This window comes from Williamwhitmania sp., assembly GCA_035529935.1.
Classification (GTDB): domain Bacteria; phylum Bacteroidota; class Bacteroidia; order Bacteroidales; family Williamwhitmaniaceae; genus Williamwhitmania.
In genome coordinates this window covers 1-48,837 of sequence record DATKVT010000070.1, presented here as the reverse complement: position 1 = coordinate 48,837, position 48,837 = coordinate 1, and the positions used below count along the sequence as shown (strand labels likewise).

The following is a 48,837-nucleotide window of genomic DNA, read 5'->3' as shown; positions in this document are numbered from 1 at the left end:
GTTTGGTTACCTTGGTTACTATAATAAAAAACTTGGGTATTCTCCCTTTGAAGGATTTAACGTAGGTGGTGATGGTATGTCTGGCTACAATTTGTATGGGAAGGAAACCATCGGGTTGCGTGGATATGAGAATAATTCACTTACTCCTTATCACAATGGCATTCAAGTGGCAAACCTTTACGATAAGTTTACGGTAGAGTTGCGCTATCCATTGGTGCTTTCTCCTTCGTCAACTATTTATGCGTTGACCTTTATTGAGGGGGGTAATGCATGGTACGATTTTACTCAATTTAGCCCATTTGCTATAAAACGATCTGCTGGTGTTGGTATCAGATTATTCCTCCCAATGCTGGGTCAACTTGGGATTGACTGGGGATACGGATTCGATAATGTTGCAACATATCCTGGTGCAGGCGGGTCAAACTTCCACTTTGTAATTGGTATGCCATTCTAAAAATTGGGAGCAATGAAGAAAATATTTTTGATGTCCGTGCTTTTTTTTGCCAGTGCAGTAGCTTTTGGCCAGAAATTTGCATTCGTTGATACCGATTATATTCTTAAAAAGATTCCTCAGTTTCGGGCGGCTCAAGAGCAACTTGATAAGTTGTCCACCCAATACCAGAAGGAGGTTGAGACGCGGTTTACTACTTTGGATGACATGGTCCGATCATACCAAGCAGAGCGGGTGTTGCTCACACAGGATATGCGAAATAAAAGAGAGCAGGACATAGCAAAGTTTCAGAAGGATGCACAAGATTTGCAACGCAACTATTTTGGCCCCGATGGTGTGCTCTTTAAAAAGAGAGCAGAGTTGGTTAAGCCGGTTCAGGATCAAGTTTATAATGCGGTAAAGGATTTAGCCGCAGAAGGAGGTTATGCAGCCATTTTTGACGTGGCAAATAACCCCTCTGTGCTCTATTCCAATCCGAAGTATGACAAGAGTGATGAAGTGTTGCAACGACTTGGCTATAAATAGATATTAGAATTTTCGTAAATTTGTAACAAACAAACCCACTAGTAAAATGAGAAGACTTATCGTAGTAGCAGCCATGATGGCATGCTTTTCGTTAACGGGAAATGTTCAGGCTCAGAGTTTTAAATTCGGACATATTAATGTTCAGCAGGTTATTTCTCTAATGCCAGAGAAGGATAGCGCCGAGGTTAAGTTGAAGAATTATGGGACTGAACTTTCTGGTGAGTTAGAAAACCTTCAAACAGAGTTCAACAACAAGTATCAGGCATACCTTGCAAAAAAGGATGGTTTAACACCAGCTATTAAGGATGCTAAGGAAAAAGAGTTGCAGGATCTCCAGCAGAGAATTCAGGAATTCCAGACAACTGCTCAGGATGACTACCAGAAGATGCAATCAGACCTTTTTAAACCTATCCTTGAAAAGGCAAATGATGCCATAAAGAAAGTGGCTAAGGCCAATGGCTTTACCTATATTTTTGACATTGGTACTCCTGGAATTGTTTACTATTCCGACACCCAGAGCATTGATATCACCACTTTGGTTAAAAAAGAGTTGGGAATTACTAAGTAATTCAATATTGTAAAATACAGGAATGGCCATTCTGAAAGGAGTGGCCCTTTCTTTTTTTAGTACATAATGGCAACAATTGGAGTGTTTGACTCAGGTGTTGGTGGACTTTCGGTCTGGAAGGAAATTATTGCCCTGTTGCCAAATGAAAGCACTCTATACTACGCCGATAATGCCAATTGTCCCTATGGCGAGAAATCCCAAGAGGAAGTAATTGTTTTGGCCGATAGGGTAACCAACTTTTTGTTGAGCAAAGGCTCTTCAATGGTTGTAGTTGCCTGTAATACAGCAACAGCCGCTGCGATTGATTTTTTGAGAGCTAAGTATCCAATTCCCTTTGTGGGAATGGAGCCGGCGGTTAAGCCTGCCGCATTAAATTCTACAACAGGAGTAATTGGCGTGCTTGCCACAAGTGGCACCTTTAATGGTAGGCTATTCCAGGAGACAAGTAAGCGATTTGCCTCCGATGTACAAATGATTATTCAACCCGGGAATGGACTTGTTGAACTAGTTGAATCCGGTGATTTTTCTTCTGATAAGGTTCTGGATTTGCTGCATCATTATATTGATCCAATGATCAATGCAGGAGCTGACCATCTGGTCCTTGGTTGCACGCACTATCCTTTTTTAGAAGAGGCAATTCGGCAAGTTTCGAATGGGAAAATTACAGTTGTAAATCCATCGCCTGCGGTTGCTATGCAGGTAGATCGAATTTACCAAACACTTCACAATTCACCAACAGTGTCTCCATTCTACCATTTTTATTCCAGTGGTTCATTGTCAACTTTGCAGTTGCTTGTTAGTCAGATTGTACATAATCTTCCAAATCAAGGAAATATTAGGTTTGCAACTCAGCCGTTGACAAGCTAATAATTGTGACAATACAATTATTTTTTCGCTAATATGTCGTTGATTAATAGTTCCTTCTGTTTGTGAGTTGTGATTTACAATTCATCCCCCCACCTATCCCTAATTGCCTTCCCAGTTACTAGTATTTCATGGTCAGTATAGTAGCTTTCTGGCTATCTCTTAATGATTAATTCAACAGAATTGTTTGTTTTATAATTATTTTTTTACCTTTATTATATTAACACCGCCGCTGCTTAAAAGTATAATTTCAAAATAACCTAATTCTTAATCACATTACAATGAAAAAGTCTGTTTTACTGTTTACCCTTGTGTGGCTGATGGTAGCATGTGCCTTTGGTCAAAACGAGGTTTCCAAGTTTGGAAAGGTGTCTCCTGAGGAGATGAATATGGAGATTTACCCAAAAGATTCCTCTGCAGAGGCTGTTTTCCTTTTTGACGAGGGTAATGTTGAAGTGTATTTTGATGATGCATCTGAAAAATGGCTGATGAAATTTGAGCGGCATGGGCGTATAAAAATATTAACTAAAGAGGGGCTTGACTGGGCTAACCTAGAAATTTCACTATATTCTGAAGGGGATCAGTCTCAACGCATAAGCCAATTTGGGGCAATAGTATTTAATGAGGAAAAAGGAAAAATTGTTAAGTCAAAAGTCGGTTTAAGAGACGGAGTTACTGAGAATGTAGAGGGGAACTATAGCAAAAAGAAGTTTGCTTTTCCCGATTGCAAGGTCGGTTCGGTTATAGATTTTCAATACAGTATTTCGTCTAACTACTTATTTTCTCTATACCCATGGAAATTTCAGTATGCAATTCCTGTAATATATAGTAGCTATACGGTTACAATTCCTGAGTATTTTCACTATAATACTTACCCTTATGGTTTTGAGTCTTACTCTCATATAGATTTAGGAAGCCTCCATAAGAGTGTATCCGTTACTCACCATGAAGCCACAATGCAGGGCAAAGCTGATTCGGGTGATTATGGATATACTGTTGATTACATGGCTTCTAGAATATCCTATATTGCTAAGGATGTTCCAGCACTTAAGAAGGGTGAAGTGTTTGTTGATAATATTGATAATTATTTTACTCGTTTGGAGTTTGAACTCGCTCAGTATTCTCACCCAGGTCACTCCATACAAACATTCTCCACTACTTGGGAAGATGTGACAAAGAAATTATTACAAAATGATTATTTTGGTCAGCAGCTGAGTGGTGGTGGCTATATGGATGATGATATTAGTGCTCTCAAAGTTGGAACCACACCTGAGGATAAAATATTAAATACATTCAACTTCATTCGTTCAAAGGTTAAATGGAACAATAGCTATAGACTTTTTGTCAAGGATGGGGTTAGGAGAGCCTATAAAGATGGCGGTGGCAATTCCGCTGAAGTCAACTTAAATCTTGTGATTGCTTTAAGAAAAGTTGGACTTGATGCTTTCCCCGTTGCTTTGAGCACTCGAGGAAATGGCGTTGTAAACCCAGGGAGGCCCACCCTTTCTAACTTTAACAATGTGATTGCAGAGGTAATAGTGGGCGATAAAACCTACCTTCTTGATGCAACATCCCGCTTTTCTGATGTTAACGTACTTCCGTTTGCTGACCTTAATGGACAAGGTCGAGTTGTGGATGAGAACCATGCTGGATGGATCTCTCTCGATCCTAGTTTTATCTCAAAATTGAGGTCCTCCAGTTCATTCACAATTTCAACCGATGGAGGGTTGGAGGGAGATCTTCAACAAATCTTTTCCGACTACTTTGCCACATTCTTCCAATCCGCGTTTGGGGAGGCTGATGCCGAGGCAAAGGTTGAAAAGCAAATCAAGAAAGATTTTGCTTCAGACGTGGCTGATAGTCTAAAGATTACCTGTGGCGAAAAAGGAAGTCCAATGGTTACCGTAAAAGTTCATCTCAAACCGGAGGGAGTTGTTTCCGTGGCTGGAGATTTAATGTATATAGACCCGTGTGTTGGGTTTGGAAATACAGCTAACCCCTTTGTTGATGTTAATCGGAAGTTTCCAATAAATTTTGGTATGCCGCGGGAAGAAACATACATGAACCAATTTGTGGTGCCTGAGGGATATACGGTGGAGGACTTACCTAAGCCAATGGCTATCGTTTTACCTAATAATGGCGGCAAGTTTATTTATAGTTGTGCTTTGAATGGAAAAGTACTGGTAGTTGTATCACGGCTTACAATTCCAAATTCGGTATATGCACCCTTGGATTATCCCAACTTTAAGGAGTTTTTCAATCAGATTGCTACAAAACTTCAACAGAAGGTTGTGCTAAAAAAAAATAGTTAATAGTCGTGCTTTTTTAAAATTGTAGCCAGTTTTAATTATTGTTAATCTTTGAGAAATGAGGAAATATTTCCTGCATCTTATATGCTTTTTCTTTTTAATTTTTGGCTCACTTCAGGCAAAAGAGGTGAAATATCCTACGTTGACCATTCCTGCTGAACTAGTGAAGAATGCCGATATCGTTATTAGGGATTATTCTTCTCAACTCTTAATTCAAAGTGAGTCAAAGGCAATTTTGAAGGTGCATGTGGTGAAGACGGTTTTAACTGAAGCTGGAAGGAAACAGGCTTCGTTGTATGAGTATTATGACAAGTTCCATAAGCTGTCCATTACAAGCGCAGTGGTTTATAATGAATTTGGTGTTGAAATAAAAAAGATAAAAAATAGCGAGATTAAGGATTTCAGCCTCGTTGACGGGTATACGTTGTATGATGACTCTAGGGCAAAGTATGTAAATTATACTGCGAATAAGTTGCCCTATACAGTTGATTATACCTATGAAATCGAGATGAATGGATTCGTTGGATTCCCAACATGGATGCCCATGGATGATGACCGACAATCTCTCCAAAGTGCAGAAATGGTTGTTGAAGTACCGAGTAGCTATAAGCTTCGCTTTTTACAATTTAATGTTAATCCACCTGACTCTTCAAATGATGGAAAGGTAGTTCACTACCGATGGAGTATATCGAACAAGGATGCTTATAGCGATGAGGATTACCTGCCTAACAGGTACAATTTCCTCCCAACAGTTTTTTTCGCCCCCTCAGCTTTCTTCTTCGATAAGACTTCGGGAGACCTTACTACATGGAAAAGTTCCGGCAAATGGACTCGCGATTTGATTGAAGGGCGGGATGTACTTCCTGCTGCCACCGTTGATAAGATTAAAGCCCTTGTTGCAGGAGTAACCGATAAGCGGGAGATTATTAAGCGAGTTTATAAGTATATGCAGTCACGAACCCGATACGTTAGTATTCAGCTAGGCATTGGAGGATTTCAACCATTTCCTGCCGCCGTTGTCGACGAAACGGGTTATGGTGACTGTAAGGCTTTAACCAACTACACAAAAGCGCTCTTGAAGGTGGCAGGCATTAATGGCTACTATACCGAAATTGGAGTTGCAGGTCACGAAATCACCTTCCCCAATTTTTCTTCGTTAAATCAGATGAACCATGCGGTTCTTTCCATTCCAATGGAGAAGGATACAGTTTGGCTTGAATGCACCGATCAGCGGAATCCATTTTATTATGTTACACCTTGGCTAGTTAACAGGTATGCCTTGATGGTGACAGAAAGAGGGGGCGTGCTTGTAAAAACGCCCGTTAGGAAATTTTATGACAATAAGGAGGAGCGTCGAATAGATGTTGCAATAGATATGGCTGGCGATGCCTCTTTTGAAGTAAAATCCAAATTTTACGGCAATCAGGTGGAGAATGTTTTTCCTGAAGCGTGGTATTCTCGTAAGGATCAGGAAGAAGCACTTTACAAAGAATACTCCTTGCCTGGGATTAAAATACTCGATTTCAGCATTGCCGTTTCTGAGGGAGATACAGTAACCTCCAGTAGTGATGTAAAAGCTTTGGTGCCAAAACTTGCTTCCAAAACTGGTAGCCGTCTTTTTGTTCCTGCCGTTCCTGTTAATCCGTTTGATAGAGTTTTGGCCAAACCCAAAAGTCGAAAAATGGATTTTAAAATTGGATCGGGCTGGTTGGATCGGGATACAATTGTAATCGTAATCCCTACTGGATTTAAGGTGGAGGCTATGCCCGAAAAGAAATCAATCGAAAGTGAATTTGGAGCTTACAAGCTCTCATGCACAAGTAAAGGTTCAAAGATAATTGTTGTAAGAGAGATGGCGGTTTATAGAAACAGCTACCCGGCGGAAAAATATAACTCCTATGTCGACTTTATAAACTCAGCTACTAAAGCGGATAGGACCTTGTGTGTAATCATGCCAGAATAGGGTATTTAAGGGTGGAGCCAACTCCACCCTTTTTTATTCCTCCTTATACCAGCTAGAATACATGAGATAGTTTTTTGCAATCTTCTGATTGATCTCCTGAGCCTGTGCTGGGTCAACTTTCTTTACAAATTTGGCTGGAACGCCGGCATAAATACTGCCAGGCTCTACAATGGTGTTGCTGAGCACTAGTGCATTTGCAGCAATTATTGCACCTTCTCCTACCACTGCACCATCCAGCACTGTTGCTCCCATTCCAATAAGTGCCCCATCTTTTATGGTTGCACCATGGATGGTTACGTTGTGCCCTATGGAAACGTCATTGCCAATTAACACCTTCGATTTTTGATAGAGGCAGTGCAGAACGGCTCCATCCTGTATGTTTACTCGATTACCAATGGTGATGGTGTTAACGTCGCCCCTCAGAACCGTGTTGAACCATATGCTGCAGTCGTTGCCCATGGTTACTTCTCCAACAATTGTTGCATTTTCTGCTAGGTAGCAATTCTCTCCTATAATAGGGGTATACCCTCTGACCGATTTTATAAGTGCCATTTTTTGTTTTCAAAGTTAATAGATGATGCCGGAAATAGTCTAGCAATGTGTTTAACAACATTCTGGTTGAATGGTTCTTTGGCCTATTGGTTTAGTAAGCTATAGGTTGTAAACAAGAACATTTAAAACGATTGCAATCTTTCCAAAAAAGTTTGTTTTAAGTGTCGCTTGAATAGTAAAAAGAGTAAATTTGTGAAAATTTTTGTTCACGGGTTTGTGCATAAAAATATGAAAAACAATTTGCTAATGCATATAAGGCATTTCGTTGCATTATATGCATTATCCGTTTTGGAAGCAACTCGGTGATCAAGGTAAATTAAAAATTAGTTAGTTATGGACCAAAAAGTTAGTCGGGTTGAAATGGAGGAGGTTGTTATTCGCTTTTCAGGAGACTCTGGAGATGGAATGCAGCTAACCGGTACCTTGTTTTCCGATACCTCTGCGCTACTAGGCAATGGAGTTTCAACCTTCCCCGATTATCCTTCCGAGATTCGCGCACCCCAAGGAACGGTAGGCGGAGTTTCAGGATTTCAGGTGCACTTTGGCAGCAAGAAAATTAATACGCCAGGTGACTTTTGTGATGTTTTAGTTGCAATGAATCCTGCAGCCTTAAAGGCTAATTGGATGTGGGTTAAGAAGGGCGGTACCATTATTTTGGATGCTGATACTTTTAATGAAAAGGGTCTTGTTCGTGCGGGTTACAAAACCCTTGATCCTGTGGCAGAGCTTAATCTGGATGACTTTCACCTCATCTTTGCCAATATAACTACCCTTACCAAGGAAAGCCTTAAGGAGAGTGAGATGGACAATAAGAGCATCGTGAGGTGTAAAAACATGTTTACGCTTGGAATGGTGTATAACATGTTCGATCGTCCAATGCTTCATACGGAGGAATACCTTGTTAAAAAATTCGCCAAGAAGCCTGGTCTTGCCGCGGCCAATATGAAGGTGCTGAAGGATGGGTATAACTACGCAGGTAATATTCAGGCCATGCCTAATCGTTTCCACGTAGAGGCTGCTACCCGCGATAAGGGAACCTATCGGAATGTAAATGGGAATACTGCTACAGCTTGGGGATTAATTGCTGCTGCTGAAAAGGCTGGGTTACCTCTTTTTTGCGGATCTTATCCTATTACCCCAGCTACTGAGATTCTTGTAGAACTGGCAAAGAGGAAAGATCTTGGCGTGAAAACATTGCAGGCAGAGGATGAAATTGCTGGCATATGTACATCTATTGGAGCTGCATTTGCTGGCAATTTTGCAGTTACCTCAACTTCTGGCCCAGGACTTTCGCTTAAATCGGAGGCCATTGGCCTTGCAGTTATGGCTGAGTTACCACTTGTGGTAGTTGATGTTCAGCGTGGTGGCCCTTCTACTGGTCTTCCAACAAAAACGGAGCAGAGTGATTTGCTACAAGCTCTTTGGGGACGGAACGGTGAGTGTCCAATGGCGGTTGTTGCGGCAAGCACCCCTTCAAACTGCTTCGACTATGCATTCATGGCTGGGAAGTTGTCGATTGAACACATGACTCCAGTTATGTTACTTACCGATGGATTTATTGCCAATGGCTCACAGCCATGGAAGATTCCAAGCATGAGCAGCTATCCAGCCATAAAGCCGCCAGTTGTTCCAATGGGAACAACCGATTATTATCCTTACAAACGTAATCCTGACACTCTAGCACGCGGATGGGCCTTGCCTGGTACACCTGGGTTGGAGCATCGCATTGGCGGGTTAGAAAAAGATGCGTTGAAGGGTTCCGTGTCTCACGATGCCATGAACCATCAGGTTATGGTTGAAACTAGGGCCAATAAGGTTGAGCGCATGCAAAACTATATTCCCGAGCAAGATGTTGTTGGCGACAAGGAGGGCGATTTGCTTGTGATTGGTTGGGGCGGAACATATGGACACTTGGTTAGCGCTGTTAATTTGTTGCGCGCCGAAGGGAAAAAGGTTAGCCTTTGCCATATTCACTATATTAATCCGCTGCCAAAAAATCTCGGTGAAATTTTTAAGAGTTACAAGAAATTGGTGGTTTGTGAACTCAATATGGGACAAATGGCAAACTATCTTCGGATGACTTATCAAAAGTTTGACTATAAGCAGATGAATAAGGTGCAGGGACTTCCCTTTACGGTGGCAGAGTTAACAGACAAGTTTAATGAAATTTTGGAGGGCAAGTAATCATGGCAGATTTTAAGACGTTAACGCCTCAGGATTTTAAGAGTGATCAGGAAGTTAAATGGTGCCCTGGTTGTGGTGATCACGCCATTCTGAGTTCAGTTCAAAAAGCTTTGCCTGAGGTTTCAGAGGCTCTGAAATATACAAAGGAACGCTATGTTTTTGTATCGGGTATAGGTTGTTCCTCCCGTTTCCCTTACTACATGAATACCTATGGATTCCATGGGATTCATGGTCGGGCATCCGCCATTGCTACTGGTATAAAGGTTGCTAATCCAACCTTAAGTGTTTGGCAAATTACCGGAGATGGTGACGCGCTGGCCATTGGTGGCAACCATTTTATTCATGCTGTTCGACGCAATATCGACATCAATATCCTCCTCTTTAATAACGAGATTTACGGATTAACCAAGGGTCAATATTCGCCTACATCAAAACTTGGTTCCATAACTAAAACATCTCCATTTGGAACTGTTGAGCATCCTTTTCGACCAGGTGAATTGGTGATTGGTGCTCAAGGCAAGTTCTTTGCCCGTTCCATCGATGTAGAGGTAAAGCTTACCTCCGAGATTCTCGTTGAGGCTGCAAAACATGACGGAACCTCCGTTGTTGAGATTTTGCAAAACTGCGTCATTTTCAACGACCGTACCCACGGCAACATAACCGATCGTGAGTTCAGAGATGATCGTGTTATTGTGCTCCATCACGGGGAAAAGATGGTGTTTGGTAAGAAGCGGGATAAAGGATTAGTGCTTGACGGCCAGGGCTTAAGGCTGAAAGTAGTTACCATAGGACAGGATGGCTACACCCTTGATGACGTATTGGTTCATGATGAAACTAACCCTAATCCAGGATTACACATGATGCTGGTTAACATGGAATATCCTGAATATCCAGTGGCATTGGGTGTTATTCGAATGGTTAAGGATTCAACCTACGACGATAACGTTCGTGACCAAGTAATCGAGGTACAGCGGAATGCTAAAATTCATAACATGGATGAGTTGCTGCACAGCGGAGAAACATGGGAAGTTGAGTAGAATCTTTCGATTTTTAAATAAAAAGGGCCCCTTACTGGGCCCTTTTTGCATTTTTGTCCATTTTTAAAATAACTATATTTGGCTAGGAAAATATAGTAATTATGGCTCCATACAGCGCGTTGTTTCAAAATAATACAGTCGATTTTAGCGATACCCAATTTGATTTGCTTATGCAGAAGCGGATTCATAAGGTATTGCTCATCTGCTCTAGCTACGATGCCTTTATGCTAGAAGAGGATGGTCGGATAGATGAACTTATTTTCAACGAATATGTGTCGCATAACCTACGTTACCCTCCTTCATTTATACGGGCTGATTCTGCTACACAGGCATTGGAAATTCTTGGTTCGGAATCTATCGACTTGGTGATTTCAATGCTAAACATTGGTGAGATAGATACCTTTGAGATGGCTAAGAGGATGAAGTCGATTTGTCCGGAAGTGCCCATTGCTGTATTGACGCACTTTTCTCGGGAGGTTTCCCTCAAACTTAAGAAGGAGGATTTGAGTGCCGTTGACTTTGTATTCTCCTGGCTTGGGAATCCGGAACTCCTGCTGGCAATTATTAAGCTCATTGAGGATAGAATGAATGTTGAGCACGACGTCCTGGAGGTTGGCGTGCAAACCATCCTCTTGGTGGAAGATTCCATCCGTTACTACTCATCGTATCTGCCACATATATACAAGGTTGTGCTGCAGCAATCTAAAATGTTTATGCGCGAAGCGCTCAACGAGCAGCAGCAGATGCTTCGTATGCGAGGTCGACCAAAAATTCTTCTTGCTACCACCTTTGATGAGGCTAAGGAACTATACGACAAGTATAAGGATCACCTCTTGGGGGTTATTAGCGACATCTCATACAAGACGAAGAAGGGAGGCAAAACTACGACTAAGGCTGGTTTTGAACTTTGCAAGATAGTTCGTGCTGAGGATCCACATATGCCTTTTATACTTCAGTCGTCGGACAAGCAAAATAGGAAAAATGCAGAGGAACTGGGAGTTGGATTTATTTATAAGTACTCCAAAACGCTATTCATTGAGTTGCGCGATTTTATTGTGAGTGAGTTTGCTTTTGGTGATTTTGTTTTTCGGAATCCTGATACTCATCAGGAAGTGGGAAGGGCAAAAAGTTTGGAGGCAATGCAAGACATTATTCTTACCATTCCCGATAATTCGTTGCTCTATCATGCAAGTAGAAACCATATTTCGAAGTGGTTGTTTGCTAGGGCGTTGTTCCCTATCGCCGAAGTTTTTAAGCGGCTGCGTCCGGAGGATTTTAAAGATACTGCTCAAGTTCGAAAGTACATTCATCAGGCAATTTCGAACTTTCGCTTTGCCACTGGCAGAGGGGTAATTGCCAAGTTTGATAGAAACACCTACAGCAAGTATCTAATTTTTGCTCGAATTGGTGATGGCTCACTGGGCGGTAAAGCGCGAGGGCTGGCCTTTATCAATACCGTTATCAACAAGCATATGCTCTTCGACAGATATCCAGGTGTGATTGTATCCATACCAAGAACGGTAGTTCTTTCTACTGAGATTTTCGACGAGTTCATGGAGACAAATTCACTTTATGAAGTTGCGTTATCTAAAATATCTGATGATGAAATATTGAGGCGTTTCTTAGATTGCCCACTGCCCGAAAGGTTAATCCCCGATTTGCAAACATTTATAAGGGTGGTGGCAAACCCAATTGCGGTTCGCTCTTCCAGTAAGTTGGAAGATTCCTACTATCAGCCATTTGCTGGTATCTATTCCACCTACATGATACCACGGGTGTCGGATGATAGAAGGGTTTTTCTATTGCTGTGTCAAGCCATTAAAAGTGTATATGCATCGGTATTCTACCGAAGTAGCAAGGCATACATTAGCGCCACTTCCAATGTTATTGACGAGGAGAAGATGGGCATCGTTCTGCAAGAAGTGTGCGGAAATCAACACGGTGATCTCTTTTACCCAACAATTTCAGGCGTTGCTCGGTCCGTTAATTTTTACCCCATTGGTTTGGAGCGACCGGAGCATGGAATTGCAAATATTGGATACGGACTTGGTAAACTCATTGTTGACGGAGGGATGGGACTTCGCTTCTCCCCACGGTTCCCCAAAAAGGTACTCCAGCTTAGCACCCCCCAGATGGCAATGAAGGATACACAAAAGATTTACTATGGGCTTGACCTCTCTCCTGAAACTTTCGTTCCCTCCACCGATGATGGAATAAATCTCAGAAAGATGAGCATTGCCGACGCCCCTCAAAGTAGCATTGGCCTAGTAGCTTCCACCTATGAGTATGAAAATCATTCAATTCGAGATGGCATTTTTGGTAGTGGTCCTCGTGTTATAACATTCTCTAATATATTGAAGCATAATACATTCCCTCTCGCAAACATTCTAGCTGATCTGCTGGAGATAGGTCAGCGGGAGATGAATAATTCCATTGAGATAGAGTTTGCCGTAAATATGGAATTGGGAAAAGAGCAGCCTATGGTCTTTAACTTTCTTCAAATTCGCCCGATTGTTGAAAGTGAGCAACTAGAAGATTTTAGGTGGGATAATGTTGATGTATCCAAAGCTTTAATCTACGCTGAATCGGCCCTTGGGAATGGGAGAATAGATGGTATTAGAGATATTGTCTATTTGAAGCCAGATGAGTTTGACCCTGCCAAGTCAGGCATTATTGCCATGGAAATGGAGGCACTTAATCAGCGCTATTCCAAGTTAAAGCGTAACTATATTCTTGTGGGACCAGGTAGATGGGGGAGCAGTGACCCCTGGTTGGGTATTCCAGTTAAGTGGCCTCAAATATCTGAGGCCCGGGTAATTGTAGAGGCTGGACAAAAAGATTTCCGTGTAGACCCTAGTCAGGGAACTCACTTTTTCCAAAACTTGACCTCCTTTGGAGTAGGGTATTTAACCATAAACCCCTTTATGGGTGATGGAATTTTAAACTATACCGAGCTCGATAAGATGAATGCTGTGTATGAGTCTAAATTTATTCGTTGTGTCAGGTTTGGTAAGCCATTGCACGTTGTTATCGATGGTAAAAACAGCCGTGGAGTGATAATAAAGGATGGAATTTTTGAAAAACCTGCTGAATAATATTCTTTAACATGACTTTTTGTTTTGATAAATCATTAATAAGATTCTAAATTTACGCAGAATTTGTAAGTGAAACATCGTTTGCGCTTACACAAATTAATCGTTTGATACCAGAATTATAAAAACCTTTTAGCAATGAATGTACAGAAGTTAATGGCGGAGCTTGAAAAAAAGCATCCCGGCGAAAGAGAATACCTCCAAGCTGTGCACGAGGTGTTGGAATCTATCGAAGAAGTTTACAACCAGCATCCTGAATTTGAATCCGCTAAGATTATCGAAAGACTCGTTGAGCCAGACCGGATCTTTACCTTTAAGGTGCCTTGGGTTGACGATGAAGGTAACGTTCATGTTAACCTCGCTTACCGTATTCAGTTTAACAATGCCATTGGACCTTACAAAGGTGGCTTGAGATTTCACCCAAGTGTGAATCTTAGCATCTTGAAGTTTTTAGGTTTTGAGCAAATTTTCAAGAACGCACTTACCACTTTGCCTATGGGTGGTGGAAAAGGCGGTTCCGATTTCGATCCTAAGGGAAAGAGCGATGCTGAAGTAATGCGCTTCTGTCAAGGTTTTATGACTGAACTTTGGAGACATATTGGTCCCGAGACTGACGTTCCCGCTGGTGATATTGGCGTTGGTGGTCGTGAAATTGGCTTCTTATACGGTATGTATCGTAAGTTAGCTCGTGAAAACTCTGGTGTTCTTACCGGCAAGGGTCTCACATTTGGTGGTTCACTCATCCGTCCTGAAGCTACCGGCTTTGGTGCTACCTACTTTGCAAAGGAAATGTTGGCTACTAAGGGTACCGACTTCAACGGTAAGAGAGTTGCTATTTCTGGTTTTGGTAACGTAGCTTGGGGCGCCTGTCTTAAGGTTACTGAACTTGGTGGTAAGGTTGTTACCATTTCTGGTCCTGATGGTTACATCTACGATGAGGCTGGTATCTCAGGCAACAAGATCGAGTTTCTACTCGAACTTCGTGCTACAAACCAAGATATCGTTGCTCCTTACGAGAAAAAGTTCCCAGGTTCTAAGTTTGTGGCAGGCAAGAAACCTTGGGAAGTTAAGGTTGACGTAGCAATGCCTTGCGCAACTCAAAACGAGCTTGGTAAGGAAGATGCTGAATTGCTCGTAAAGAATGGCACCGTTTGCGTTGCTGAAGGCGCTAACATGCCTTGCACCCCTGAAGCTATTGCTGTATTCCATAAGGCAAAAATTCTTTTTGCACCTGGTAAGGCCGTAAACGCTGGTGGTGTTGCAACTTCTGGCTTGGAAATGAGCCAAAATAGCATGAAACTCAGCTGGGGAACAGAAGAAGTTGATGCTCGTCTACACCAAATTATGAAGAGCATTCATGCTGCTTGTGTTCAGTATGGTAAGAATAAGGATGGCTATGTTGACTACGTTAAGGGAGCTAACGTTGCCGGATTTATGAAGGTTGCCAAAGCTATGCTTGAGCAAGGCGTTATCTAATCGATTCGCTAAGAATATTTCAAAAGGGGCGGATAACGCCCCTTTTTTTGTACCAAGTTTGAACACCCTTAACTACTAGCTGTTATTCATGCCATAAAAATATTGCTATGGAAACTGTAAGAACAAAGTATATTGGAGAACTTCGGACCGAAGCACTACACGTTCGTTCTGGCAACAAGATTGTTACCGATGCGCCTATCGACAATCAGGGACGAGGCGAGTTTTTCTCACCAACCGACCTTCTCGCTACATCTCTTGGTAGTTGTATGCTTACCATTATGGGGATTTCTGCTCGAACCCACGGCTTCGATATTGATGGAACCGACGTTAAGATTACGAAAATTATGGGCACTAATCCACGTAGGGTTGTGGAGGTGGTTGTAGAGCTTACCTTTCCACATAATAACTATTCGGTAAAGGAGAGAAAATTACTCGAATTGGCTTCCAAGGAGTGCCCCGTGGCCAATAGCCTACATCCTGATCTGAAGCAAAATGTAATTTTTAAGTTCAAAGAGTAAAGAAGGCGGGAGAACCCGCTTTCTTTTTATAGTGATTGTATGCTCTCTGCTTCTACTTTTTCTATTTTCTTTACCAACCCTTGAAGAACGTTTCCGGGGCCAATTTCGGTAAAGTATGTTGCACCATCGGCAACCATATTTTTCACGCTTTGTGTCCATCGAACTGGTGCGGTTAGCTGAGCAACCAAGTTCTTCTTTATAGTCTCAGGATCTGTAACGGCTTGTGCTGTTACATTTTGGTATATTGGGCAAATAGGCATGCTTATGGTGGTTGCCATAATAGCCTCCTCCAACTCCTTGCGAGCGGGTTCCATCAAGGGAGAGTGAAATGCACCACCAACCTTAAGTGGAAGTGCTCGTTTTGCACCAGCTTCCTTCATTTTCTCGCAGGCGATTTCAATGCCTTTCATGGAGCCTGAAATTACTAGTTGTCCAGGGCTATTGTAGTTAGCAGGTACTACCACCTCCTCTATCGAGTTGCAGATTTGCTCTACCTTTTCGTCTTCTAACCCAAGGATTGCGGCCATGGTGGAGGGCTCTTTCTCACACGCTTTTTGCATGGCCATGGCCCTTTTGGAAACAAGGCGAAGTCCGTCTTCAAAAGTTAAGGCTCCAGCGGCTACCAAAGCGGAAAACTCCCCCAGGGAATGCCCAGCAACCATTTCCGGCTTGAATTTATCTCCAAGCGATTTTGCAAGAATAACCGAATGCAAGAAAATTGCAGGTTGAGTAACTTTTGTTTGTCTCAAATCCTCATCGGTTCCTGAGAACATCATGTCGGTAATACGAAACCCAAGAATGTGGTTTGCCTTTTCAAAAAGTTCTTTAGCTGCGGGATTGCTGTCGTAAAGATCTTTCCCCATGCCTACAAATTGAGCGCCCTGACCGGGAAATACAAATGCCTTCATAGCAATTTTATTGGTTACTCGACAAAAGTAATACAAATTCTAAATTGCTCCATTTCTTCAATTTACAATATTGTAAATTGACAACAAACTATTAAAGAAGTTATCTATGAAAGGTATTATTGCAGTTTTAATAAGTTTAATAATATCATTGGGTTCATATGCGCAGGTGATAAAGATTGGGAAAAGGGAGTTTGGCTATTTTTATTTGGGTCCTAAAATTGGCCTTGCGCTTTCGAAGATATCCAATACCACAACCTCTTTTGGCGGAACATCGAAGTTCAGAACTGGGTTCGAATTTGGGGTTTCTGGCAAATTAGGCATTAATGAAAAATGGGCATTGCTGCCCGAATTAATGTTTATACAAAAGGGTGTTAAGGTTGAAAGTGGCTCTTTTGAAAGCAAGTTTAAGACAAGCTATATTGGGATTCCAATTCTGGCTCAATATTCGCTAATGGCTGTTGGTGTTACTCGGATTCACGTTGAAGGTGGTGGTTTCGTCAATGTAAGAACTGGTGGAACTGCTGTTTTTACTGATGCTGCCTCAGGTCAATCTTACGAGTCTTCACTTACTAACTCTGGCTGGCGAACAATGGATTATGGCTTTGCCATCGGTGCAGGTGCCGAGTGGCCTCGAAAATTGGGAACGTGGGTATTCGACCTACGCTATGATTATAGCTTTATGGATGTTCATAAGGAAGACTCTGAGTTCAACTCAAATAGAACACTTGGCTTCTCTTTGATTTACCTCTACGATTTTGTCGAATTATATAAGAGGTTGAGCAATAAACAAAAGAGCAAAAGTGCGGAAGTTGCCCCTGAGGGGTAGCTTAGGTTTAGGGTTAGAAGGGAAAGGGGAACCACAATTGTGGTTCCCCTTTTTAATGCTGAAATTTTTTTCTTAGTGTAGCTTCACTCCTATAAGGTGAATAAACTCTTCCCTTGTTTTGTTTTGGGTAAGAAAGGCTCCGGTGAAGGCAGAGGTGGTTGTTACTGAATTTTGCTTTTGCACTCCGCGCATCTGCATACACATGTGGCTGGCCTCTATAACTACGGCAACACCTAGCGGGTGAAGCGTTTCCTGAATTGAGTCACGAATTTGAACTGTAAGGCGTTCTTGAATTTGAAGCCTCCTAGCAAATGCCTCAACTACTCTTGCAATTTTACTCAACCCAGTAATGTATCCATTTGGAATATAGGCTACATGTGCCTTCCCATAAAATGGTATCATGTGATGCTCGCACATTGAGTAAAGTTCAATGTCCTTCACAAGAACCATTTGCTGGTAATCCTCCTTGAATTTTGCTTTATTAATCAACTCTTTTGGGTCTGTATTATAGCCCTGCATGAGGAATTGCATTGCCTTGGCAACTCGCTCGGGAGTGCTCAGCAAACCTTCCCGCTCGGGATTTTCCCCAATTAGCTGTAGTATTGCTTTGTAGTGCTCTGCTAAAAGTTCGGTTTTTTCGGTATTCCACCGCTCAATTTTTGCATAGCCATCATTTTCGTCGATAATGGCTCCGCTATTTATCGTTTCCATCGTTTGGTATTTAGTTTCCGTAATATTCTGCCCAGTTATTCTCCGTTTCTTGAACCTTAACGCAATGGAGAATGGCCCCTTGTTTTTCAATTTTCGGAGCAATTGCCTCCCAAATTGCAATGGCCAAATTTTCTGTTGAGGCAATGCGACCTTGCATAAAATCTACCTCCACATTCATGTTTTTGTGGTCTATCTTATCTACAACTTCATCGTGAATAATCATACTGAGGTCCTTCAAATTCATTAGGTAGCCTACCTCAGGATTCACATGGCCTTTTACCGTGACAAAAAGAATATAGTTGTGCCCATGCCAGTTTGGATTGGAGCATTTCCCATACACCTCCAAGTTCTTTTCGTCCGAAAAATCTTGACGAAATAGTCTATGAGCTGCATTGAATCTCTCTCTTCTGGTGATAAAAACCTCCTGCATCTTGTTTAGTCTTAATTAGCTAATCATAAACATATAAACCGCAAATATTTCGTTTTGTTCTAATGGCCTCAAGTTGAGAATTGGATTTATGTCTAATATTGTTTTTGCGAAAATAGTTTTTTTGTAGTCAATACCAGAAAACATTTGATCTCCATTGTAATGTCGTTGAACATAGTTCAGGTAAGAATATAGTGAGTTAATGAGTTCATGCATGGGTTGCAGGCTTTATTTAACCATTTATTAATGTTGCTAAAGTCATGCTGGATTCTCAAAAAGGGGTGCGTTTAGTCATAAATCTATATCTTTGTGGCAACGACTCACTGTGCCCTAGGGGCCTAAGCATTAAGATATAGAGATTGTAAAACTGAAATACTAACAAAATGATTATAGTTACTGGGGCAGCCGGGTTTATTAGTAGCGGTTTGGTTTCGAGGTTGAATCATGAAGGATTCAACGATGTAGTTTTGGTTGACGATTTTTCGCACGATGAGAAGCGGCAAAACTACGAGGGGAAAAGTTATTCAGCGTTAGTTGATCGCGAAGCTTTCCATGAATGGCTCCAACGGAATCACAAGCATGTGGAATTTGTTTTTCATCTGGGTGCTAGAACTAATACTGCCGAATTTGATGTAAAGGTTTTCAATAAACTAAATCTGGAATATTCCCAAATGGTATGGAATGCCTGTGTTGAGTTTGGATTGCCTCTAGTGTATGCCTCTTCGGCTGCAACCTACGGCATGGGTGAACTTGGCTACGAGGATGATCACTCCATTATTTCCAAGCTAAAGCCTTTAAATCCCTATGGTGAGTCAAAAAACGAGTTTGATAAGTGGGCTCTTGCTCAACATAAGAAGCCATTCTTCTGGGCTGGGCTAAAGTTTTTCAACGTCTATGGTCCAAATGAATTCCACAAGGGGCGTATGGCTTCTGTAATTTTTCATTCTTTTAACCAGATATCTGCTACGGGAAAAATGAAGTTATTCCGTTCGCATAATCCAAAGTTTACTGATGGTGGGCAGATGCGCGATTTTGTGTATGTGAAGGACCTTTGCGATGTCATGTTTTTCTTAATGCAGACCAGAAAGAATTCCGGGATCTACAACATGGGTACCGGAACTGCACGAACATTTCTTGATCTTACAAAGGCAACCTTTGGGGCGATGGGAGTGAAGGAGGATATCAGCTTTGTTGATACCCCAATTGATATTCGTGATAAATACCAATATTTTACCGAAGCCAATATGGTGAAGCTTCGTTCTATAGGCTATGTTAAACCATTTACCACCCTGGAAGATGGTGTAAACGACTACGTGAAGAACTACTTGATTCCCAATAAAATTTGGTAATCACATACGTGACATTGTGTAAAAGTTCCTCCTTTAGGGGGAACTTTTGCTATTTATGGCCAGCAGCTAAGTTGTTCAACTCCTGAACCACAGCCTCAAGTTCGTCGTCGGTGATGCTTTTCTCCTTGGCTGCCTCCTCCAGTGTTCCCCAAATAGGCTCGCCGCAAATTATGCAACGTATTCCCTTATCTTTTAATAGTTTAACTGACTCGGGAAGAACTTCAATAAGCTCCTCAATGGTAATGTTTTTAAGTATTTTTGTCATTTTGTTTACTGAAAATATGGGTGACACGAAAAATTAATGTTAATTTAGTATTGAATAAAAATGTGCTGCATTTGAATCAGACTGGGAATAAGAAGCATCCTACGCAAAAGCCTTTATGGGGTAAGCTCGCAAAAAAAACAGGTTCTGTAAACTCGCTCGATGGTAAGTGGCGGGTGGAGTTTTATGAGGTAACCTATTATTTCCTGCGGATAGAAATGTTTACAATAACCAAGGAAAAGGTTGTCCCCTACAACCCTAACCTTAAAGATTAATTGCAGCACAGTTTCTGATAATAGCCTTTGAAGCAATCTAGCTCTAAGCATCGTTATCCTTTAGCCCTTTGAATTGATGCTGAACTTGGTTAACCAAGCAAAATTTGACTCAATAACAGATGAGAATGGTATTTGTTTGGTAAACTTCATGACTTAGAATAATTGGGTGGGCCAAAATCCTACGCTACTTTCCCTGTAACTTTCTTTTTGTAAAACTCCCTTCTGCATTGATGTTAGGTAAGTATGTGCTGATTTGTGTAAGAAAGTTGTTGCCATGAACTTTTTTGTTAGTGTGTTGTTTTAATTTAAACTGAATACAAATAGCAACTTCTAAAACAAAATATCATGGCATTCGAATTACCAAAATTACCCTACGCTTACGTCGCACTGGAACCACACATTGATGCTTTAACAATGGAGATTCACCATACAAAGCATCATGGAGCTTATACCAACAACCTCAATGCAGCAACTCAGGGCACCGAAATGGAGAAGTTGCCCATAGATGAATTGCTGAAAAATGTATCAAAATTCCCGGTTGCCGTTCGAAATAATGGTGGTGGTTTCTACAACCACAGCCTATTTTGGACAATCCTATCTCCAAATGGAGGCGGTAATCCAACCGGCGATATTGCAAAATCCATTGACAAAAACTTTGGCTCCTTTGGTGCTTTTAAGGAGGAGTTTGGCAAGGCAGCTATGTCAAGATTCGGCTCTGGCTGGGCTTGGCTGGTTGACGTTCAAGGCAAGTTGACAATTGCTTCCACACCCAATCAGGACAACCCTAGAATGGATGTGTCCGAGGTAAAGGGATATCCAATTTTGGGACTTGATGTTTGGGAGCACGCTTACTACTTGAAATACCAAAATAGGAGAAACGATTATGTTGCTGCATTTTGGAACTTGATTAATTGGGACGAGGTAAATCGTAGATACAACAGCCTTTGATTTTTTTCATAGGGTAGCTTTAGTTTTTGGGTTAGATGAGTGGGAGAGCCGGCAGCAATGTCGGCTTTTCTTTTATAGATAATTAGCTTGGTTCTTCCTATTGATTGGGTTAACTTTGTTTATCTAACTTAAAAACAAATGCCATGAAGCACGAATTGCCGAAACTTCCTTACGATTTTGCTGCGTTGGAGCCGCATATCAGTAGTAAAACTTTTGAGTTTCACTATGGAAAGCATCATCAGGCTTATGTTAATAACCTCAACAACCTTCTTCCTGGGAGCAAGTTCGAAAATGCTGATTTGGAAACAATAGTTCGTGAGGCCGATGGTGGTATCTTCAACAATGGCGCGCAGGTATGGAACCACACCTTTTATTTCATGCAGTTTTCTCCAACACCATTGTCTACACCAACCGGCAAGTTGGCAGATGCTATAAATCAGTCGTTTGGCTCTCTTTCAGCCATTAAGGAGCAGTTTGCCAAAGCAGGTGCAACGCTATTTGGCTCTGGTTGGGCTTGGTTGGTTGTGAACAAGGAGGGGCGGTTGGAGATTATTCAGGAGTCCAATGCTGGAAACCCTATGCGGAAAGGGTATAAGCCAATCTTAACTTGCGATGTTTGGGAGCACGCTTACTACCTCGATTACCAGAATAGGCGACCCGATTACCTACAATCATTTTGGAATGTTGTAGACTGGAAAGTTATTAGCCAAAGATTTTAGGAGAAAATTAATCGAATCAGCTGTTCGTCTGTCATAGATGAACAGCTTTTTAGTAAAATATTGCTACCATGATTAAAGAACTTGTTTATAGAAACAGGAGCTATCGCCGTTTTTTTCAGCAGAACCCAATTGCTGAAGAAACCTTGCTTCATCTTGTCGATCTTGCCCGAATGTCTCCATCGGGTCGAAATTTACAACCGTTGAAGTATGCAGTTGTGTATGATCCAGAGCAGAATGCACAACTTTTCCCTTTTTTGGCTTGGGCTGGGTATTTGAATGATTGGGATGGACCGATTGAGGGAGAAAGGCCTTCTGCCTATATTGTTATGCTTGAGGATTCTTCAATTGCAGAGGGATTCGCACACGATCAAGGTATTGCCGCTCAAAGCATAATGCTTGGTGCTGTTGAGGCAGGTCTTGGGGGCTGCATTCTTGGTTCGATAAAGCGAAAGGAGATTGCTGAGCTTCTTCATCTTCCCGAAAATCTGAAGCCGGTTTTGGTTTTAGCGTTGGGCGTTCCCAAGGAGGAGGTTGCTGTTGAACTGCTCAACAACAACGGTGATGTTAAGTATTGGCGCGATGGCAGGCAGGTGCATCATGTACCAAAAAGGAGTTTAGAGGATATTGTTGTTCGTTATGTCAAGCACAATTAAGTGCTAGGTTATCAACTTGATAGTTGGATCTTTTAAGTAGGTAAATTTAAATGCCCAATGGACATAGTCCTGTTTCTCCTAATTCAAGGAGAAAACTATTTCTGTTGAATAATCTATTAGTGCCTTTGTAATCTCGGAGTATCGAAGAACAACCAACTTGTGCGTTTGGTAATGAATCGCCACAAAATGTCTGGTGGTTTTTATGGGACTTTTTGTTAACGGTATATGGTAAATAATACCTTTAATATCAATTAACTCTAATCGTTGTTTTGCATCGCTATGTAAGCGACCTAGTGATTCTTCACTCAAGTTAATCTTCCTCATCGCAATACGTTTATAATCTTTAATCACAAATTTAGGACAGGAGTTCGATTTTTATCTTTGCTTATTGTTACCCTTTGATTATCTTTTACTTTTGCACTTTAATCTTGTGTAATTAGAAAGTGAATTTGTCGAGTAATAATTAAGCGAAATAATGTCGATGAAAAGAGATAGGGTGCAGGAAATAAGACGTTTAGTTTCCTCAAGAAAGATATCTAGCCAAGAGCGGTTGCTCGATCTGCTAAAACAAAGTGGTTTTGAGATAACTCAGGCAACCCTTTCGCGCGATCTTAAGGCTACTGGAATAGCAAAAGTTCCGGATAGGGAGACAGGTTACGCCTATGTAGTGCCCAGTAGTGGTCAAGTTTTCAAACCAACTCAATCTCCAAATATACCTAGCGAAAATGTTTTGTCGGTGGAATTTACGCACAGCTTTGCGGTTCTCAAAACGCATTCTGGTTTTGCAAGCGGTGTGGCAACATTTATCGATTCGATTAAGTTGCCGGAAATAATCGGAACACTTGCTGGAGACGATACAATCCTTCTTATAACGAGAGAACCTTATACTAAAAGTCAAATACTAAGTTCGCTACGATACTACTTTCCCGACCTAGAAGATCGGTCGTAACTAGGAAAAATTAAATAGATTAAGAACCCAAATTGGATCCTCTGCAATTTCATCGCCAGAGTAGTAAACTCGCTCAAGGTAAAGTCCCGAAGGCGGAGCAGTTACTTTTGCTGGGAGTGCGGAGTATGATGTGAACAACCTCTTTACTTGCTCAATTGAAAGGTTGCCACGACCAACCTCAACTAATACTCCGACCATTCGACGAACCATTTTCCATAGGAAATGGGAGCCTACCACATGAATGATAATTGAGCTTTCCACCTCATAGATTCTTACCCAATGCACATCTACCTTGGTTGATGCCTCTTCGTCCTCTGACGAACCAAATGAACTATAGTCGTTGAATCCTTGCATAATTTCGGCGGCATCTGTCATTGCCGAAATATTCAGCTTGTCCTTAATCCACCAGCAGTTGTTTTTTCCAAATGCTGTTCTACGTGTTGCTATTTGGTAGACGTAGCTGCGAGCAACAGCGTCGTGCCGGGCATGAAATTGGCTGCCTACTTTTTCGACGTGTAGTATGTTGATTGTCGATGGTAGCTGATCGTTCAGCTGCAACTTAATTACCCTCGGGGGAAGTTGTGTGTTTACTTCAAGGTGGGCAACCTGTGCAATTGCATGAACTCCCGCATCGGTGCGTCCAGCACCATAGAGTTCGAATTTACTGGTGTTGAAGGCAATGTCACAGGCCTCCATAATTCGTCCCATAACAGTAGGTTGGTTGGGTTGGTATTGCCAGCCTCTAAATTTAGTGCCATCGTACTCCAAGGTGAGCTTAAATCGAGCCATGCTTTTTTCTGCAAAACTAAAAATTAAAAGCGATTGTATGTCTTTCTTGTATAGGCAGTGAATAGAAAACACATTTCGTGCTCTCAAAATCTTAACCTCTGATATGGTGCTAATAAAAAAAGAGAGCAGACTGACTGCTCTCTTTCGATGGTATAATCTAATAGTTTACTGTTTTACCGTTTTCATGGTACTAACATGATTGTTTGCATCAGTAACTCTAATAAGGTAGTAACCCTTTGCAAAGTTGGCAGTGCCAAAAGTTTTTGAATTTTCCATGTTGACAGGAATGTTCAAAATGGTCTTGCCGGTAATATCGTAAATAGTGATGTTCTTTATGGGTGATTCAGCGTTTACGGTAAGATCGGAAGAAAATGGATTGGGGAAGGTTGTGATAACTAATCCGGTATTATTGTTTTCAATCCCTAAGGGTCCCTGGCCGAGCAATCCTTGCACGTGGATATCATCTATCTTACTTAACCCACCTGCTGTAACTTGGCTATTCCCAACTGACGTGTTATCAGCCATTACCCATCTAATGCCAACCTGACTTTGGTTGTCACAATCTGCTGGAAGGGCAATGTTGTTAAGCTGTTGAGTTAAAGTGGAAGTTAAGGTTATACTGCTATTTGGCAAGTCAATCCAACTTCCGCTACCCACCTTGTATTGAACCTTGAAATTTTTAGGACCAGCCGATGAACTGGCCTGCGAGGAAGAAATTGTTAGGGAATTATAACTTGAAGCATCAACTGAGATTTCCCATGCTTTGGTATTAGCTCCATTATCCCATCCTGAGCTACTCAGCAAATAACCAGTTGGTGTTCCAGCAAGATAACTTATGGTGCCGCTGCTTGTCGTTGAAATAGCGTGAGTCAAATTTGGAGAAACACCATCGTCTGCTGTTAAATTTCGATCATCGAAGTTGAACATAATAATATCAGCAGCAGTTGCAGCCGGATCATACACCTGAATATAGTCTGTTTTGGTAGTTGTTGTTGTGCCATCTATTGTGAGGGAAATGGTTTTTGTTCCTGGAGTTGAATAGGTTACCTGAATTGGACCTTGGTCTGTTGAGGTTTGAGGATTTGCACCTTCACCAAAGTCCCAACTCCAAGCACTACTTAGGTTTCCAAATGAATTATCGGTGATTGTAATTGGCCCATTTAGTGGAGCCGTGACTGCCGAAGCATAAAAATCGGCTGTTTCATTTACGCTAAGCGTGATGGATTTAGTTGTAGGATTTTCGGCAATTTGTGTAATTGGAACCCCTGTGTAGTAGCCATCCCACGACATTTCGGAAGGTTCCGTGTAATCGGTGAATTCAGTTACACTCGAAGATCCAGGGAATGGGCAACCATCACTATTAATGTTACCAAATGATGAGGGAGTGCTGTTAATGATTGAAGTGTTTGATGCACAAACAGGATATATCATTTGAGGAAATCCCGCATTCAATTTATTTGAACTGAGATATGCATCAAAATCTTTGTTTACATGGTAAACCATTAAACCATGACCTGGCAGGGCAGTGTCAAAGCCAATATTTTGTCGGTTTTCTAGAATGTAATATTCCCCATCAGTCTTCGTGTTGACCCGATAATAGTTTGCCTGCATTGTATTTGTTGGAAAAATCTCAATGTCTTGGGGTGATGATATTGTAGTGATAGGCGCCCAGTGGTAGATATAAACTTTGGTATAGGGGTTATGATTTGCAGGTGAAAGACCTTGATTGTTCCAGGACCCTCCTGCCATAATATCCCAATTGCCATTTCCAGTATATTGACCGCCTGATTCAGCATAGTCAGTATCGTAGTAATCTGGTGCACCGAGAACATGGCCAAATTCGTGGCATATAACGCCAATAGTAGTTATTTGTGTACCAAAATTTCCGCGTAACTCAGCAGAAGTAGAGTATCTGCTTACAGTTTTGCCATCGAGGGTGAGAGGTGTGATTGACCATGCATGAGCCCAAATGGCATCAGAACTTGCGCCAGCTTCTTCACCATAGCCTGCATATATTACATAAACACCATCTACCGTTCCATCACCATCGTTATCAAAGTCTGCATAATTTACATCTGCATTTGCTTTATTAACAGCTTCAGTAACCAATGCTCGTGGGTCGGCATCGTCACCATTGCTATTGTTGGCTCCGTAGTATGCCATGTTGTGGTCGGCAACGTAGGGCCCGGCAACCGTAACAGTGAGATTAAACTGACCTTGAGAGTTTTCAAGGTAATAATCCTTTACACTACCACTTGCTCCACTAGCTGAGTAGTTTATCTGATTAAATAGGTTATCAAAATCAGCGTGTGTTTTTTGAAAAGGAACATCCTGAAATCCAATAAGAATACAGATGAGTTTGTGATTTCCAATTGTTGGAAATGCTCTTTGAGCCGCATTGTTTCTCATAGAAGTTGCAGATCTTAGCATCGACAACTGCTCTTTTGAGTATGTTAAATGCTTTCTTGTACTTAACAAAAAGGTATTATCATCTACAGATCGAACTTCGGGCGATTTGGCAATAAGTCCAGAGGGAACCATGTAATTTCTGCCGTCGGTTTTGGCATATTCGTAGTAACCTTTGCTATCGAAAAGCAGTGCATAGCCATCGTTTGTCTCAGCCCATTTAGAATATTCATCACCCTTCAAAAGAATTTTTATGTGAGACCCATCAGGTTGTGTAAACATGATTGGGAATGGATAGGCAGGACTTGCCTGTAACGGGATGTTTAGGCTTATCGCAAGAGAGCCTAAAAATAGAAATTGTAGAATCTTTTTCATAGGTTTTTTTGGTTTAAACAACTTCTGAAAATTAGTTTAATAGAATAATCTATGCAAATATTATTGCAATCTTTTAACCTTTTCATCATTCACATAACCGCAAAATGATGATTGCATGAGTTAATATTAATGAATAAATTTCAGGCTGGAACTTCGCTGCCATCAATTTATTGGTTACTTTTTTTAAAATTCTTAAGGTAAGCCGTGAGAGTCGCTCTGCAAATAATCATATGAGATAGATTAAGTTTTCTAAGACAAAGAATCCCGGTATACATTTTAGTAGACCGGGATTTTGTAAAGCAATATCTATGTTACTTAAACGCTTTTTCTGGAAGTCCGTCACCATCGACGGCTAAGCGTTTAAAGTAGTCTGGAACTGGTTTTCCGGTAAGTGCGTCAACATACATTTTGGCTAACCCTTGACCAAGCATAAATCCATGACCACGTAGTCCAACAAGAAGCCCGTTGGCTGGATCTACATACATTCTTGGTTCGGTGTAATATCCAGCCCATACTGCTTGGAAACCGACGCTTGAAAGCTGCGGAATCCAGCCGGCAAAGACCTCAGAGGCAATTTCTATAAACTCTTGAGTGTTTATCTTAAGGTTTTTGCCTGATTCCTGAGCATCACTTGCAGGTGAGGCACAACCAATGATTTGACCAGTTTCTGCCAGCTGCTGACCATATACTGCTGCAAACCCTTTGTACTTACGACGATCGATTAGCATGCCAAGCGGATCGCCATTCACGCCCATCCAAGGGAGTCGACGAGTTATAAAAGCTTGGTGCTTCACTGGATATATGCCTAGATCTAATCCAAGCTGACGTGCATACTTGTCACACTCTGGCCCGAGGGCGTTGACAAAGTTTTCTGCATGGTATTCGATGTAGCTGTGGTCGTGATCTCTCACCAATGCTACATATTCACTTCCATTGCGATGTACGCTGATTAACTCGCAATCTTCCTTTACCGTACCGCCCTTGGAAAGACCAAGTTTTCGAAGCAAATCAACGGTCTTTCCAGGAGTTGCTTGCCAGCAATCCTTGGTTATTAGAGCCGATAAATAAGTGTTTAGTTTTGGGTTGAAGTTTGGCGAAATTTCTTTTTTGAAATCCTTTGGCTCAACCATAAAGGCGTTGCTCCATGCTTTGGAGGCCTCAAGTGCTTTGTAGTTGGCTTCGTCATGGGCAAAAGATACATAGTTGATTGGCCTATAGTCTATTTTGCTGATCTTGTTCAGATCCTTGAATATTTCGTGGCTTCGTATGGCGATGTCTGCAATTTCTGGAAGCGAAAAGGCTGGACGTCCACCGGCAATATTCCGCCATGAAGCACCACGACCATAGTTGAGAAGCACTGGAGCCATGCCTGCTTCGGCCATGTAGCGGAATAGTGCACTTCCTGCAATTCCTCCACCAGCAACTAGGGCCTTTACCTTAACCACCTGAACTTTTTTGCCATTAATTCCGGTGATATATGTTTCGGGAACACTTTTTGGAAAAAGCTCACCCATGTTAATCTGGTTGCTCAACGGACCACGAGGTGTTGCATCACCCACAATCTGAATGCCCATTGGAATTAGCGCTGTTTTCAATCTCTTTATGCATCGCTTCCCACGACAAGCTCCCATTCCAAGACGGGTGGTATGCTTAATTTCGTCGGCGGAGATGAACTTGCGGTTGCCTATTGTAGCAAGCACCTCATCCATAGAAACGTCGTCGCAGTGGCACACGTATGTTTTTTCCTCGGGAGTGTAGTTGGTTTTCGACAATTTAACGGGTTCGGGGTAATTTCCCTTAACGATGAAACCTCTTACAGAAATAAGGTCGTTACCGTGTAAGGTGATGGACTTTACACGGGCAATATTGGTTTTGTTTTTCTTGGTGAGAATTTTCTCGATAACGCCTTCTCCCAACTTTTTTCCTTGGTTATCAACAAGAAATACCTCGGCACCTTCCTGTGCTGCATACTCAATGGGAAGAAATAGCCAATCCTTGGCGTAGTTATAGCCGAAGATAGCCAGTCCCGGGCACTGGTAAACGCACTCCATACATCCAATGCACTTGCTGAAATCGATCTGAGGAACAGTGCTGGTGGAACTTTTTGTGATTGCACCATGCGGACAGGCGAACTGGCATGGGTTACACGCGAAGCCATAGAGGCAGTCAATTTGCACAAATGGTTTTTGCATGCGCTCCTCTGTGGGCACAGATGGCTTCTCAATAACCCGCAGCGGATGTTGCTGAGAATCGATATATTCCTTTGAAACTGCGAGATAGTCATCGTATTTAACCTTTGCTCCCAACTCCTGAAGAATTTCGTAGGCTACCTGTTTCCCTTTTAGAACCGCGCTGGTGCCTTCGCCAATTCGGATAGCGTCACCGGCACCGTAACAGTTTCTACCAAATACCTCGTTACCTTTTATTAGCAGCTGGTCATCAGCCACTAGTCCGGTGCAGATATTGATAGCGTCTATTCCTTCAATGATTTGCTCAGTTCCGGGAATAGGTTTGAAATTTTCGCAGTCGGCAATGATGGCGCCAACAACTCCATCTCGCTTTTCATTTGGTAGGGCTTTAATAAGTATTTTGCTCAGCATAACAGGAATGCCTAGGCGGCGAACTCTGTTTGCCTGAACAGGAAAGCCTCCTTCGTTCGGCATTGCCTCTATAATAGCCTTAACGTTTGCACCAGCCTGCATTAGCTGATAGGAGGTGAGGTAACCAATATTTCCGGCACCCACTGTTAGCACGTTTTTGCCAAGCAAGGTGAATTCCTGGTTCATCATTTTTTGAACAACTGCCGCTGTATAAACACCAGGCACGTCGTCGTTCTCGAAGGTTGGCATAAATGGAACGGCACCAGTTGCAACCACCATGTAGTCGGCCTCAACAAAGTAAATCTCCTCAGTGCGAATGTTCTTAATGGCAATACGCTTCCCCTCAAGAATATCCCAAACGGTGCTGTTGAGGAAAATACCTTCGTGATTGTCTCCGGCAAGCGTTTTTGCAATTTCAAAGCCACGCATACCACCAAACTTTTTCTCTTTTTCGAAGAAGAAGAACTGGTGCGTTTGCATGTTGAACTGGCCACCGATGGTTTCGTTGTTGTCAATAACAATATTCTCCACTTGATGCTTTAGCAGCAATTCCCTGCAAGCCAATCCTGCTGGGCCTGCACCAATAATAGCAACGGTGGTTTTATACACCTTTGTCGATAAATCCCTATTTGAGGGCTCCACCTCGGGAGTGTGGTTATGGGGCACCTCTTTTACCGCCTTAACGCCATCCACCGGTGTTATACAGATGCGCTTAATGTGGCCGTCAACCAGCATTTCGCAAGCTCCACACTTGCCAATGCCGCATTCAAGGCTACGTTCTCTATTTTCTACACTATGGCTATGAATGGGATAGCCAGCCCGGTGCAGCGCTGCTGCAATGGTGAATCCCTTTTCTCCTTTAACCGGTTTCCCTTCATATAAAAAGGTGAACTCGTCTCCATGTGGAACTTCAAGAATGGGATGCTTTTCTATTTTCAGCATTTTATAGCGTTTTTGTTGTTGATGTTGAGGGCTGAAAATTAGTAAGGTGGGTATGCAAATCAAATGATTTTAATCAGCATACAGGTTGTTTAAAAGTTGGTTTTCAATTTGTTTTTTTTGTGAAAGGACTGCATATAAGCCTTGGAGTGATTGGCAAATTCAATGAATGAGAATGGGTAGCAACTTGTAACTTTTATGTTTGACGACATATTGCGATCTTATTATTGCTTAAAATTCAAATATACAGTATGTTATGATTGTTTTTTGAATAAAAGAAAGAGTGTTAGATTGGTAACAACGTGCCAAAAACCGTTGTAAACTTGCATCGTTAAAATGGTTCTCGTGAAACGCATTTTTCATCTTACTTCGGTTGGGCTGGTTGTCTTGGTTGCATATGCATTTGTCTTCAGCAATTCTGCTGCGTTAAGGCAGGGTTCGGTGAGCCAGAATGTTCATTACAAAGAGCAGCTTTATGCAGAGCAAGTATGTTTTGGCTCTAGCCATTTTGCAAATTCACCCGCTGGCAATGAATTAATTTATGTAGAGGAAAGTGGCGCATTTCAAAACTCTGAGCCTGATTCCATTCGAAACCACAGATCGTGTAAAACATTGAGGCTTGATTTGCCAGTTGAGGTATTACCAACTTCGCTAGCTGTTCTTGGTGATGGTAAAACTTGGAGTGGTCAGCCTAAAGATTTTCACTGTTCCAACTATGATTCGGAACGGCCGATTCTCCGCATTTAACTTCTTACTAATCTTTTCTATTTCCCATTCGGGTCAATTGTTTTTTCCTTTCAACGAGGAGCTTTCAAAGAATTAACTAATCTCATAAACTATGTTATCCGTTATTTTTGAAACTGTCGGCATGATGGTGTTTACATTTGCCATAGGCTTTGCTGTAGCAGGAGTAATCTACCTGCTTGTTCGTGGAGCTGAATCGTCCAATCTGTGGCGGTTGAAGAAGGATGAAATTCGCCGCATTCGTCGAATTAAATCGGCTCGCAAAAGTAGTGCCATCCTAATGGCTTCCACCGATGAGATGGCCGAAAACAATGAGTTGGTAAATCATTACTATTCTGATAACAAGGATCAATCATTTCCAAGTGTAGGCTGGAACGATTTAGTAAAGATGTTCTTTGGGAAAAACCACAAAGAGGATTCCTCCAAGCGGGATTGGGATGAGCAAACCAAGAATTATCACTACTATGGAAAAATTTAGCCTGTTTCAAATATTTCAGGGATTTGGAACCATGGTTGCCTCTGGATGGCTAATGGGTTCCATGCGTATTGTCCTTATATTTTTGGGTTTTTTGTTGGTCTATCTTGGTCGAAAGGGGGTTCTTGAACCCCTAGTCATGATACCAATGGGTATGGGTATGGTTGCCATAAATTGCGCAACGCTTTTTATGCCCGGGGGTGTAATGGGCAACCTCTTTGTGGATCCCATGGTTTCGGATACCAACTCGCTTATGAATCTGATGCAGATTAATTTTTTGCAACCGGTGTATACCTTAACTTTCAGCAATGGCCTTATCGCCTGTTTTGTATTTATGGGCATTGGTTCGCTGCTTGATGTTGGTTATCTGCTGCAAAATCCGTTTACAAGCATGTTTTTAGCCCTTTGTGCCGAGTTGGGCACCTTTCTTACACTTCCAATAGCACATTCTATGGGGCTTTCGCTTGGCGATAGCGCCTCCATTGCTATGGTTGGTGGGGCAGATGGTCCAATGGTGCTGTTTACTTCACTCTCACTTTCAAAGCATCTGTTTGTTCCAATTACAGTGGTGGCCTACCTCTATCTTGGATTAACTTATGGTGGCTATCCTTATTTAGTGAAGCTTATGGTGCCAAAGCGATTTCGAGAGATTCGGATGGTAAGAAAGGGAAAACCAAAAAACTATAGCGCTGCCACAAAACTCAGCTTTTCTGTAATTCTTTGTGCGGTTTTGTGTTTTCTTTTCCCAGTGGCTTCCCCTCTATTCTTTTCGCTCTTTGTTGGGGTTGCTATTCGCGAATCCGATTTAAAACATCTTCAGGAGTTTATTGGTGGGCCCTTGCTTTACGGATCTACCTTTTTTCTTGGCATAGTGCTGGGCGTTCTTTGTGATGCACATCTATTGCTCGATCCAGTGGTCCTAAAGTTGCTCGTTTTGGGAATCGTTTCACTATTAATTTCTGGTATAGGCGGTATTCTGGGAGGCTACGCCATGTATTTCATTAAAAAGGGGAACTTTAATCCTGTGATTGGGATTGCAGGAGTCAGCTGTGTACCAACAACTGCCAAGGTTGCGCAGAAAATTGTAAGCAAGGATAATCCATACTCTCTAATTTTGCCGGAAGCAATTGGAGCCAATATTACTGGCGTTATCACAACTGCAATTATAGCGGGAATCTATATTACACTTATCCCTTTACTTGGAAAGTAAAGTTTGTTTAGATAGTTTTTTGTTTGGGTTTATTGAGTTTAGGGTTGCCTTCCTGTATTTGGGGGCAGCCCTATTTGCTTGAGAGTTTTCAATAAAAAAGGAGGCTGATTTTCGTCAGCCTCCTTTTTTTATCTACTTATAATAATTGTTTTTATTGCATTGCCTGTTGGCGTTGAAATTCGTAGCAGGTAGGTTCCTGGTTTTATTCCATCCAACCCAATTGCTTCTTCAATTTTGTCAACGTTTATATACTTCTTAGACCACCTTGGAATGCCCAACATATCGACCACGTCAATGGTTACGTCGGTGGTTGCCTTTAGCGTTGCTTCCACATGCAGAATGTAGGTGGTGGGAACAGGATAGTATGCCAATGATGCATAGAAGTCGTTCTCTCCAACGCTAACTAGCGATGCTACATACACAGAGTCCTTAAGTGAGCAACCATTGCTTCCCGTAACTTGCACCCAATAATCTCCTGGACCATCGGCTATAGTAGTGGCTGTAGTGGATCCGTTGTTCCAAAGATAGGAGGTTCCACCATATGCAGAAAGCACGTAAGGAAAATTAACCTTTAATGTGTCGATAGTGAAATGGAAATTTGGCAATGGTAGAGTTTGCACAAAGAATTCAGAAACAGGTCCCTGGGTTTCGTTATAGTAAGTGAAGGTTTTGAAGGACATATTTCCAGCTGTATTAATAACCACCTTGTCGGCAAAGGTATGGTTGATCTTATCCCCTGCATTCAAATCGGACGTAAGTGCAAGAGTGTCACTCATGGTTTCTCCATCATTGTATTTGTATCCCAACGGAATTTTAGTTCCAGAAGGAAGCGTTGAAACACCTTGGTTGGTAACCTCAACACTTACATCCATCGGGTCCTGAGAAGGACAACCTGGAGCAGGAGCAAGTAAGGCGGTAATGTTAATTGCCGAAGCGGTAAAACTAACACCAACCTCATCACTTCCTGTGCAACCCTTATCAGAAGTAACAGTTACAAAGTAGGTGCCACTTGTTGAAACCGTTATGGTTGGCGTAGTAGCTCCTGTGTTCCAACTATAGAAACTATAGCCACTTCCTGCATTGAGGACCACATTTCCTCCTGTGAGCCATTGGTCAGGCCCAAGGTTAACAACCGGATTTGCCCAAACATTTATGGTTTTCGCAGTGGAGTTATTCCCTGCATTTATATCGCTTGCAAATGTTAGTTGAGCCGTAAGATCTGTGCTTCCCTCACTGCTAAGGTCTATGGGGTTGTCGAAAAATACATCCCTGTAGATGCCTGGAATAAAGTCTGTGCTTGGCTGGAAAATCTTTGTCTGATTTAAGCTGCCGTTTACATTCAACACTATGCTTAAGGATTGAGCAGTAGTCAGCGTATCGTTACCATTATTGTAAATCCTCACAGAAACTTTTCTTCCAGCAGTTGCAGCGCAGGAATCCAGAGGATCTACGAACTGGGTAAGCGCATAGTCATGGTGTAGGAAGGTAACATTGCTGGTGTCAAATGCTGAGCATGCACCGCCTATTGTGGCAATGAGAGAGTATTGGCCCGAAGTTGTAACCGTTATGGCTTGCGTTGTTGCTCCAGTATTCCACAAGTAGGAGTCTGCTCCTGGACCACCATCTAAAACTACTTGGCTGTTTCTTGTAAAAACAGTTGGCGGTAGATTTAGGTTAATTGGTGTGATTACGTTTATAATCTTTTTCAGAGTATCGTTTCCTGGCTTCATCTCCGTCAAAGCTTCAGCCCAATATACAAAGCTGTATGGTCCAGCTGAAGTAAGATTAACCGGCACGGAGAAGGTGTGATTAAACGTTTCTCCAGGAGTGAACTCTGTGTTGAGGGTAACTTGATCGGTAGTTGTTGTGCCGCCGTTCACAGTATAGCTCACGTTTACCTTATCACCAATAGCCAAGGTATCCGTTCCATTGTTTCGAACGGTAACCTGAGGATACACAGGCAGCGTTTGCTTACAGATATCCTCTGGGTATATTATTTTTTGAAGTGAGATATCGGTGTACTTAAGATTAATGTAAGCCGAATCGGAAGCTGGACAGGAGAAGCCATCGGTTACTGTGGCCTTTACCCATCCTATGGTATCCATTACAAATGTTTGGTTTGTGGAGCCATCTTGCCAGAGGTAACTGCTCCATCCTGAACCTGCATCTATTGTATAGCTCGTATCTGCAATGGTTGAAGGAATAACAGGCAGGTTAAACGTCGGAAATCCATGAACAGTAATGGTTGAAGAAATGTGGTCGTTAGCCGGAACCTCGTCGTAAGGTCGTTTGGCGTAAAGTTCAACGTTGTAATTACCAACGGCACTGAAATCTGTCTTTTTGTTTGTGGTAATTTCTACTGTATCATCTGGTAGCAGAACGTTTTGGAGAACCACCGTATCTTGAATAGTACTGCCTCCATTAATTGTCCAACTTAGAGCAATTGAGTCCCCAACGTTTAGCGTGTCGGTACCAAAGTTTTTGATGTTGATCTTGAATGGCTCGCTGCTGCTAAGCTGGCATGCAGTAACAGGGCTAACAAGATTTAAAATACCTACGTCGGAAATAAGCTTCACTATTCGAATGGTGTCATAAGCTGTACAACCCCCGATTACCTCTACTCTAAATTGTCCTCCCGATGCGGGAATGGTGGGGTACTGTATAATGGGCGTAGTGGTAATTGGTGTAGGATTGGTAATTGGACTATACCAGTTATAGGTTACAGGACCACTTGCCGTTGCGTCTAATACAACCGTGTCTGCTCGCACGGTATATATGTCCGGACCCAAGTTGACATATGGTTTATTTACTACAACGGAAGTCATTAAGGTGTCATTCCCTGTGTCATAGTAGAATCGCGGACCGGCATCGCCATAGGTGGAGGCTACAATATTGTAAGTTCCACCGAAGTTAAAATCAAACTTTTGGGTAAAGGTGAAGTTGGTTACTGAGTTGACAGGCAGAGCTGATCCTAATATGAAGGATTGGTCGCCGCTTTGAATGTCCCCGTCTCGGTCTATGGATAGCTTAACCTTTACGGTATCACCTGCTTCAGCCGTTCTTACTCCAAAGTTCTTAACCGATACAGTTACTGATTCATTCTTTGTTAGGGTGCAGCTATTTATTGGGTTTACAAGTGCGGTCACACCAAAATCGTTGGGAGCTTCCGCGAAGCTAATATCATCAAAAGCAACACCATCATAATCGTTATTGAACCTGTCGGAATTAAACCTAAGCTGGAACTTAACCGACGATTGACCGGCAACATTGGCAGGTAGTATATGGTAAACGTTTTTCCAACCATTGCTATTTCCACTCCATCCGGTGGTGCCAAGTGACGTTACGGTGCTATCCTTATACCAATTCCATCTACTATCGAAGGCGTCGCCGTTCGATTCGATGTGAGTCCAGGTTGTTCCACCATCGATGGAGTAGTAGAGTGCTGCACCATCCACCCCTTTTTCGGTTTGGTAGTTTATAGCGGCACCAAAAATTGGCTTGGTATCGTTTGTGAAGTCCATACAGGGACTCTCCAGTATTGCTACGGGTGAGGTGAATGGTACACCAAGGATATTAAGGTAGTCAATGTTCCAACCCGAATAGTTAATAGTTGCATTGCTCCGAATCGAGAACCGAACTTTAAAGGTTGATGAAAGTAAAGAATCGGCAATTGGAATATCAATGAGTTCCCATGATCCATCGGTAATGGCATCTGTACTTTTCCAGGCAGAATACCACGTTGTTCCATCTTTTGAAAAATCGATCTTTGCTGTGTCGCCTGCAGCAACATTTAGATATCGATAAAAAGTTAAGTGTGCCGATACATAATTGCTGAGGTTTACAGCAGGAGAGATGGCAGAAAGTCCAGCTGGTGTTGTAATGTTTGGTTCATAACAATTTGGGAATGTCCCTGAGCCATCAAGATCAGTTCCCAAAACATTTACGCCTGAATATGCATTGACAGGGTTGGGGTATCCTCCATCGGAACCTCCAAGTCCATTTGGCGGTCCTATTTCAAATTCACCCGTAAGCTGCCATCCGTTTAGGCTTTCAAAGTCGTCTAAAAATGCAGAGGTTTCACCTGTAGGATTGCCTGAACCGTATGTTCCTGTTAATTTAGTAATCCAAGCCTTGCTACCTGAGTTAGCCGATGAGATTTGCGGTTTTCCTATGTGTCCCCATTCCCACAGATTACCCTGAGTTGACCGCCAGAAGCCATCTGACAATTCAAAATCCTGAGCGGAGGGTGTTGGATATGTAGGAATTACGTAGAATGAAGCCGCAAGTTGGTCGTTATCTGTTTCTTGATCTCCCGGAAGCTCTGTTTTTACCAGAACGTTGTTACGTGGGCCAGGAACGGATAGGTCAAATTTAGGTGCAAAGGTGTAGGAGATTGTATCACCAACTGGTATTATTTGATTTATGGTGTCTCTTACCCACGTTAATCCTCCGTCAAGAGAAATGGCAAGTGGTACTTTATCGGGCGTTGGTTGAGCAGCAAGGTTAGCCACCTTTACGGTGATACTCTCGGCCGATCCAAAGCCACATTTGGTGGTGGGGCTTACCCATTGAACCACTGAAACATCCTTGGTAATATACTCTCCTGTTAATATTAGATCGTCAATATTCCAGCCTGAGTAGTTGTATATTGTAGAGTAGAAGATGGCAAATCGAACCTTAAAATCCTTAGAACGGCTTATGCTCGCTGGAATTGAGTTTTCAATGCGATTCCACTTGCTATCAAGGACAAAAGCATTTTGGCCAGCGGGGGTTATATTTCCGCCAATGCGCGTCCATGTTAGTCCATTATCCTTGCTCACCTCTACGGCAGCGCTATCCTCAATATACATGTTTAGCTGACGCTGGTAGGTAAGTCTAAGGTCTTTATAGTAGAAAACATCAAAGGTAGGTGAGGTGGCCAAGTAGGCGGTTCCTCTGGTGATTCCAGCTTCATAATTGTATGGGCTAGCCCCAAGTCCGGTAAGATCTGTTCCAAGCACCTTGGTGCCTGAAAATGCTGTAGCAGGGTCAGGATTTCCTGGATTACCACCTAACCCGGTTGGTGTATCGCGCTGGAATTCCCCAGTAAGTGTCCACCCATTATCCGTTTCGAAATCTTCAAAAGATATCGTTTGATATATAATACGTTGTCCGGCAGGGGAGAGTGCCGTTGCTGCATAGGTGGTGTCGTTAATCTTCATGGCATTGGCCTCAATCATGGCATCCAGATAGTCACCATGCTTTGCCGAAGCGCTTGCATCGTAGGCAATCCAGAAGTAATTTTCACCGCTGGGCAAATCAAGGTTGAGGTGGTTAAAAAGTGTATAGCCACTGGAGAAGTTACCGAAGGCCACAAGATTAGTGGTAGAGAAAATGGGGGAGGTAGTCTTATAAAGCTTGACTCCGTTTAAGGCTACGTCGTTGTCATCGGTGTTCAGCGACTTAACCTCCAAGGAGTCGAAAATGCAAGTTCCTTGGTTACCACCAACATTCACCGCAAAGCCCATCATAGGGTTGTTGCTCGATCCAGAGGGTACAAAGTCTATAGGACCGTCAATGGATGTCACGCTCTTAACCCATCTATCTTGGTTGCCAGTCTCTACTACCGAAATGTCGTCAATACAGGTTCCGAGACCCCACTGGGTTGTACCTTCAAAGGCAATGTAATAGGTGCTAGTCGGGTTGGGTAGCAATAAGCTGTATTCTGTCCATGAACTAATTGGAAAATCATAGGTAGCCAATAGATTCCAACTTCCACCGGCGGAGGTCTTATAGTATACACGAAGTGCATCCCAGCTGGTGCTACCGCCAAATGTCCACGCAACCTGTGCTAGCCAAAAATTGAGCTGCGGCTTTACGGCTGATCCCAAATCAATTGCCGGTGTGATCAGCTTTGTTGCCTCATCATTTACGCTCTGTAGCTGAAACATTGCATCGTATGTTCCTCCATGGGCCGATGGTGGGTTCCGCGTGGGGTCGTTAGCATCTGCCGGAAGAACATAGTTGGGGTCGTTTGGGCTATAGCCACCGTTGTAAAAGCGCCAATCGTTAGTTCCTTTTACATATTCACGACTCCAACCGGAGGGTAGAGCACCGCTTTCAAATCCTTCGGATAGAAAGGGTGGGTTATCTCCCATTGCATTGCTCATTACTAAAACTCCAAAAAGTGTAAGTAGAGCACTTTTGCAACCGCTTATTGTTAGTGGTAGTATATTTTTCATAGGTGGTCTGTTTTCGTTGATTTGGAATACTAAAAATACGATTTTTTGGCGAATGGCATTTCGGTTTGGATAAATATGCCTATGTTCTCTACGGAATTTGTTTACATTTGTTTTTATTTAACCTTGTAAAAATAGTGATTGGTCAAAAAAATAGTTTCGTTTTTCTGATATGTTTTCTGAACTTTTCCCCAATTTAACGTATATTATAGCAATAACGAAACCTATGCCGTGAAGATGGAAAATCTACGCTTGTCAAAATTAACAGAGAGATATAGAGGACGATTGGTGAAATGGTTTTCCTCTTTTCTTTTTGTATTTCTGATGATTGGATCTGGACAGCTTACCGCGCAAACCGACACGGAGTTCTGGTTTGTTGTTCCAGAGATTACATGGGCACACAATCCTCCCGGCGGTGTTCCTGCCAACTTGCGGCTCTCCACCATGGCCTTCCCCGCCACTGTTACCATTAGCATGCCCGCAAATCAATACAATGCAGTGCTTAACCCAACCGGCTTTCACGATATAGTGGTTAACATCCCAGCCAACTCCTCTTATAGTGTAGATATGGCACCGTTTATTCGCAAGGTCCCTGCCGTTGCAGGAGAGCTGGGTGAGGCAAATCAGCTGGAGAATAAGTGCAACTACAACAGTAGCTACGGCAAACCCACTGGAGTAAACAATGTGGGTTTGCACATTACCTCTACCAATGTAATTACGGCCTACTATGAGGACGGCAACCTCAACAACTCAGATATATGGGCGCTGAAGGGAACGAATGCTCTTGGGAAAGATTTTTATACTCCTTTCCAGAACCAAACCGCCAACCATGCTGTTGGTCCACCATACCCCTATTCTGCCATCGATATTGTGGCCACCGAGGATAATACCGTTGTAACCATAACGCCAACCAAGGATGCAGCCTATGGTGCATTGTGGACTGTAATTCCTGCTGGCACGCCATATAGCATTGTTCTAAACAAGGGACAAACATTTTCTGTTTTTCCTGCAGGCCAAGCGCGTACAGCGGCTGCTCACCTTGGCGGAACTCATGTAACATCCAACAAACCCATTGCCATTACCCTGAAAGATGACTCCATCGACCACACTTCAGGCAGTTGCTACGATGTGGTGGGCGATCAGCTTATCCCTACAACCGTAATAGGTTGGGATTACATTGCTATCCGAACACAGCTGAATATTCAGGACCATATTTATATTACAGCAACAGTGAATGGAACATCGGGAAATGTGTACTACGGTGCAACAACAATTCCCTTTAACTTAAATGCAGGGCAGCAGCTCTATGTGCCGTTCCCTGTCGCGGCAAGTACTATGCGAATTATGACCGACGTTAACCATCCGGTATATGTATTCCACATTGGTGGATTTGGTTGCGAGCAAGGTGGTGCCATACTTCCTCCCATAAATGTATGTACTGGTAGCACTCAGGTAGCTTTTACCCGATCGAACACACAAACATTTTACATTAACTTAATGGTAAGGCAGGGCGCAGAAGCCAACTTTTTATTTGATGGTGCTCCTGCTAACGCTCTGTTCCCACCTGCAATGTTCCAACCAGCTCCTGGCCCTCCAGGAACCAAGTGGAAGGCTGCCCGCTTTGGACCCTTTACCACCGCTCAGATATCAGTAGGGCAACACCTTATTCAAAATACGGGAGATTTGTTCCACATGGCGTTTGTGAATGGCAATGCATCCTCAGGTTGTATGTATGGCTACTTTTCCGACTTTAATGAACTTAAGGTAAATGCAGTAGTTGCCGGTACAGGTTCCTCCTCGGTTCTTAAAACCTGTTTTGGCACTCCAGTGCAACTTTATGCAACGGGCGGAACCAACTTTACTTGGACTCCAGGGACCAGCCTAAGCAACGATACCATTTTTAATCCCTTTGCCAATCCAACTGTTACCACTCAATATAAGGTGGTTGTGGAGGGTGCCTGCGATATGAAGGATTCTGCACTGATAACCGTTGCCGTGTCTACACCCATTGTTGCTAATTTTTCCACGGATAAGGTTACAGGATGTGCTCCGCTGACGGTAAACTTTACCGACCACTCCAGTGGAGTAACCTATTGGCAGTACGATTTTGGCGATTCAACAGCATTGGTAAATTACGATACTGATCCTTTAACACTAACCATTTTTCCTCCCCCCGGTAGTGGAATTACTTCCCATGTGTTCAATAACCCATATAGCATTCCCATAACCTACCATGTGCAACTGTTGGTGAAGAATGCCGACTTTTGTTCGGAACTTTACTATAAGGATATTACCGTTTACCCCAGTATGAACGCAGCCTTTACACCTACTACGATTTCAGGCTGTAATCCACTAACGGTAGGGTTCACCAACAACTCTACCACCAATACCGCTGACAGCTACCTGTGGGACTATGGCGATGGTTTTACCCAAACTATGGCTAATACCACTGGTGTTAGCCACATATACAACAATAGCCTTTCCACGGATGCCATCTACTCTATGCAGTTAATTGCTACCAGCCCTTATGGCTGTAAGGATACCGCATCACAAGCCATAACCGTAGCTGCCTACATTAATGCCGATTTTGATATTGACAAGGCGGCTGGTTGCTCACCACTCAATGTTGCCTTTACCAATAAGGCTGCTGGTGGAATTGCCAGCTGGACGTTGACAAACTTTGGTAGTGGCCCACAGCCTGCCAATCCTGCAACTCCAGGAAATTATACTCTAACTTACAACAATACCAACGCTACGGCAACCGACATCATAAATAACCTAACGTTAACGATTACAAACTCATTCGGGTGCAGCAGTAGCATGACAAAGCCAGTAACTGTTTACCCCGAGGTACATGCCGGAATTACTACAGTTCCGGCGGCCACAGCTTTCTGTCAGCCGGCACCTGTAGCATTTGGCTCTGGAACATCAACCGGACCAATCAACACCTATGCATGGACCTTTGGTGATGGTGGAACGTCGAGTTTAAATAATCCCTCGCACACATATACCAACCTTACAAATGCTTCTATCAATCCAATAGTTGGACTAGTGGTAACCTCAATACATGGTTGCACTGACACAAAAACTCTGCCATTGACCATTTATTCTCTGGTAAAGGCCGACTTTTCAGTCGACACGCCTAAATACTGCTCCCCATTTAAGATTCTTATTGATAATAATTCACAGGGTGGAATAGTCAGCTACCATTGGGATTATGGCGATGGTTCCCCAATTAGTGCCACTAGTTCCGATCACTCGCATACCTACACCAATGTAGGTAATGTGCCATTGACGAGAACCTTGGACCTCACCGTTACAAACGAAGGAGGCTGTACTAGCAACACCTCCCGATTGATAACTGTTTATCCAGAGGTGCATACCGATTATACCTTAGATCAATCTGTTGGGTGTAATCCCGTATTGACTACATTTGGCTATACAGGTACCTCAACCGCCACTCTTTTCGATTGGACGTTCGGGGATGGTGGTAGCTCGGTGATGCAGAATCCGATACATGAATTTGAGAATAGCACAACAGGAGACGTTACCTATAATGTTCAGCTGATTGGACGTTCCATATATGGTTGTTCAGATACAACAACTAAAACTGTAACAGTTTATTCCAAGGTGGATGCCAACTTTGCCATAAACAACTCTTTTGCTGGATGTTCCCCGCTGGGCGTGGATATCAACAACGTGCTTTGGGGTGGAAATTCTGCCTATCGATGGGATTGGGATGGTAATGGAAGTATTGACTCAACAACCAATACCGTTACAAGCAATTTTAGACATACCTACATTAACCAAACAGGAGTCGTTCAAAATCAACCTTTAACGCTAAATGTTCAGAATGCTCATGGTTGTCCCGATCAAATGGTTAGGTTTGTTCAGGTGTATCCTGAGGTGACTGCGGCCTATACCCCCATAAATCAAACTGGGTGTAATCCGTTCCCGCTAACATTCTCAAATACCTCCATTTTGACGGGCTCGGCAACTAAGCCAGACTACAATAGCTGGTGGTTTGGTGATGGGGGAACCTCGAACTTGTTGAATCCCTCACATGAATTTGTTAATAGCAGCGCGGTTAACGATACTACATACCACATGTGGTTGGCAACAAGCACAATTTATGGATGCGTAGATACGCTCAAAACCAATATCACTGTTCATCCACGCTTGGATGCCAGCTTCGTCATCGATTCCGCATCAAGGTGCACGCCATTCTTCTTGCCAATTACCCCCACAGCCATTGGTGCTAGTAGCTACTTGTGGATTTTCGGCGATGGCACTGCCAATGGAAGCAGCTCAGTTGCCTTTCAACATCAATATGACAACCCCGACCCAAATAATTTGGTTACCTACCCGCTCTCTCTCATTGTGACTAATGGTGGAGGTGCTTGCCACGATACGCTTGTTCGTCCGGTAAGAGTTTATCCAAAGGTAATCTCAAAGTTTATTCCAGATAAAGTGGCTGGCTGCAATCCGCTTACAGTAAACTTTACAAACCAGAGTACCGGCATTGCCACCTATGTATGGGATTTCGGAAATAGTGCCTCCTCAAACGTGCTAAACCCAACCGTGGTATTTGAACATGCCGATAGGACTGCAGAACGCACATATACCGTTACACTAAAAACAAACAATGAGTTGGGCTGCGAAAGTTTGAGTGATACGGTGATTACCGTGTATCCAAAAGTTGAGGCTGATTTTGCTGCTGATAATACGGCGGGTTGCTCTCCTCTTCTTATGAATTTGAACAACCTTACCATTTCCCCTGCCTACGATTATCAGTGGGGGATAAATTCATTGGCACCGTTTTCAACTGCCGCAAGCCCTTCGGCCTTGAATTTGATAAACCCAACAAATTCGCCCCCTGTTCTTCTTGTAGATACTTTAAAGTTGATTACTTACTACAAAAATTCACACACCTGCTCTGCTACTGCCCAGAAAATTGTGACGATTTATCCACGGGTATATCCTGATTTTTCTATGAATGCGGCGGGTTGTCAGCCTTTCCCGGTGACGTTTACCAATACCACCCAATCAATCAACGGAACAGCAACTTATCACTGGAATTTTGGAAATCAGATCTCTTCCATCGACAAGAATCCGTCTACAACCTACTTTAACACCGACTTTAATGCCAACAAAACTTATGATGTTAGCTTGATTGCAACTTCCGAAAATTACTGTGTGGATTCAGTGCATAAGGTTATTACAGTTTATCCGAAGCCGTTTGCTTCCTATAAATTCGTAAGCCCGAGCATTGCTTGCGCTCCATTTAACTTCGAATTGCAGAATGTTTCGTTGGGAACGAACCTTAGCTACTACTACGATTTTGGTGATGGAACCGATTCGTTGACTACTTCAGCCTCGAATATGATTCATCCTTACCAAAATACAACAGCCAATGTTGCGTCCTATCTCCTAAAATTAAGGACTACAACTCAATATGGATGCAAGGATAGTACATCCCAAATGGTATATACCTACCCCATGGTAACGGCGGCATTTAACTTCGATCCTGTAAGTGCCCATTGTAATCCATACACGGTAAACTTGGTAAATACTAGCGTGAATACCTACAACTACTCTTGGAACTTTGACGATGGACAAGGCACCGGTCTTGAAAATCCGTCACACCTGTTTATCAACAACACTGAGCAAGATAAAGTATTCAACGTGAAGTTAACCGCTGCCAGCCAGTATGAGTGCTCCGATACCGTTTCGCATAACATGATGATTTATGCAGCGCCCGTTGCAGCCTTCCAGCCAAATCCCCCACTGAAGATTTTCCCTGATGCAACATTTGGCATCGATAACCAAACCAAGCCGGTGGCTGATACTTGGAACTACCGATGGAGCATGGGTGATGGACAAACAAGGTATGGTAAGGATTTTAACTCCTATACCTATTCTCATTGGGGTCCCAAAGCTGATGGTTTTAGATATGAAGTGGTTCTTGAGTCGTGGAACAACAACTGCTACGATTCCACCCACCGGTATGTTTACTTGCTTCCTGCTTCTCCTGTAGCAATCTACACATCTGATACTTCGGCCACATGCTCTCCGCTTGTTGTTCACTTTTACAACAATTCAACGTATGGTGATACTTTAAGGTGGGATTTTGGCGATGGGGGCACTTCAACCGAATGGGAGCCTATTCATACATTTTATAATCCAGGATACTACAACGTTAAGTTAACAGTATATGGTGATGGAGGGGTTGCTTATCGTTATAAGACCTTCCATGTATTTCAGAATGCTGTGGCAAATTTTGAAATTAATCCGCAGATTCTTTTGTTGCCTGATGCAGATGCACATTTCTTCAACACCTCCGAAAACGCTAGTCGCTACTACTGGGAATTTGGGGATGGTAGCGGTACGAGCAGTGAGAAAGATCCAGTCTTCCGGTATTCAGCACTAGGGGTATATAATGTTAAACTAAGTGTATGGACAGACCCTCAGGATGGCAATTGCGAGGACGATACCACGATTGTGGCGGCAGTTAGGGTAATTGGGCAAGGTAAGCTTGCATACCCCAATGCCTTTACCCCAAGCCCACTTGGATCTAATGGCGGTGTATACGACGATGTTGATTATCAAAATCAGGTATTTCATCCTGTTTGGGAAGGTGTAAGCCAATATGTGTTGCGAATATATAATCGATGGGGAGAGCAAATATTTGAAAGTCATGATGTTAAAATTGGATGGGATGGCTATTACCAAGGCAAGTTGTGTGAACCTGATGTTTACGTTTGGAAGGCCGAGGGAACGTTTACCAATGGACAGCACTTTTCAAAAATGGGTGATATTACATTGATAAGGTAGATTATCCCAATAAAAATTTAATTTAGCGTTACGATTTGATGTTTTGTATAATGCTGAAGTTTTTCTCCTGGGTATATAAAAACACAAGATTTGCCCGTTACGCGCTGGTATTTCTTTTGATATCGCCTTTTTATAGGGGTGGAAGCATTTATGCACAGGATCCATCTTTCTCACAGTTTTATTCGAGCCCGATGTTTATGGCTCCCTCCTTTGCTGGTGCGATAAAAGGAAGTCGTGTAAGCTTAAACTACCGCGACCAATGGCCTTCTATACCTGGCACTTTTGTTACATACGGTGCTGCTTACGATCATAATTTTGCAGATTTCAACTCAGGCGCGGGCTTCTTCATTTTGCGGGATGTGGCTGGCTCGTCCAAGTTGAGTTTGACCAATGTTGGTGTGGCATATTCCTATAATATTAAGATTTCGCATTCGTGGAATGTACGACCCGGAATTGCGTTCTACTACTTCCAGCGATCGCTCGACTATTCAAAGCTAATCTTTGGAGATCAGCTCGCCTCTAACCCTACCACACCTTCGTCGGTGAATCCCTTTCCGGGTAAGGCAATGACCCAGGATGTTGATGCCTCATCCTCAGTAATTGCCTACAATGGGGTTTTTTGGGGTGGAGCAACCGTGGATCACCTGCTGAAGCCAAATAGGGCTTTTACCGATAACTCCGATAGAGTTCCCTTAAAGATCTCGCTATATTCAGGTATCCGATTAGTGCTGCGGGGGCAAAGCAGAAAGTTGGTTGAGGAGAGTGTCTCTTTTGCCTTTAACTACAAGCAACAGGATGCTTTTAAGCAGCTCGATTTAGGCCTTTACTGGTATAGAATACCACTGCTTGTTGGTGTTTGGTATCGTGGTATTCCCTTATTCAAAGAGTATCCAGGAAGCGATGCATTCATCTTTCTGGTGGGTTACAAAATGAACGGCCTTCAGGTTGGCTATAGCTACGATGCAACAATCTCAAAGTTAGGGCCTCAGACTGGGGGAGCCCATGAGATATCTTTCGTTTACGAGTTTGACATAGTGGCTAAAAAGAAGTGGGCAGCTGTTCCATGCCCCGAGTTTTAAACAAGTTGTTTAAAAAAATCAATCCAAATTTGGCATTCAACCTTAATCGGTTATTTTTGCATCTTACAATTTACTAATATAAGCCTGGCATGAAAAATTTTTCTCTGATTAGTAACATCGTTCTTGCAGCTGCAGTCGTTGTTCTGTTCATACTTCATTTTACTCCAAAAGCTAGCACGTCTGCTAGTACAAGTTCAAAAGATACCACTGGGAATTTTTCGCCCAAAGCTGGTGCAGTTGTTTTTGTTGACGTTGATAGCTTAATCAGCAAATACGACATGTATATTGATTTGCGCGCTGATCTTGAGAAAAAGGGACGCGAAAAGGAAGCCCAATTTAATGCTAAGGCTCAGGCTTTTCAAAAGGAGGCAGCTGACTTTCAGGATAAAGTGCAGAAGGGACTTGTAACCCGCTCTCAGGCCGAAGAAATGCAGCAGGCACTTCAGCAGAAGCAGCAAGGCATTTACCAACTTCAGGACCAGCTGCGTGGCGAGATTGCCGATGAGCAGCAGGTGATGAATAACAAAACGCTAAACAGCATTATGGAATATCTTAAAGAGTACAATAAAGATAAGGGTTACAGCTATGTTGTGAGCCGCAGTTTTGGTGGCCCTGTATTGTTTGCTGATCCAGGTCTTAATATTACTGCCGATGTGCTCAGGGGATTGAACGAAAAGTATGCTTCTACCAAGAAGGATTCTGCAAAGTAATACCCCATGTGGGAAAAAGTGGCCACTAGCTATTTTAGCAGGCAAGCCGATTTTCATAAAATAGACTTAACAATGCCCAAGGAAGACTTGGGCATTGTTGTTGTAATTCCATGCTATAATGAGCCACATTTGGCTTTGACGCTGGAATCATTATCAACTTGCTCCGAACCGGGATGCGGTGTTTTGGTGCTGGTGGTAGTTAACTATCCTGTCGATTCATCTAATGAGATTCGAAGCCAGTGTGCTGAAAATTTAACTGAGGTAGCATCTACACAACAGAATTTAGGCTCTAATTGGTTAGTGTTTCAGGGTATCGAACTTGCTGATGTGCAGCAGAGAGATGCTGGCGTTGGGTATGCTCGAAAAATTGGCATGGATCAAGCTGCCTTTTTATTTCATCAACAAGGAAAACTAAGTGGGATAATCGATTGCTTCGATGCAGACTCCCTATGTGACCATAATTATTTGAAAGAAATTGCTCTTTACAGCAAAAAATATCCTGATTTGCAGGCTGCTTCAATCTACTATGAGCATCCCGTTACTGGCGATACATACGCGCCTGCCTTGTATGAGGGGATTGCAAACTATGAGCTCCACCTTCGCTACTATGTTTGGGCACTACGGATGATACAATTTCCTTACGCCTACCATACTGTCGGTTCCAGCATGCTCTGTAGGGCTTCGGCCTATGTTCGTTTTGGTGGTATGAATCGACGTAAGGCAGGGGAGGATTTTTACTTTCTGCAGAAGATTATTCCTCATGGTGGATTTTATGAGATTACTTCAACAAGGGTGATTCCATCGCCCAGGGTTTCGGAGCGCGTTCCCTTTGGAACAGGTCGGGCTATGTTAAAGATGAGTGAGGCTAATTCTACTCAGTTTGAAACATATT

The 48,837-nt window shown here is 42.7% G+C and carries 35 protein-coding genes; 25 read left to right on the top strand and 10 right to left on the bottom strand.

The annotated features are described in order from the left end of the window. The 6 genes from VMW01_05330 to VMW01_05305 all read left to right on the top strand — a co-directional run. Nucleotides 1-454 (top strand): hypothetical protein (locus VMW01_05330; GenBank protein HUW05661.1); only part of this gene is annotated, 454 nt, incomplete at its 5' end. Between the two features lie 12 nt (nucleotides 455-466). Further along, the gene (locus VMW01_05325; GenBank protein ID HUW05660.1) at nucleotides 467-976 is read left to right on the top strand and encodes an OmpH family outer membrane protein; all 510 of its coding nucleotides are present in this window, start codon (nucleotides 467-469) and stop codon (nucleotides 974-976) included. 46 nt (nucleotides 977-1,022) lie between these two features. After that, on the top strand, nucleotides 1,023-1,544 hold the full coding sequence (locus VMW01_05320) for an OmpH family outer membrane protein (GenBank protein ID HUW05659.1): 522 nt from the start codon (nucleotides 1,023-1,025) through the stop codon (nucleotides 1,542-1,544). A 66-nt stretch (nucleotides 1,545-1,610) separates the two neighbouring features. After that, nucleotides 1,611-2,411 carry a glutamate racemase gene (gene murI / locus VMW01_05315; GenBank protein ID HUW05658.1) on the top strand — a complete coding sequence of 267 codons (801 nt, stop codon included), beginning with the start codon at nucleotides 1,611-1,613 and terminating at the stop codon, nucleotides 2,409-2,411. 278 nt (nucleotides 2,412-2,689) lie between these two features. Beyond that, nucleotides 2,690-4,720, top strand: coding sequence for a DUF3857 domain-containing protein (locus tag VMW01_05310; protein HUW05657.1), 2,031 nt, complete (start codon nucleotides 2,690-2,692; stop codon nucleotides 4,718-4,720). A gap of 55 nt (nucleotides 4,721-4,775) precedes the next feature. Next, complete coding sequence (locus VMW01_05305) at nucleotides 4,776-6,680, top strand: DUF3857 domain-containing transglutaminase family protein (GenBank protein ID HUW05656.1); 1,905 nt, start codon at nucleotides 4,776-4,778, stop codon at nucleotides 6,678-6,680. A gap of 33 nt (nucleotides 6,681-6,713) precedes the next feature. Here VMW01_05305 and VMW01_05300 read toward each other — a convergent pair whose 3' ends face one another. Further along, complete coding sequence (locus tag VMW01_05300; protein ID HUW05655.1) at nucleotides 6,714-7,232, bottom strand: gamma carbonic anhydrase family protein; 519 nt, start codon at nucleotides 7,230-7,232, stop codon at nucleotides 6,714-6,716. Nucleotides 7,233-7,565: 333 nt separating this feature from the next. Here VMW01_05300 and VMW01_05295 point away from each other — a divergent pair, with 333 nt between their 5' ends. The 5 genes from VMW01_05295 (at nucleotide 7,566) to VMW01_05275 (ending at nucleotide 15,539) form a co-directional block, all read left to right on the top strand. Beyond that, the gene (locus VMW01_05295) at nucleotides 7,566-9,416 is read left to right on the top strand and encodes a 2-oxoacid:acceptor oxidoreductase subunit alpha (GenBank protein HUW05654.1); all 1,851 of its coding nucleotides are present in this window, start codon (nucleotides 7,566-7,568) and stop codon (nucleotides 9,414-9,416) included. Nucleotides 9,417-9,418: 2 nt separating this feature from the next. Further along, entirely contained in the window at nucleotides 9,419-10,453 is a 1,035-nt protein-coding gene (locus VMW01_05290) for a 2-oxoacid:ferredoxin oxidoreductase subunit beta (protein HUW05653.1), read from the top strand. 101 nt (nucleotides 10,454-10,554) lie between these two features. Then, nucleotides 10,555-13,548: a PEP/pyruvate-binding domain-containing protein gene (locus VMW01_05285; protein HUW05652.1), complete on the top strand. Its 2,994-nt coding sequence runs from the start codon at nucleotides 10,555-10,557 to the stop codon at nucleotides 13,546-13,548. A 135-nt stretch (nucleotides 13,549-13,683) separates the two neighbouring features. Then, nucleotides 13,684-15,021, top strand: coding sequence for an NADP-specific glutamate dehydrogenase (gene gdhA / locus VMW01_05280; GenBank protein HUW05651.1), 1,338 nt, complete (start codon nucleotides 13,684-13,686; stop codon nucleotides 15,019-15,021). Between the two features lie 107 nt (nucleotides 15,022-15,128). Then, nucleotides 15,129-15,539, top strand: a complete 411-nt coding sequence (locus VMW01_05275) for an OsmC family protein (GenBank protein HUW05650.1) — start codon at nucleotides 15,129-15,131, stop codon at nucleotides 15,537-15,539. A 26-nt stretch (nucleotides 15,540-15,565) separates the two neighbouring features. Here the strand turns inward: VMW01_05275 and fabD are convergent, their stop codons facing one another. Beyond that, the gene (gene fabD, locus VMW01_05270; GenBank protein HUW05649.1) at nucleotides 15,566-16,447 is read right to left on the bottom strand and encodes an ACP S-malonyltransferase; all 882 of its coding nucleotides are present in this window, start codon (nucleotides 16,445-16,447) and stop codon (nucleotides 15,566-15,568) included. 106 nt (nucleotides 16,448-16,553) lie between these two features. On the opposite strand from fabD, the gene VMW01_05265 reads away from it, so the two are divergent. After that, nucleotides 16,554-17,273, top strand: coding sequence for a porin family protein (locus VMW01_05265; protein ID HUW05648.1), 720 nt, complete (start codon nucleotides 16,554-16,556; stop codon nucleotides 17,271-17,273). Nucleotides 17,274-17,345: 72 nt separating this feature from the next. On the opposite strand, the gene folE is transcribed toward VMW01_05265, so the two are convergent. Continuing rightward, nucleotides 17,346-17,984: a GTP cyclohydrolase I FolE gene (folE, locus tag VMW01_05260; GenBank protein ID HUW05647.1), complete on the bottom strand. Its 639-nt coding sequence runs from the start codon at nucleotides 17,982-17,984 to the stop codon at nucleotides 17,346-17,348. Nucleotides 17,985-17,994: 10 nt separating this feature from the next. Next, complete coding sequence (locus tag VMW01_05255) at nucleotides 17,995-18,414, bottom strand: 6-carboxytetrahydropterin synthase (protein HUW05646.1); 420 nt, start codon at nucleotides 18,412-18,414, stop codon at nucleotides 17,995-17,997. A 380-nt stretch (nucleotides 18,415-18,794) separates the two neighbouring features. Here VMW01_05255 and rfaD point away from each other — a divergent pair, with 380 nt between their 5' ends. Continuing rightward, a complete protein-coding gene (rfaD, locus tag VMW01_05250) occupies nucleotides 18,795-19,760 on the top strand; it encodes an ADP-glyceromanno-heptose 6-epimerase (protein ID HUW05645.1) in 966 nt (321 codons plus the stop codon). 49 nt (nucleotides 19,761-19,809) lie between these two features. On the opposite strand, the gene VMW01_05245 is transcribed toward rfaD, so the two are convergent. Continuing rightward, nucleotides 19,810-20,025 (bottom strand): hypothetical protein, encoded by a 216-nt coding sequence (locus tag VMW01_05245; GenBank protein HUW05644.1) that lies wholly within the window; start codon nucleotides 20,023-20,025, stop codon nucleotides 19,810-19,812. A gap of 71 nt (nucleotides 20,026-20,096) precedes the next feature. Between VMW01_05245 and VMW01_05240 the strand changes: the two genes are divergently transcribed. From VMW01_05240 to VMW01_05225, 4 genes are all read left to right on the top strand, one after another. After that, nucleotides 20,097-20,297: a hypothetical protein gene (locus tag VMW01_05240; GenBank protein ID HUW05643.1), complete on the top strand. Its 201-nt coding sequence runs from the start codon at nucleotides 20,097-20,099 to the stop codon at nucleotides 20,295-20,297. A gap of 345 nt (nucleotides 20,298-20,642) precedes the next feature. Continuing rightward, nucleotides 20,643-21,245, top strand: a complete 603-nt coding sequence (locus VMW01_05235; GenBank protein HUW05642.1) for a superoxide dismutase — start codon at nucleotides 20,643-20,645, stop codon at nucleotides 21,243-21,245. A 143-nt stretch (nucleotides 21,246-21,388) separates the two neighbouring features. Beyond that, nucleotides 21,389-21,964, top strand: coding sequence for a superoxide dismutase (locus tag VMW01_05230; GenBank protein ID HUW05641.1), 576 nt, complete (start codon nucleotides 21,389-21,391; stop codon nucleotides 21,962-21,964). Between the two features lie 68 nt (nucleotides 21,965-22,032). Next, complete coding sequence (locus VMW01_05225) at nucleotides 22,033-22,617, top strand: nitroreductase family protein (protein HUW05640.1); 585 nt, start codon at nucleotides 22,033-22,035, stop codon at nucleotides 22,615-22,617. Between the two features lie 78 nt (nucleotides 22,618-22,695). Here VMW01_05225 and VMW01_05220 read toward each other — a convergent pair whose 3' ends face one another. Continuing rightward, entirely contained in the window at nucleotides 22,696-22,941 is a 246-nt protein-coding gene (locus VMW01_05220) for a hypothetical protein (protein HUW05639.1), read from the bottom strand. A 157-nt stretch (nucleotides 22,942-23,098) separates the two neighbouring features. Here VMW01_05220 and VMW01_05215 point away from each other — a divergent pair, with 157 nt between their 5' ends. Beyond that, the gene (locus tag VMW01_05215) at nucleotides 23,099-23,566 is read left to right on the top strand and encodes a hypothetical protein (GenBank protein HUW05638.1); all 468 of its coding nucleotides are present in this window, start codon (nucleotides 23,099-23,101) and stop codon (nucleotides 23,564-23,566) included. Here the strand turns inward: VMW01_05215 and truA are convergent, their stop codons facing one another. The 3 genes from truA to VMW01_05200 form a co-directional block, all read right to left on the bottom strand. Beyond that, nucleotides 23,567-24,355 (bottom strand): tRNA pseudouridine(38-40) synthase TruA, encoded by a 789-nt coding sequence (gene truA / locus VMW01_05210; protein HUW05637.1) that lies wholly within the window; start codon nucleotides 24,353-24,355, stop codon nucleotides 23,567-23,569. A 165-nt stretch (nucleotides 24,356-24,520) separates the two neighbouring features. Beyond that, nucleotides 24,521-27,136, bottom strand: a complete 2,616-nt coding sequence (locus tag VMW01_05205) for a M6 family metalloprotease domain-containing protein (protein HUW05636.1) — start codon at nucleotides 27,134-27,136, stop codon at nucleotides 24,521-24,523. Nucleotides 27,137-27,447: 311 nt separating this feature from the next. Continuing rightward, nucleotides 27,448-30,678: an FAD-dependent oxidoreductase gene (locus VMW01_05200; GenBank protein ID HUW05635.1), complete on the bottom strand. Its 3,231-nt coding sequence runs from the start codon at nucleotides 30,676-30,678 to the stop codon at nucleotides 27,448-27,450. A 342-nt stretch (nucleotides 30,679-31,020) separates the two neighbouring features. On the opposite strand from VMW01_05200, the gene VMW01_05195 reads away from it, so the two are divergent. The 3 genes from VMW01_05195 to VMW01_05185 all read left to right on the top strand — a co-directional run bounded on the left by VMW01_05195 (nucleotide 31,021) and on the right by VMW01_05185 (nucleotide 33,104). Continuing rightward, nucleotides 31,021-31,422 (top strand): hypothetical protein, encoded by a 402-nt coding sequence (locus VMW01_05195; protein ID HUW05634.1) that lies wholly within the window; start codon nucleotides 31,021-31,023, stop codon nucleotides 31,420-31,422. A 91-nt stretch (nucleotides 31,423-31,513) separates the two neighbouring features. Continuing rightward, complete coding sequence (locus VMW01_05190) at nucleotides 31,514-31,897, top strand: hypothetical protein (protein HUW05633.1); 384 nt, start codon at nucleotides 31,514-31,516, stop codon at nucleotides 31,895-31,897. After that, entirely contained in the window at nucleotides 31,884-33,104 is a 1,221-nt protein-coding gene (locus VMW01_05185; GenBank protein ID HUW05632.1) for a sodium ion-translocating decarboxylase subunit beta, read from the top strand. Before VMW01_05190 ends, VMW01_05185 begins: the two co-directional genes overlap by 14 nt. Before the next feature lie 128 nt (nucleotides 33,105-33,232). Here the strand turns inward: VMW01_05185 and VMW01_05180 are convergent, their stop codons facing one another. Continuing rightward, on the bottom strand, nucleotides 33,233-39,325 hold the full coding sequence (locus VMW01_05180) for a T9SS type A sorting domain-containing protein (GenBank protein ID HUW05631.1): 6,093 nt from the start codon (nucleotides 39,323-39,325) through the stop codon (nucleotides 33,233-33,235). Nucleotides 39,326-39,559: 234 nt separating this feature from the next. Here VMW01_05180 and VMW01_05175 point away from each other — a divergent pair, with 234 nt between their 5' ends. The 4 genes from VMW01_05175 to VMW01_05160 all read left to right on the top strand — a co-directional run. Continuing rightward, on the top strand, nucleotides 39,560-46,156 hold the full coding sequence (locus VMW01_05175) for a PKD domain-containing protein (GenBank protein HUW05630.1): 6,597 nt from the start codon (nucleotides 39,560-39,562) through the stop codon (nucleotides 46,154-46,156). Between the two features lie 50 nt (nucleotides 46,157-46,206). Continuing rightward, a complete protein-coding gene (locus tag VMW01_05170) occupies nucleotides 46,207-47,235 on the top strand; it encodes a PorP/SprF family type IX secretion system membrane protein (GenBank protein ID HUW05629.1) in 1,029 nt (342 codons plus the stop codon). Between the two features lie 89 nt (nucleotides 47,236-47,324). Then, nucleotides 47,325-47,945 carry an OmpH family outer membrane protein gene (locus VMW01_05165; protein HUW05628.1) on the top strand — a complete coding sequence of 207 codons (621 nt, stop codon included), beginning with the start codon at nucleotides 47,325-47,327 and terminating at the stop codon, nucleotides 47,943-47,945. 72 nt (nucleotides 47,946-48,017) lie between these two features. Then, nucleotides 48,018-48,837 (top strand): hypothetical protein (locus tag VMW01_05160; protein HUW05627.1); only part of this gene is annotated, 820 nt, incomplete at its 3' end.

What these genes read in the sequence shown, in the direction of transcription:
- VMW01_05190 (HUW05633.1), top strand. Translation starts at nt 31,514, where the DNA reads ATGTTATCCGTTATTTTTGAAACTGTCGGCATGATGGTGTTTACATTT.
- VMW01_05200 (HUW05635.1), bottom strand. Translation starts at nt 30,678, where the DNA reads ATGCTGAAAATAGAAAAGCATCCCATTCTTGAAGTTCCACATGGAGAC.
- fabD (HUW05649.1), bottom strand. Translation starts at nt 16,447, where the DNA reads ATGAAGGCATTTGTATTTCCCGGTCAGGGCGCTCAATTTGTAGGCATG.
- VMW01_05290 (HUW05653.1), top strand. Translation starts at nt 9,419, where the DNA reads ATGGCAGATTTTAAGACGTTAACGCCTCAGGATTTTAAGAGTGATCAG.
- VMW01_05285 (HUW05652.1), top strand. Translation starts at nt 10,555, where the DNA reads ATGGCTCCATACAGCGCGTTGTTTCAAAATAATACAGTCGATTTTAGC.
- VMW01_05300 (HUW05655.1), bottom strand. Translation starts at nt 7,232, where the DNA reads ATGGCACTTATAAAATCGGTCAGAGGGTATACCCCTATTATAGGAGAG.
- VMW01_05205 (HUW05636.1), bottom strand. Translation starts at nt 27,136, where the DNA reads ATGAAAAAGATTCTACAATTTCTATTTTTAGGCTCTCTTGCGATAAGC.
- VMW01_05185 (HUW05632.1), top strand. Translation starts at nt 31,884, where the DNA reads ATGGAAAAATTTAGCCTGTTTCAAATATTTCAGGGATTTGGAACCATG.
- VMW01_05235 (HUW05642.1), top strand. Translation starts at nt 20,643, where the DNA reads ATGGCATTCGAATTACCAAAATTACCCTACGCTTACGTCGCACTGGAA.
- VMW01_05255 (HUW05646.1), bottom strand. Translation starts at nt 18,414, where the DNA reads ATGCAGGAGGTTTTTATCACCAGAAGAGAGAGATTCAATGCAGCTCAT.
- VMW01_05215 (HUW05638.1), top strand. Translation starts at nt 23,099, where the DNA reads ATGAAAAGAGATAGGGTGCAGGAAATAAGACGTTTAGTTTCCTCAAGA.
- gdhA (HUW05651.1), top strand. Translation starts at nt 13,684, where the DNA reads ATGAATGTACAGAAGTTAATGGCGGAGCTTGAAAAAAAGCATCCCGGC.
- murI (HUW05658.1), top strand. Translation starts at nt 1,611, where the DNA reads ATGGCAACAATTGGAGTGTTTGACTCAGGTGTTGGTGGACTTTCGGTC.
- VMW01_05295 (HUW05654.1), top strand. Translation starts at nt 7,566, where the DNA reads ATGGACCAAAAAGTTAGTCGGGTTGAAATGGAGGAGGTTGTTATTCGC.
- VMW01_05305 (HUW05656.1), top strand. Translation starts at nt 4,776, where the DNA reads ATGAGGAAATATTTCCTGCATCTTATATGCTTTTTCTTTTTAATTTTT.
- VMW01_05225 (HUW05640.1), top strand. Translation starts at nt 22,033, where the DNA reads ATGATTAAAGAACTTGTTTATAGAAACAGGAGCTATCGCCGTTTTTTT.
- VMW01_05175 (HUW05630.1), top strand. Translation starts at nt 39,560, where the DNA reads ATGGAAAATCTACGCTTGTCAAAATTAACAGAGAGATATAGAGGACGA.
- VMW01_05170 (HUW05629.1), top strand. Translation starts at nt 46,207, where the DNA reads ATGCTGAAGTTTTTCTCCTGGGTATATAAAAACACAAGATTTGCCCGT.
- VMW01_05320 (HUW05659.1), top strand. Translation starts at nt 1,023, where the DNA reads ATGAGAAGACTTATCGTAGTAGCAGCCATGATGGCATGCTTTTCGTTA.
- VMW01_05325 (HUW05660.1), top strand. Translation starts at nt 467, where the DNA reads ATGAAGAAAATATTTTTGATGTCCGTGCTTTTTTTTGCCAGTGCAGTA.
- rfaD (HUW05645.1), top strand. Translation starts at nt 18,795, where the DNA reads ATGATTATAGTTACTGGGGCAGCCGGGTTTATTAGTAGCGGTTTGGTT.
- folE (HUW05647.1), bottom strand. Translation starts at nt 17,984, where the DNA reads ATGGAAACGATAAATAGCGGAGCCATTATCGACGAAAATGATGGCTAT.
- VMW01_05265 (HUW05648.1), top strand. Translation starts at nt 16,554, where the DNA reads ATGAAAGGTATTATTGCAGTTTTAATAAGTTTAATAATATCATTGGGT.
- VMW01_05275 (HUW05650.1), top strand. Translation starts at nt 15,129, where the DNA reads ATGGAAACTGTAAGAACAAAGTATATTGGAGAACTTCGGACCGAAGCA.
- VMW01_05245 (HUW05644.1), bottom strand. Translation starts at nt 20,025, where the DNA reads ATGACAAAAATACTTAAAAACATTACCATTGAGGAGCTTATTGAAGTT.
- VMW01_05310 (HUW05657.1), top strand. Translation starts at nt 2,690, where the DNA reads ATGAAAAAGTCTGTTTTACTGTTTACCCTTGTGTGGCTGATGGTAGCA.
- truA (HUW05637.1), bottom strand. Translation starts at nt 24,355, where the DNA reads ATGGCTCGATTTAAGCTCACCTTGGAGTACGATGGCACTAAATTTAGA.
- VMW01_05230 (HUW05641.1), top strand. Translation starts at nt 21,389, where the DNA reads ATGAAGCACGAATTGCCGAAACTTCCTTACGATTTTGCTGCGTTGGAG.
- VMW01_05165 (HUW05628.1), top strand. Translation starts at nt 47,325, where the DNA reads ATGAAAAATTTTTCTCTGATTAGTAACATCGTTCTTGCAGCTGCAGTC.
- VMW01_05180 (HUW05631.1), bottom strand. Translation starts at nt 39,325, where the DNA reads ATGAAAAATATACTACCACTAACAATAAGCGGTTGCAAAAGTGCTCTA.
- VMW01_05220 (HUW05639.1), bottom strand. Translation starts at nt 22,941, where the DNA reads ATGAGGAAGATTAACTTGAGTGAAGAATCACTAGGTCGCTTACATAGC.